This is a genomic window from Histidinibacterium aquaticum, assembly GCF_008710275.1.
In the GTDB taxonomy this organism is placed as follows: domain Bacteria; phylum Pseudomonadota; class Alphaproteobacteria; order Rhodobacterales; family Rhodobacteraceae; genus Oceanicola; species Oceanicola aquaticus.
On sequence record NZ_VYQE01000007.1, the window covers coordinates 55103 to 109978 of the forward strand.

General features: G+C 68.5%; 58 protein-coding genes, 1 tRNA gene and 1 other RNA gene (2 of these 60 only partly in view). 35 read left to right on the forward strand and 25 right to left on the reverse strand.

Going from position 1 to position 54876, the window contains the following annotated elements:
• Window positions 1–116: the 5' portion of an HpcH/HpaI aldolase/citrate lyase family protein gene (locus F3S47_RS18175; RefSeq protein ID WP_150446739.1), read on the reverse strand. The gene continues 763 nt to the left of window position 1, outside the view; 116 of the gene's 879 nt are visible here — the first part of the coding sequence; its start codon is at window positions 114–116; the stop codon falls past the left edge of the window.
• A gap of 140 nt (window positions 117–256) precedes the next feature.
• Between F3S47_RS18175 and F3S47_RS18180 the strand changes: the two genes are divergently transcribed.
• From F3S47_RS18180 to rpe, 13 genes are all read left to right on the forward strand, one after another.
• Window positions 257–553 (forward strand): hypothetical protein, encoded by a 297-nt coding sequence (locus tag F3S47_RS18180; protein WP_150446740.1) that lies wholly within the window; start codon window positions 257–259, stop codon window positions 551–553.
• Window positions 554–743: 190 nt separating this feature from the next.
• Window positions 744–1706 (forward strand): malate dehydrogenase, encoded by a 963-nt coding sequence (gene mdh / locus F3S47_RS18185; protein WP_150446741.1) that lies wholly within the window; start codon window positions 744–746, stop codon window positions 1704–1706.
• A 272-nt stretch (window positions 1707–1978) separates the two neighbouring features.
• Complete coding sequence (gene sucC, locus F3S47_RS18190) at window positions 1979–3172, forward strand: ADP-forming succinate--CoA ligase subunit beta (protein WP_150446742.1); 1194 nt, start codon at window positions 1979–1981, stop codon at window positions 3170–3172.
• Window positions 3173–3194: 22 nt separating this feature from the next.
• Window positions 3195–3506, forward strand: coding sequence for a hypothetical protein (locus tag F3S47_RS18195; RefSeq protein ID WP_223877880.1), 312 nt, complete (start codon window positions 3195–3197; stop codon window positions 3504–3506).
• Window positions 3507–3556: 50 nt separating this feature from the next.
• The gene (gene sucD, locus F3S47_RS18200; RefSeq protein WP_150446743.1) at window positions 3557–4438 is read left to right on the forward strand and encodes a succinate--CoA ligase subunit alpha; all 882 of its coding nucleotides are present in this window, start codon (window positions 3557–3559) and stop codon (window positions 4436–4438) included.
• Between the two features lies 1 nt (window position 4439).
• Entirely contained in the window at window positions 4440–4565 is a 126-nt protein-coding gene (locus F3S47_RS19665; protein ID WP_263406008.1) for a hypothetical protein, read from the forward strand.
• A gap of 123 nt (window positions 4566–4688) precedes the next feature.
• Window positions 4689–7652, forward strand: a complete 2964-nt coding sequence (locus F3S47_RS18205) for a 2-oxoglutarate dehydrogenase E1 component (protein ID WP_150446744.1) — start codon at window positions 4689–4691, stop codon at window positions 7650–7652.
• 6 nt (window positions 7653–7658) lie between these two features.
• On the forward strand, window positions 7659–9227 hold the full coding sequence (gene odhB / locus F3S47_RS18210) for a 2-oxoglutarate dehydrogenase complex dihydrolipoyllysine-residue succinyltransferase (protein WP_150446745.1): 1569 nt from the start codon (window positions 7659–7661) through the stop codon (window positions 9225–9227).
• 118 nt (window positions 9228–9345) lie between these two features.
• Window positions 9346–9741, forward strand: a complete 396-nt coding sequence (locus F3S47_RS18215; protein ID WP_150446746.1) for a cupin domain-containing protein — start codon at window positions 9346–9348, stop codon at window positions 9739–9741.
• Window positions 9742–9772: 31 nt separating this feature from the next.
• Window positions 9773–10702 carry a glycosyltransferase family 2 protein gene (locus F3S47_RS18220; RefSeq protein ID WP_150446747.1) on the forward strand — a complete coding sequence of 310 codons (930 nt, stop codon included), beginning with the start codon at window positions 9773–9775 and terminating at the stop codon, window positions 10700–10702.
• The gene (locus tag F3S47_RS18225; protein WP_150446748.1) at window positions 10699–11124 is read left to right on the forward strand and encodes an MAPEG family protein; all 426 of its coding nucleotides are present in this window, start codon (window positions 10699–10701) and stop codon (window positions 11122–11124) included. The genes F3S47_RS18220 and F3S47_RS18225 overlap by 4 nt, the downstream gene beginning before the upstream one ends.
• A gap of 54 nt (window positions 11125–11178) precedes the next feature.
• Window positions 11179–12567: a dihydrolipoyl dehydrogenase gene (gene lpdA, locus F3S47_RS18230; protein ID WP_150446749.1), complete on the forward strand. Its 1389-nt coding sequence runs from the start codon at window positions 11179–11181 to the stop codon at window positions 12565–12567.
• Window positions 12568–12698: 131 nt separating this feature from the next.
• The gene (gene rpe, locus F3S47_RS18235) at window positions 12699–13382 is read left to right on the forward strand and encodes a ribulose-phosphate 3-epimerase (RefSeq protein WP_150446750.1); all 684 of its coding nucleotides are present in this window, start codon (window positions 12699–12701) and stop codon (window positions 13380–13382) included.
• Window positions 13383–13427: 45 nt separating this feature from the next.
• Here rpe and F3S47_RS18240 read toward each other — a convergent pair.
• Window positions 13428–13504, reverse strand: a tRNA-Met gene (locus F3S47_RS18240).
• A 102-nt stretch (window positions 13505–13606) separates the two neighbouring features.
• Between F3S47_RS18240 and F3S47_RS18245 the strand changes: the two genes are divergently transcribed.
• Entirely contained in the window at window positions 13607–15001 is a 1395-nt protein-coding gene (locus F3S47_RS18245; protein WP_150446751.1) for an FAD-binding oxidoreductase, read from the forward strand.
• A gap of 115 nt (window positions 15002–15116) precedes the next feature.
• Window positions 15117–16331, forward strand: a complete 1215-nt coding sequence (locus tag F3S47_RS18250) for an MFS transporter (RefSeq protein ID WP_191090241.1) — start codon at window positions 15117–15119, stop codon at window positions 16329–16331.
• A gap of 1 nt (window position 16332) precedes the next feature.
• On the opposite strand, the gene hemC is transcribed toward F3S47_RS18250, so the two are convergent.
• The gene (hemC, locus tag F3S47_RS18255; RefSeq protein WP_150446753.1) at window positions 16333–17277 is read right to left on the reverse strand and encodes a hydroxymethylbilane synthase; all 945 of its coding nucleotides are present in this window, start codon (window positions 17275–17277) and stop codon (window positions 16333–16335) included.
• A gap of 91 nt (window positions 17278–17368) precedes the next feature.
• Between hemC and hemE the strand changes: the two genes are divergently transcribed.
• From hemE to F3S47_RS18270, 3 genes are read left to right on the forward strand one after another with little or no spacing between them, the layout of a single operon-like run.
• Window positions 17369–18406, forward strand: coding sequence for a uroporphyrinogen decarboxylase (gene hemE / locus F3S47_RS18260; RefSeq protein WP_150446754.1), 1038 nt, complete (start codon window positions 17369–17371; stop codon window positions 18404–18406).
• Window positions 18407–18421: 15 nt separating this feature from the next.
• The gene (locus tag F3S47_RS18265; protein ID WP_150446755.1) at window positions 18422–19396 is read left to right on the forward strand and encodes an amidoligase family protein; all 975 of its coding nucleotides are present in this window, start codon (window positions 18422–18424) and stop codon (window positions 19394–19396) included.
• Window positions 19393–20139, forward strand: a complete 747-nt coding sequence (locus tag F3S47_RS18270) for a gamma-glutamyl-gamma-aminobutyrate hydrolase family protein (RefSeq protein WP_150446756.1) — start codon at window positions 19393–19395, stop codon at window positions 20137–20139. The genes F3S47_RS18265 and F3S47_RS18270 overlap by 4 nt, the downstream gene beginning before the upstream one ends.
• Before the next feature lie 164 nt (window positions 20140–20303).
• Here the strand turns inward: F3S47_RS18270 and hemF are convergent, their stop codons facing one another.
• Complete coding sequence (gene hemF / locus F3S47_RS18275) at window positions 20304–21185, reverse strand: oxygen-dependent coproporphyrinogen oxidase (RefSeq protein WP_150446821.1); 882 nt, start codon at window positions 21183–21185, stop codon at window positions 20304–20306.
• 95 nt (window positions 21186–21280) lie between these two features.
• Here hemF and F3S47_RS18280 point away from each other — a divergent pair, with 95 nt between their 5' ends.
• Window positions 21281–21673 (forward strand): hypothetical protein, encoded by a 393-nt coding sequence (locus F3S47_RS18280; RefSeq protein ID WP_150446757.1) that lies wholly within the window; start codon window positions 21281–21283, stop codon window positions 21671–21673.
• Between the two features lie 41 nt (window positions 21674–21714).
• Here the strand turns inward: F3S47_RS18280 and F3S47_RS18285 are convergent, their stop codons facing one another.
• The 3 genes from F3S47_RS18285 to clpS are packed head-to-tail and all read right to left on the reverse strand — an operon-like array spanning window position 21715 to window position 23865.
• Complete coding sequence (locus F3S47_RS18285; RefSeq protein WP_150446758.1) at window positions 21715–22518, reverse strand: SDR family NAD(P)-dependent oxidoreductase; 804 nt, start codon at window positions 22516–22518, stop codon at window positions 21715–21717.
• Between the two features lie 23 nt (window positions 22519–22541).
• Window positions 22542–23504: a class I SAM-dependent methyltransferase gene (locus F3S47_RS18290; RefSeq protein ID WP_150446759.1), complete on the reverse strand. Its 963-nt coding sequence runs from the start codon at window positions 23502–23504 to the stop codon at window positions 22542–22544.
• Between the two features lie 19 nt (window positions 23505–23523).
• On the reverse strand, window positions 23524–23865 hold the full coding sequence (gene clpS, locus F3S47_RS18295) for an ATP-dependent Clp protease adapter ClpS (RefSeq protein ID WP_150446760.1): 342 nt from the start codon (window positions 23863–23865) through the stop codon (window positions 23524–23526).
• 99 nt (window positions 23866–23964) lie between these two features.
• Between clpS and F3S47_RS18300 the strand changes: the two genes are divergently transcribed.
• Entirely contained in the window at window positions 23965–24648 is a 684-nt protein-coding gene (locus tag F3S47_RS18300) for an HAD family hydrolase (RefSeq protein ID WP_150446761.1), read from the forward strand.
• Between the two features lie 226 nt (window positions 24649–24874).
• On the forward strand, window positions 24875–26284 hold the full coding sequence (locus F3S47_RS18305) for a D-alanyl-D-alanine carboxypeptidase family protein (RefSeq protein ID WP_150446762.1): 1410 nt from the start codon (window positions 24875–24877) through the stop codon (window positions 26282–26284).
• Window positions 26285–26411: 127 nt separating this feature from the next.
• Here F3S47_RS18305 and F3S47_RS18310 read toward each other — a convergent pair whose 3' ends face one another.
• From F3S47_RS18310 to F3S47_RS18330, 5 genes are all read right to left on the reverse strand, one after another.
• The gene (locus F3S47_RS18310; RefSeq protein WP_150446763.1) at window positions 26412–28016 is read right to left on the reverse strand and encodes an ABC transporter ATP-binding protein; all 1605 of its coding nucleotides are present in this window, start codon (window positions 28014–28016) and stop codon (window positions 26412–26414) included.
• Entirely contained in the window at window positions 28013–29257 is a 1245-nt protein-coding gene (locus tag F3S47_RS18315) for an ABC transporter permease (protein WP_150446764.1), read from the reverse strand. Before F3S47_RS18315 ends, F3S47_RS18310 begins: the two co-directional genes overlap by 4 nt.
• Before the next feature lie 3 nt (window positions 29258–29260).
• Window positions 29261–30334, reverse strand: coding sequence for a microcin C ABC transporter permease YejB (locus tag F3S47_RS18320; protein ID WP_150446765.1), 1074 nt, complete (start codon window positions 30332–30334; stop codon window positions 29261–29263).
• Window positions 30335–30360: 26 nt separating this feature from the next.
• Entirely contained in the window at window positions 30361–32280 is a 1920-nt protein-coding gene (locus F3S47_RS18325; RefSeq protein WP_150446766.1) for an extracellular solute-binding protein, read from the reverse strand.
• A gap of 221 nt (window positions 32281–32501) precedes the next feature.
• Window positions 32502–33023 carry a c-type cytochrome gene (locus F3S47_RS18330; RefSeq protein WP_150446767.1) on the reverse strand — a complete coding sequence of 174 codons (522 nt, stop codon included), beginning with the start codon at window positions 33021–33023 and terminating at the stop codon, window positions 32502–32504.
• Window positions 33024–33139: 116 nt separating this feature from the next.
• Here F3S47_RS18330 and F3S47_RS18335 point away from each other — a divergent pair, with 116 nt between their 5' ends.
• Window positions 33140–33997, forward strand: a complete 858-nt coding sequence (locus F3S47_RS18335) for a prephenate dehydratase (protein ID WP_150446768.1) — start codon at window positions 33140–33142, stop codon at window positions 33995–33997.
• Window positions 33998–34001: 4 nt separating this feature from the next.
• Here F3S47_RS18335 and F3S47_RS18340 read toward each other — a convergent pair whose 3' ends face one another.
• Together F3S47_RS18340 and nudC are read right to left on the reverse strand one after the other, a co-directional pair.
• The gene (locus tag F3S47_RS18340; RefSeq protein WP_150446769.1) at window positions 34002–34469 is read right to left on the reverse strand and encodes an SRPBCC family protein; all 468 of its coding nucleotides are present in this window, start codon (window positions 34467–34469) and stop codon (window positions 34002–34004) included.
• Window positions 34470–34508: 39 nt separating this feature from the next.
• Window positions 34509–35474 (reverse strand): NAD(+) diphosphatase, encoded by a 966-nt coding sequence (nudC, locus tag F3S47_RS18345; protein WP_150446770.1) that lies wholly within the window; start codon window positions 35472–35474, stop codon window positions 34509–34511.
• Between the two features lie 86 nt (window positions 35475–35560).
• Here nudC and ffs point away from each other — a divergent pair.
• From ffs to F3S47_RS18380, 7 genes are all read left to right on the forward strand, one after another.
• Window positions 35561–35658, forward strand: an RNA gene (gene ffs, locus F3S47_RS18350) — signal recognition particle sRNA small type.
• A 125-nt stretch (window positions 35659–35783) separates the two neighbouring features.
• The gene (gene rsgA, locus F3S47_RS18355) at window positions 35784–36821 is read left to right on the forward strand and encodes a ribosome small subunit-dependent GTPase A (protein WP_150446771.1); all 1038 of its coding nucleotides are present in this window, start codon (window positions 35784–35786) and stop codon (window positions 36819–36821) included.
• A gap of 68 nt (window positions 36822–36889) precedes the next feature.
• Window positions 36890–37252, forward strand: coding sequence for a YidH family protein (locus tag F3S47_RS18360; RefSeq protein ID WP_150446772.1), 363 nt, complete (start codon window positions 36890–36892; stop codon window positions 37250–37252).
• Between the two features lie 336 nt (window positions 37253–37588).
• Window positions 37589–39334, forward strand: a complete 1746-nt coding sequence (locus F3S47_RS18365) for a DNA polymerase III subunit gamma/tau (RefSeq protein WP_150446773.1) — start codon at window positions 37589–37591, stop codon at window positions 39332–39334.
• A gap of 88 nt (window positions 39335–39422) precedes the next feature.
• On the forward strand, window positions 39423–39767 hold the full coding sequence (locus F3S47_RS18370) for a YbaB/EbfC family nucleoid-associated protein (RefSeq protein WP_150446774.1): 345 nt from the start codon (window positions 39423–39425) through the stop codon (window positions 39765–39767).
• Window positions 39768–39792: 25 nt separating this feature from the next.
• Window positions 39793–40389 carry a recombination mediator RecR gene (gene recR / locus F3S47_RS18375; RefSeq protein WP_150446775.1) on the forward strand — a complete coding sequence of 199 codons (597 nt, stop codon included), beginning with the start codon at window positions 39793–39795 and terminating at the stop codon, window positions 40387–40389.
• A gap of 214 nt (window positions 40390–40603) precedes the next feature.
• Entirely contained in the window at window positions 40604–42076 is a 1473-nt protein-coding gene (locus tag F3S47_RS18380) for a DUF2252 domain-containing protein (RefSeq protein ID WP_150446776.1), read from the forward strand.
• A 12-nt stretch (window positions 42077–42088) separates the two neighbouring features.
• Here F3S47_RS18380 and F3S47_RS18385 read toward each other — a convergent pair whose 3' ends face one another.
• Entirely contained in the window at window positions 42089–42871 is a 783-nt protein-coding gene (locus F3S47_RS18385; protein ID WP_150446777.1) for a DUF1013 domain-containing protein, read from the reverse strand.
• A 130-nt stretch (window positions 42872–43001) separates the two neighbouring features.
• Between F3S47_RS18385 and F3S47_RS18390 the strand changes: the two genes are divergently transcribed.
• Both F3S47_RS18390 and F3S47_RS18395 read left to right on the forward strand, forming a co-directional pair.
• Complete coding sequence (locus tag F3S47_RS18390) at window positions 43002–43637, forward strand: ribonuclease T2 family protein (RefSeq protein ID WP_150446778.1); 636 nt, start codon at window positions 43002–43004, stop codon at window positions 43635–43637.
• A gap of 118 nt (window positions 43638–43755) precedes the next feature.
• Window positions 43756–44616 (forward strand): DUF2189 domain-containing protein, encoded by an 861-nt coding sequence (locus F3S47_RS18395; RefSeq protein ID WP_150446779.1) that lies wholly within the window; start codon window positions 43756–43758, stop codon window positions 44614–44616.
• On the opposite strand, the gene F3S47_RS18400 is transcribed toward F3S47_RS18395, so the two are convergent.
• The 4 genes from F3S47_RS18400 to F3S47_RS18415 form a co-directional block, all read right to left on the reverse strand.
• A complete protein-coding gene (locus tag F3S47_RS18400) occupies window positions 44607–45044 on the reverse strand; it encodes a VOC family protein (RefSeq protein ID WP_150446780.1) in 438 nt (145 codons plus the stop codon). The genes F3S47_RS18395 and F3S47_RS18400 overlap by 10 nt on opposite strands.
• Window positions 45041–45853 carry an aldo/keto reductase gene (locus F3S47_RS18405; RefSeq protein WP_150446781.1) on the reverse strand — a complete coding sequence of 271 codons (813 nt, stop codon included), beginning with the start codon at window positions 45851–45853 and terminating at the stop codon, window positions 45041–45043. Before F3S47_RS18405 ends, F3S47_RS18400 begins: the two co-directional genes overlap by 4 nt.
• Before the next feature lie 66 nt (window positions 45854–45919).
• Window positions 45920–46900: an NAD(P)H-quinone oxidoreductase gene (locus F3S47_RS18410; RefSeq protein ID WP_150446782.1), complete on the reverse strand. Its 981-nt coding sequence runs from the start codon at window positions 46898–46900 to the stop codon at window positions 45920–45922.
• Between the two features lie 23 nt (window positions 46901–46923).
• Complete coding sequence (locus F3S47_RS18415; RefSeq protein WP_150446783.1) at window positions 46924–47619, reverse strand: COQ9 family protein; 696 nt, start codon at window positions 47617–47619, stop codon at window positions 46924–46926.
• Between the two features lie 113 nt (window positions 47620–47732).
• On the opposite strand from F3S47_RS18415, the gene rpsU reads away from it, so the two are divergent.
• On the forward strand, window positions 47733–47939 hold the full coding sequence (gene rpsU, locus F3S47_RS18420; protein WP_018302784.1) for a 30S ribosomal protein S21: 207 nt from the start codon (window positions 47733–47735) through the stop codon (window positions 47937–47939).
• 74 nt (window positions 47940–48013) lie between these two features.
• Here the strand turns inward: rpsU and F3S47_RS18425 are convergent, their stop codons facing one another.
• From F3S47_RS18425 to F3S47_RS18440, 4 genes are all read right to left on the reverse strand, one after another.
• Entirely contained in the window at window positions 48014–48487 is a 474-nt protein-coding gene (locus tag F3S47_RS18425; RefSeq protein ID WP_150446784.1) for a DUF3299 domain-containing protein, read from the reverse strand.
• Window positions 48402–48869, reverse strand: a complete 468-nt coding sequence (locus tag F3S47_RS18430) for a copper chaperone PCu(A)C (protein ID WP_150446785.1) — start codon at window positions 48867–48869, stop codon at window positions 48402–48404. The genes F3S47_RS18425 and F3S47_RS18430 overlap by 86 nt, the downstream gene beginning before the upstream one ends.
• 74 nt (window positions 48870–48943) lie before the next feature.
• Complete coding sequence (locus F3S47_RS18435) at window positions 48944–49552, reverse strand: exopolysaccharide biosynthesis protein (protein WP_150446786.1); 609 nt, start codon at window positions 49550–49552, stop codon at window positions 48944–48946.
• Between the two features lie 67 nt (window positions 49553–49619).
• A complete protein-coding gene (locus F3S47_RS18440; RefSeq protein ID WP_150446787.1) occupies window positions 49620–50171 on the reverse strand; it encodes a thioredoxin family protein in 552 nt (183 codons plus the stop codon).
• Window positions 50172–50294: 123 nt separating this feature from the next.
• On the opposite strand from F3S47_RS18440, the gene yghU reads away from it, so the two are divergent.
• The gene (gene yghU, locus F3S47_RS18445) at window positions 50295–51158 is read left to right on the forward strand and encodes a glutathione-dependent disulfide-bond oxidoreductase (protein ID WP_150446788.1); all 864 of its coding nucleotides are present in this window, start codon (window positions 50295–50297) and stop codon (window positions 51156–51158) included.
• Window positions 51159–51243: 85 nt separating this feature from the next.
• A complete protein-coding gene (locus F3S47_RS18450) occupies window positions 51244–51963 on the forward strand; it encodes a ZIP family metal transporter (protein WP_150446789.1) in 720 nt (239 codons plus the stop codon).
• 7 nt (window positions 51964–51970) lie between these two features.
• Here F3S47_RS18450 and F3S47_RS18455 read toward each other — a convergent pair whose 3' ends face one another.
• Window positions 51971–52978 (reverse strand): hypothetical protein, encoded by a 1008-nt coding sequence (locus tag F3S47_RS18455; RefSeq protein ID WP_223877881.1) that lies wholly within the window; start codon window positions 52976–52978, stop codon window positions 51971–51973.
• Between the two features lie 19 nt (window positions 52979–52997).
• Window positions 52998–53468 (reverse strand): transcription elongation factor GreA, encoded by a 471-nt coding sequence (gene greA / locus F3S47_RS18460; protein ID WP_150446790.1) that lies wholly within the window; start codon window positions 53466–53468, stop codon window positions 52998–53000.
• A gap of 267 nt (window positions 53469–53735) precedes the next feature.
• On the opposite strand from greA, the gene F3S47_RS18465 reads away from it, so the two are divergent.
• On the forward strand, window positions 53736–54876 hold the 5' portion of the coding sequence (locus tag F3S47_RS18465; RefSeq protein WP_150446791.1) for an electron transfer flavoprotein-ubiquinone oxidoreductase. The gene runs 509 nt beyond the window's last position; 1141 of the gene's 1650 nt are visible here — the first part of the coding sequence; the start codon lies at window positions 53736–53738; the stop codon falls past the right edge of the window.

Here is a 54876-nt window from a genome sequence, read left to right on the forward strand (position 1 = left end):
ACGGCGTCCTCGAGGTCGAACAGGATGGCGTCGGCCTCAAGCCCGCGGGCCTTGTCCAGGGCGCGGGGCTTCGATCCCGGGATGTAGAGGGCGGACCGGTAGGGGCGTGCCTGCATGAAACCCTCGCGCAACATTCTTGCTCAGGTGCGCACAGATCGGACCGATCTGCAATGCCTCCGCGATTGTGCCGCGCCGTTAATCATTTCTCAGAGGTTCCGGGTCAGTCTAATGTCGACCACGCCGGAAGGGACCCGCCATGCCCAAGCTTCTGACGCTCGCCCTCCTGCTCTGCGGCCTGGGGGCCTCCGCGGCGGCGGAGACCTGCGCGTCCCGCGACTCCGTCGTCGACCGGCTTGCGAAAGGGTGGGGCGAAAGTCGCCAGTCGGTCGGCATCGCCGCGAACAACGCAGTGGTCGAACTCTACGCCTCGCCGGAGACCGGGACCTGGACCATCACCGTCACACGGCCCGGCGGCCCGACCTGTCTCGTCGCCTCGGGACGCGACTACGAGCACCTGGCGGAGCCGTTGCCGAACACCGATTCGCCCGCATGACGGGCCCTCGGCGTGCTGCCTCTGCCCCGCGCGGCCGAGCCGTCACGTCTTCCGGGCAGGCCCGGGGGACCTGCCCCAGCGACGCTGATAGCGCTCACGGCCATCACGCCGGGCCGTGCTCGCTTGCGCGGGCGGCAGCAAGGGACTAGGCCGTTCGCCGACTGAAAACCAATCAGGGACAGTGACAGCTATGGCCAGACCCAGGATCGCGCTCATCGGCGCCGGACAGATCGGCGGCACCCTCGCGCACCTCGCCGCCATCAAGGAACTGGGCGACGTCGTTCTCTTCGACATCGCGGAGGGCACGCCGCAGGGCAAGGCGCTCGACCTCGCCGAGAGCGGCCCCGTCGCCGGGTACGACGTCGCGCTGAAGGGCACCCAGGACTACGCCGACATCGCCGGCGCCGATGTCTGCATCGTCACCGCGGGCGTTCCGCGCAAGCCGGGCATGAGCCGCGACGACCTGCTGGGCATCAACCTCAAGGTCATGAAAGCCGTGGGCGAAGGCATCAAGGCCAACGCCCCCGACGCCTTCGTCATCTGCATCACCAACCCGCTCGACGCGATGGTCTGGGCGCTCCAGGTCTTCTCCGGCCTGCCGCGCGAGAAGGTCTGCGGCATGGCGGGCGTGCTCGACTCCGCCCGCTTCCGCCACTTCCTGGCGGAGGAGTTCGAGGTCTCCATGCGCGACGTCTCGGCCTTCGTCCTCGGCGGCCACGGCGACACCATGGTGCCGCTCACCCGCTACTCCACCGTCGCCGGCATTCCGCTGCCCGACATGATCGACATGGGCTGGACCACCCAGGAGCGGATCGACGCCATCGTCCAGCGCACCCGTGACGGCGGCGCCGAGATCGTCGGCCTGCTCAAGACCGGCTCGGCCTTCTACGCCCCCGCGACCGCGGCGATCGAGATGGCCGAGGCCTACCTCAAGGACCAGAAGCGCGTCCTGCCCTGCGCGGCCTACGTCGATGGCTCCTTCGGTCTCAACGGCCTCTATGTCGGCGTCCCCACCGTCATCGGCTCCGGTGGCGTCGAGCGGATCGTCGAGATCAAGCTCAAGAAGGACGAGCAATCGATGTTCGACAAATCCGTCGACGCGGTGAAGGGGCTCGTCGAGGCCTGCAAGGGCATCGACGAAACCCTCGCCTGAGGCCGGGGCGGACAATAGACAATGGAACAGGGCGGGACCGGCAGGCTCCCGCCCTTCCTTTTTTCGGAGAGGCCGCGCCCCGCGGATTCGCATGACACGCGATCCGTGGAGCCCCGGGACGACCTCCACCAAACCCCGGAATATGTGATCACAGCCAGAATACGTGTGATCACGTATGCCGCTTTTTCGATAGAACTCGCGGAAAGCCCTTTGGATACAGGTCGGTTTTGTGTTTTAGCGAGGGAAACCGAGGTCAGCACGAAGGACGCCCCATGAACATCCACGAGTACCAGGCGAAGTCGCTCCTGCGCTCCTACGGCGCCCCGGTCAGCGATGGCCGCCCGGTCTTCAAGGCCGAAGAGGCCAAGACCGCTGCCGGCGAGCTGGACGGACCGCTCTGGGTCGTGAAGGCGCAGATCCACGCCGGCGGGCGCGGCAAGGGCTCCTTCAAGGAATCCGACGCCGGCGAGAAGGGCGGCGTTCGGCTGGCCAAGTCGGTCGAGGAGGCCGCGGAAGAGGCCAAGCGCATGCTCGGCCGTACCCTGGTCACGCACCAGACCGGGCCAGAGGGCAAGCAGGTCAACCGCATCTACATCGAGGAAGGCTCGGACATCGAGACCGAGCTCTACCTGGCGCTGCTGGTGGACCGGGTGACGAGCCGCGTGTCCTTCGTCTGCTCCACCGAGGGCGGCATGGACATCGAGGAGGTCGCCGCCTCCGCGCCCGAGAAGATCCTGAGCTTCTCCGTCGACCCCGCCACGGGCTACCAGCCCTTCCACGGCCGCAGGATCGCCTTCGCGCTCGGCCTCGAGGGCAAGCAGGTCAAGGAATGCGTCTCGCTGATGGGCATCCTCTACAAGGCCTTCATCGAACGCGACATGGAGATGCTGGAGATCAACCCGCTGATCGTCACGGACAAGGGCAGCCTCAAGGTGCTCGACGCCAAGCTCGGCTTCGACAGCAACGCGCTCTACCGGCAGCAGGACGTCGCCAGCCTGCGCGACGAGACCGAGGAGGACCCGAAGGAACTCCAGGCCTCCAAGTACGACCTCAACTACATCGCGCTCGACGGCGAGATCGGCTGCATGGTCAACGGCGCCGGCCTCGCCATGGCGACGATGGACATCATCAAGCTCTACGGCGCAGAGCCCGCCAACTTCCTCGACGTGGGCGGCGGCGCGACGAAGGAGAAGGTGACCGAGGCCTTCAAGATCATCACGTCCGACAAGAACGTGAAGGGTATCCTCGTGAACATCTTCGGCGGCATCATGCGTTGTGACGTGATCGCCGAAGGCGTGATCGCCGCGGTCAAGGAGGTCGGCCTCGAAGTGCCGCTCGTTGTCCGGCTCGAGGGCACAAACGTGGAGAAGGGCAAGGAGATCATCGCCTCCTCCGGCCTCAACGTGATCGCCGCCGACAGTCTCAGCGACGGGGCGGAGAAGATCGTGAAGGCGGTGAAGGGCTGATCCACCGAACGGGGAGACCGCTATGAACCTCAGAGACGACGATCCGGGGTACGCCCCGATCCTGGTGGGCCTCGCCATGGTGGGCGTGGGCCTCGCGGTCCGGCAGTTGAAGCCCGAGACGCTGCGCCTTCCGGAACCGGGCGGCAAGTCCCCGCGCCTGCGCGACGTGCGCGACGTGAAAGGCGCGGCGCACAAGGCCCGCGACGCGCTGGCCGGGTTCATCCCCGACAATCTCTTCGGCTCGCTGGGCCGGACCCTGATGATCATGGGCGGCGCGATGATCGCCGTGCGCGCGCTCGACGAACTGGTGGACGACGACACCGCCGACTACTGACGCGGGCGCGCGGCTTCGCGCCCCGCCAACGACCCAAACAGAGGAAAGACATGGCCGTTCTGATCGACGAAAACACCAAGGTCATCTGCCAGGGCCTCACCGGCTCGCAGGGGACCTTTCACACCGAACAGGCCATCGCCTACGGCACCAAGATGGTCGGCGGCGTCACCCCCGGTAAGGGCGGACAGACGCACCTCGACCTGCCGGTCTTCAATTCCGTCCACGAGGCGAAGCAGGTGACCGAGGCCAACGCCTCGGTGATCTACGTTCCGCCGCCCTTCGCCGCCGACTCCATCCTCGAGGCGATCGACGCCGAGATGGAGGTCATCGTCTGCATCACCGAGGGCATCCCGGTGCTCGACATGATGAAGGTCAAGCGCGCGCTGGTGGACAGCAAGTCGGTGCTGATCGGCCCGAACTGCCCCGGTGTCATCACCCCCGACGCCTGCAAGATCGGCATCATGCCCGGCCATATTCACAAGCGTGGCACCGTCGGCGTGGTCAGCCGCTCCGGCACCTTGACCTACGAGGCCGTCAAGCAGACGACGGATGTGGGTCTCGGCCAGTCGACCTGCGTCGGCATCGGCGGCGACCCGATCAAGGGGACCGAGCATATCGACGTGCTCGAGTGGTTCCTGGCCGACGACGAGACGGAGAGCATCATCATGATCGGCGAGATCGGCGGATCGGCCGAGGAAGAGGCGGCGCAGTTCCTCAAGGACGAGGCGAAGCGCGGCCGCAAGAAGCCCGTCGCGGGCTTCATCGCCGGGCGCACCGCGCCTCCGGGCCGCCGCATGGGCCACGCAGGCGCCATCGTCGCCGGCGGCAAGGGCGGCGCCGACGACAAGATCGAGGCCATGAAGTCCGCCGGCATCGTGGTCGCCGACAGCCCCGCCACGCTCGGCGAGGCCGTCCTCAAGGCGATCGGCTGAGATGCGCCCCGGGTCGGAGATGCGCGGAACGCCGGCGCGGGAGGCTACGGCCACCCGCGCCTTCGTCGTGCTGATCGCCGTGCTCGGCGGGATCCTCGCCCTTGCCCTCATGCGGGGGCCGGCCTGATGGCGGCCCGGCCCCTCTCCCCTTTCACGGTTCGGTGTCCGCGGCATCGAAACCGTATCGCAACGTCCATGTTGGACGTTCCACCGCGGAGCTGACCCGGCACAGATTGCCCGAGGACCCGACATGACCGACCAGAGCCCCAACGACGTCTTCCACGCCTCCTCCTTCCTGCAGGGGCAGAACGCCGACTACATCGAACAGCTCTACGCGAAATATTCCGACGATCCCGGCGCGGTCGACGAGAGCTGGCGGGAGTTCTTCTCCTCCCTCGGCGACGGACCCGACGAGGCGCGGGCCGAGGCGCAGGGCCCCTCCTGGTCGCGCCCCGACTGGCCGCCGCAGCCCACCGACGACTGGATCGCCGCGCTGGACGGCCAGTGGCCGGTCGACCCCAAGGACGCGAAGGCGGCGGGCGACAAGATCAAGGCCAAGGCAGAGGAGCAGGGCGTCGCCATCTCCGAGGAACAGGTGCGCTCGGCGGTGCTCGACAGCATCCGCGCGCTGATGCTGATCCGCGCCTACCGGATTCGCGGCCACCTGGAGGCCGACCTCGACCCGCTCGGCATGCGTCATCAGACCGAGCACCCGGAGCTCGACCCGAAGTCCTACGGTTTCAAGCCCGAGGACATGGACCGGCCGATCTTCATCGACAAGGTGCTGGGCCTCGAACACGCGACGATGACCCAGATCGTCGAGATCGTGCGCCGCACCTACTGCGGCACCTTCGCGCTGCAGTACATGCACATCTCCGACCCCGAGCAGGCCGCCTGGCTGAAGGAACGGATCGAGGGCTACGGCAAGGAGATCAGCTTCACCCAGAACGGCCGCCGGGCGATCCTGAACAAGCTGGTCGAGGCCGAGGGCTTCGAGAAGTTCCTGCACGTCAAATACATGGGCACAAAGCGCTTCGGCCTCGACGGCGGCGAGGCGCTGATCCCGGCGATGGAGCAGGTGATCAAGCGGGGCGGCGCGCTCGGCATCAAGGAGATCGTCATCGGCATGCCCCACCGCGGCCGCCTCTCGGTGCTGGCCAACGTGATGCAGAAGCCCTACCGGGCGATCTTCAACGAGTTCCAGGGCGGCAGCTTCAAACCCGATGACGTCGACGGCTCGGGCGACGTCAAATACCACCTCGGCGCCTCTTCCGACCGGGAGTTCGACGGCAACACCGTCCACCTCTCGCTGACCGCGAACCCCTCGCACCTCGAGGCGGTGAATCCCGTCGTTCTCGGCAAGGCCCGCGCCAAGCAGGACCAGCTCAAGGATGGCGACCGGACGGCGGTTCTCCCGGTGCTGCTCCACGGCGACGCCGCCTTCGCGGGCCAGGGCGTCGTGGCGGAGTGTTTCCAGCTCTCCTCGATACGCGGACACCGCACGGGCGGGACGATGCACCTCGTGGTGAACAACCAGATCGGCTTCACCACGGCGCCGCACTTCTCGCGGTCCTCGCCCTACCCCACCGACATCGCGCTGATGGTCGAGGCGCCGATCTTCCACGTCAACGGCGACGACCCGGAGGCCGTGGTCCACGCCGCCAAGGTCGCCACCGAGTTCCGCCAGAAGTTCGGCAAGGACGTGGTGATCGACATGATCTGCTACCGCCGGTTCGGCCACAACGAGGGCGACGAGCCCATGTTCACGAACCCGGTGATGTACAAGAAGATCAAGGGTCACAAGACGACCCTGACCCTCTACACAGAGCGGCTGGTCAAGGACGGTCTCATCCCCGAGGGCGAGATCGAGGACATGAAGGCCAGCTTCCAGAACCACCTCAACGACGAGTTCGAGGCGGGGAAGGAATACAAGCCCAACAAGGCCGACTGGCTCGACGGCCGCTGGTCCCACATGGACAAGATGAAGGAGGGTAAGTACCAGCGCGGCAAGACCTGGATCAAGCCCAAGACCTTCGAGGAGATCGGCCGCGCGCTGACCACGGCGCCCGAGGGCTTCGCGACCCACCGCACGGTGGAGCGTCTGCTCCAGGCCAAGGCCACCATGTTCGAGACCGGAGAGGGCTTCGACTGGGCGACCGCCGAGGCGATGGCCTTCGGCTCGCTCCTGACCGAGGGCTACCCGGTCCGGCTGGCCGGCCAGGACTCCGTGCGCGGCACCTTCTCGCAGCGGCACTCGGCCCTCATCAACCAGGAAACGGAAGAGCGCTATTACCCGCTCAACCACATCCGCGAGGGGCAGGCCCGCTACGAGGCGATCGACTCGATGCTCTCGGAATACGCCGTGCTGGGCTTCGAGTACGGCTACAGCCTCGCCGAGCCCAACGCGCTCACGCTCTGGGAGGCGCAGTTCGGCGACTTCGCCAACGGCGCGCAGATCATGTTCGACCAGTTCATCTCGTCGGGCGAGCGCAAGTGGCTGCGGATGTCGGGACTCGTCATGCTCCTGCCCCACGGCTACGAGGGCCAGGGCCCCGAGCACTCCTCGGCCCGGCTCGAGCGGTTCCTGCAGCAGTGCGCCGAGGATAACTGGATCGTCGCGAACTGCACGACGCCGGCGAACTACTTCCACATCCTGCGCCGCCAGCTGCACCGCAGCTTCCGCAAGCCGCTGGTGCTGATGACGCCCAAGTCGCTTCTGCGCCACAAGCTCGCGGTCTCGTCCAAGGAGATGTTCCTGGAAGGCTCCTCCTTCCACCGCGTCCTCTGGGACGACGCCGAAAAGGGCAACTCCGACACCGAGCTGAAGCCCGACGACCAGATCAAGCGCGTCGTCATGTGCTCGGGCAAGGTCTACTACGACCTGCTGGAAGAGCGCGACGCGCGCGGCATCGACGACGTCTACATCATGCGCTTCGAGCAGTTCTATCCCTTCCCGGCCCAGGCCGCGGTGAAGGAGCTGCAGCGCTTCGAGAAGGCAGAGATGATCTGGTGCCAGGAAGAGCCCAAGAACCAGGGCGGCTGGAGCTTCATCGAGCCCAACATCGAATGGGTCCTGTCGCGTCTCGACGCCGCCCACCCGCGCCCGCGCTACGTGGGCCGGCCCGCCTCGGCCTCGCCGGCGACCGGCCTCGCGTCCCAGCACAAGAAGCAACAGCAGGCGCTCGTCGACGAAGCGCTCACGATCGAAGGATAACCGACCATGTCCGTTGAAGTCCGCGTCCCCACCCTCGGCGAAAGCGTCACCGAGGCGACGGTGGCGACCTGGTTCAAGAAGCCCGGCGACAGCGTCTCGGCCGACGAGATGCTCTGCGAACTCGAGACCGACAAGGTGACGGTCGAAGTGCCCTCGCCCGCCTCCGGCAAGCTCGACGAGATCGTGGCGCAGGAGGGCGAGACCGTCGGCGTCGACGCCCTGCTCGCCAACATCGCCGAGGAAGGCCACGCCGGCGCCTCCACCGATATCCACGAGCGCAAGGGCGCCGCGCCCGCCGACGAGACGGAGGATGCGCCCAAGGAGGGCAACGCCCAGGTCGAGGAGAGCGCGGGCGGCGAGACGATGGACGTCATGGTCCCCACCCTCGGCGAGAGCGTGACCGAGGCCACCGTCTCCACCTGGTTCAAGAAGCCGGGCGAATCCTTCGAGGCCGACGAGATGCTCTGCGAGCTCGAGACCGACAAGGTCTCGGTCGAGGTGCCCGCCCCCGCGGACGGCCAGCTCTTCGAGATCCTCGCCGAGGAAGGCTCGACGGTCGAGGCCGGCGGCAAGCTCGCCACGATGACCACCGGCGCGGGCGCCCCCGCCCCGCAGGTCGCCAAGGGCACGCCGGAGTCCACGACCGACCAGGCCCCCGACGGCGCCACCCGCAAGGAGAGCGGCAAGAGCGACACCGAGGATGCGCCCTCGGCGAAGAAGATGATGGCCGAGAAGGGCCTGTCCTCCGACGAGGTGACCGGCACCGGCCGGGACGGGCGCATCATGAAGGAAGACGTGCTCAAGGCGCTGAGCGAGCCCAAGCAGTCCGAGGCCCCCAAGCAGGCCCCGCGCGCGCCATCGAAGCCCGAGGACGCCGACCGCGAGGAGCGGGTCAAGATGACCCGCCTGCGCCAGACCATCGCCCGCCGCCTGAAGGAGGCGCAGAACACCGCCGCCATGCTGACCACCTACAACGAGGTTGACATGACCGGCGTCATGGACCTGCGGAACGAGTACAAGGACCTCTTCCAGAAGAAACACGGCGTGAAGCTCGGCTTCATGTCCTTCTTCGTGAAGGCCTGCTGCCACGCCCTGATGGAGGTGCCGGACGTCAACGCCGAGATCGACGGGACGGACGTGGTCTACAAGAACTACGTGAACATGGGCATCGCCGTCGGCACGCCCAACGGCCTCGTCGTGCCCGTCGTCCGCAACGCCCACGAGAAGAGCTTCGCGGACATCGAGAAGGAGATCAACGCACTCGGCCAGAAGGGCCGTGACGGCAAGCTCTCCATGGCCGAGATGCAGGGCGGCAGCTTCACCATCTCCAACGGCGGCGTCTACGGCTCGCTCATGTCCTCGCCGATCCTGAACCCGCCGCAGTCGGGTATCCTCGGCATGCACAAGATCCAGGAGCGACCGATGGTCGTGAAGGGCCAGATCGAGGCGCGGCCGATGATGTACCTCGCCCTCAGCTACGATCACCGCATCGTCGACGGCAAGGGCGCGGTGACCTTCCTCGTCCGGGTCAAGGAAGCGCTCGAGGACCCGCGCCGCTTGCTCATGGATCTGTGAGGCGGACCGGACGGGGTGAAACTCCGGGCCCCGGGGTCGGCGTTGTTTCGGCAACGCTGCCCCGACGGCCCGCAGGCCGAAGGGCACCCCGCCACCCGAACACGGAGGAGGTCGCGCCATGAGCCCGGATCCCGTCCATATTCCAGAGAATTCGCCCGATGTGCAGCGCTGGGACGACCAGCGCCACGGCAAGGTCAGCTACCGCCTGCTGGTCGACGCAGACTACGGCCCCACCTCCGGCCTCGTTCAGGGGCTCTGCTACTTCGAGGAGGGCGACCGCGAGGCACTTCATCACCATGATGTGCACGAGACGGTCCACGTCGTCTCCGGCGGCGGTGTGGCCGAGTTCGAGAACAACCGCATCCCCCTCCATCCGGGCGACACGCTCTACGTTCCACCGGGCATCCCCCATGCCTGGACCGCGATGGAAGAGAAGATGACACTGCTCTTCACCTTCGGCGCCGACCGGCTGTCCGAGGTCGCCTACCACTTCGAGGAGGAGGACGCGGCATGACGCTCCGCGCCCAACGGTCCGGTGCGGGCGCATGAGCGACGTCGTCCTCATGTCTTCGCTCCGCGACGAGGGCGCGCATGTGATCGAGTGGCTGGCCTATCACCGGGTGATCGGCCTCCGCCACGCGGTGCTCTGCACGAACGACTGCAGCGACGGCACCGACCACCTGCTCGACCGGCTCGCAGAGGCGGGCGCGGTCACGCATCTCCGCAACGACGTTCCGCCCGGAGTTCCACCCCAGCACGCCGCCGCCAGGTTGGCACTGGCGCATCTGCGCGAAAGCGGAACGGAATGGTCCCTGCACATCGACGCGGACGAGTTTCTCAACGTAAGGCTCGGGACGGGACAGGTCGACGACCTCCTGGACCGCGCGGGAGACGCCGATTGCATCGCGATCGGCTGGCGCAACTTCGGCGACGGAGGCCACGCGAGATGGCCCGGCGCGACCCTGCCCCACTTCACGCGCCGGGAGAGCCCTCCGAAACCCGACGAGAGCTACTTCAAGTGCCTGTTCCGGCCGAACGCCTTCCGCGCGGCCTGGGCCCATATGCCCGCCGAGCCGGAGGGCACGCCCCGGCTGGTGAACGCCGCCGGGGATCGCCTCAAGCCCGACCAGCTCTTCTCCGACGGCCCCCGCGTCCGGTTCTTCCCGGTGCGCGATGCGCTCCGGCTCGATGACGCCTGCATCAACCACTACGGCGTCAAATCGCCCGATGTCTTCGAGATGAAGCGGGTGCGTGGCCGGGGCGAGAACACGACGGGAAACGGAAAATACCGCGTCGGGAGCGAGTGGCACCGCCGCGCCAACCGCAACGAGGTTGAAGACCGAGCGATCCTGCGGCACTGGCCTGAGGTGGAGGCAGAGATGTCGGCCCTCCGCACCCTGCCCGGCGTCGCGGAGGCCGAGCGCCGCTGCCTCGACTGGTTCGACGCCGCCCGCCGGGAGAAGGAGCGCCCATGACGCCTGAACTGACCGCCCTCGCCCTCGCCGGCCTGCTTCAGGTGGTGCAGTACGTCCTGATGTCGGTGCCCGCGAACCTCGAACTGGGGCCCGGCAAGACGACATCGCCCCGCGACCCGGAGCGGCTGGAAAAACCGCTGATCGAACAGGTCAGCACCGGCACCGGCCGGCTTTTCCGGGCGCTCGACAATCATTTCGAAGGGCTGATCCTCTTCACCCTCGCGGTGGTCGTCGTCGAGCTCTCCGAGACCGGCACCCGGTTCACGGCCCTCTGCGCCTGGAGCTACCTCGCCGCGCGCGTCCTCTACGTGCCGGCCTACTACTTCGGCTGGCGTCCCTGGCGGTCGCTCATCTGGCTGGTTGGCTTTTTTGCGACGACGCTCATGCTTCTCTCTGCCATAACCCTCGAACTTGCCTTATAAGAACGTTTGCACAGGCGGGGAACGCCCCGCGTACGACCAAAGGAGACACGGCAAATGGCCCAATACGACGTCATCGTCATCGGTTCCGGTCCGGGGGGCTATGTCTGCGCGATCCGCTGCGCGCAGCTCGGCCTCAAGACCGCCTGCGTCGAGGGGCGCGAGACCCTGGGCGGCACCTGCCTGAACGTGGGCTGCATTCCCTCCAAGGCGATGCTCCACGCCACCGAGATGCTGCACGAGGCCGAGGCGAATTTCGCCGAGATGGGCCTGAAGGGCAAAAGCCCCTCGGTCGACTGGAAGCAGATGCTCTCCTACAAGCAGAAGACCATCGACCAGAACACCGGCGGCATCGAATTCCTGTTCAAGAAGAACAAGATCGACTGGCTCAAGGGCTGGGGCTCGATCCCCGAGAAGGGCAAGGTCAAGGTCGGCGACGAGACCCATTCGGCCAAGCACATCATCGTGGCCTCCGGCTCCGAGCCCGCCTCGCTGCCGGGCGTCGAGATCGACGAGACCGTCGTGGTCAGCTCCACCGGTGCGCTGGAACTCTCGAAGGTGCCGAAGAAGATGGTCGTGATCGGCGGCGGCGTGATCGGTCTTGAACTCGGCTCAGTCTACAAGCGCCTCGGCGCCGAGGTTCACGTGATCGAGTTCCTCGACAAGATCACACCCACCATGGACGAGGAGGTGAGCCGCCAGTTCCAGAAGCTGCTCGCCAAGCAGGGGATCGAGTTCACGCTGGGCGCCGCCGTGCAGGGGGTCGAGGCCACCAAGCAGAAGGCCAAGGTCAGCTACAAGATGCGCAAGGACGACAGCGAGCACGAGATCGACGCCGACGTCGTCCTCGTCTCCACCGGGCGCAAGCCGGTCTCGAAGGGCTTCGGGCTCGAGGACCTCGGCGTCGAGATCTCCGAGCGCGGCCAGATCAAGACCGACGACCACTACCGGACAAACGTCGAGGGCATCTACGCCATCGGCGACGCCATCGACGGCCCAATGCTCGCCCACAAGGCCGAGGACGAGGGCATGGCCTGCGCCGAGGGCATCGCGGGACAGCACCCGCACGTGAACTACGGTGTCATCCCTTCGGTCATCTACACCCACCCCGAGGTCTCGATGGTCGGCCGGACCGAGCAGGACCTCAAGGAGGAGGGCCGCGAGTACAAGGTCGGCAAGTTCTCCTTCATGGGCAACGGCCGGGCCAAGGCGAACTTCGCCGCGGACGGCTTCGTCAAGATCCTCGCGGACAAGACGACGGACCGGGTGCTTGGTGCGCATATCATCGGGCCCATGGCCGGCGACCTGATCCACGAGATCTGCGTCGCCATGGAGTTCGGCGCCGCCGCCGAGGACATCGCCCGCACCTGTCATGCGCACCCGACCTATTCCGAGGCGGTGCGCGAGGCCGCACTGGCCTGCGGGGACGGTCCGATCCACTCGTGACGATCCGGGGTGGGAAGGCCCTTCGAAGGGCCTTCCGCCCGCGCTGAACGCGGGCAAGGCCTTTTCAAAGGCCTTGCCGCCCGGCCGCGCCCGTCGCGGCGGGCACCCAGGACGCCAAGGAGATGCGCCCGATGAGCTTCGACCGTAACCTCAAGATCGCGCCCTCGATCCTCGCCGGGGACTTCGCGGATTTCGGCCGCGAGGTGCGCGCCATGGAATCGCAGGGCGCGGACTGGATCCACGTCGACGTCATGGACGGCCACTTCGTCCCGAACCTCACCTTCGGGCCGCCAATGGTGAAGGCGCTGCGCCCCCATGTGACGACCCTGATGGACGTCCACCTGATGATCGCACCGGTCGATCCCTACATCGAGGCTTTCGCGGAGGCGGCCGCCGATCGGCTCACCGCCCACGTCGAGGCCGGACCGCACATCCACCGGACGCTGCAGGCCATCGCCGCCGCCGGCTGCAAGGCGGGTGTCGCGATCAATCCCGGCACGCCGATGGACGCGGTCGCTCCGGTCCTGGACCTCGTCGACCTCGTCTGCGTCATGACCGTGAACCCCGGCTTCGGCGGGCAGAGCTTCATCGAGAGCCGGGTCCCCGAGATCGCCCGCCTGCGCGAGATGATCGGCGACCGGCCCGTTCACATCGAGATCGACGGCGGCGTCGACTCCAAGACCGCGGGCCGCTGCGTCGCCGCTGGCGCTGACGTCCTCGTCGCCGGCTCGGCCGCCTTCCGCGGCGGCTCGGCCGATGCGCCGGAGGCCTACGGCAAAAATATCCGCGCGATCCGCGACGCGGCGGCGGCCTGACGGCCCGCCCCGCGGGGCGTGTATCCATCGCAATCTAGGAAGATCTGGTAGCGTGGGGCGGACTTGAACCGCCGACCCCAGCATTATGAGTGCTGTGCTCTAACCAGCTGAGCTACCACGCCACGCGAGGGGTCAGGTAGAGAAGGCCCGCGCGGGTGTCAATCGCAAAAGGGCGTCTTTCCGAGCCCGTTTCCCTGCGGCATGAGGGGCGCGGGAGGGACGCGATGATCGACGAACTGAGAGCACTGCTGGGCCCCGACCGGGTGCTGACCGGCGCGGAGACCGCGCCCTGGGCGAGGGACTGGACCGGGCAGTACGAAGGGCAGCCGCTGGCCGTCGCCCGCCCCGGCTCCACCGAGGAGGTAGCCGGGGTGATGCGACTGGCGGCCCGCGCCGGCTGCCCGGTGACCGCGGTCTCGGGCGGCACGGGACTCGTCGGTGGCGGGATCACCGAGGGCGGGCTGATCCTCTCCCTCGACCGGATGCGGCGGATCGGGCCGGTCAACCGCGCCGCCCGGACGGTGGAGGTCGAGGCGGGTGTCGTCCTGCAGGACCTGCACGCCGCCGCAGAGGCGGAGGGGCTGATCTTTCCCATGACCTTCGGTGCCAAGGGGTCCGCCCGGATCGGCGGGATGATCGCCACCAACGCCGGCGGCTCGAACGTGCTGCGCTACGGCTCCATGCGGCGGCTGGTGCTGGGGCTAGAAGCGGTCATGGCCGACGGCCGGGTGCTGACCCTCATGTCCGGGCTGCACAAGGACAATACCGGGCTCGACCTGCGCCAGCTCCTGATCGGCTCGGAGGGCACGCTGGGGATCGTCACCCGCGCCACCCTCAGCCTTGCCCCCAAACCTGCCGCCTATGCCACGGCGACTGTCGGCGTTCCCTCGATGGAGGCGGGTCTCACGCTGCTGCGGCGGCTGCAGGATGCCTCGGGCGGGCAGGTCGAAGCCTTCGAGTTCATGCCCGACATCTACATCGATCGGCACGTCGCCCACGGCGGCACCCCGCCCTTCGCCGAGCGGCACCCCGTCGTGCTCCTCGTCGAGCTGGGCGCCACGGCCGCACGCGACACCGTACCGGACGCCGAGGGACGCGTCCCGCTCGACCGGCTGCTGGAAGAGGAACTCGCGGGCGCGTTCGAGGCGGAACTCGTCAGCGACGCGGTCCTCGCCGCCTCGGAGGCGCAGCGGCGCGAGATGTGGGCCCGGCGCGAGGCGGCAGCCGAGATCACCTTCACCGGCGAGCCGGTGGTCGACACCGACGTGGCCCTGCCGCTCGACCGGCTGCAGGAGTTCTTCGACCGGGTGCGGCCGGCGGTGGCGGCGCTCGATCCCGAGGCCACCGACCTCGCCGTCGGGCACCTGGGCGACGGGAACATCCACTACACGGTCTTCCCGAGCCGGAGCGAACGCGAGCATGCCGCGGCGCTTCGAGCAGCCGTCGACGATACGGCAGCGGCGCTCGGCGGCAGCTTCTCGGCCGAACACGGCATCGGCCGGTCCAAGCTCGAGACCCTGCGGCGGCTCAAGGACCCCGCTGCGCAGGAGGCGATGCGCGCGGTGAAGGCCGCGCTCGATCCGGCCGGACTTCTGAATCCGGGGCGCACCATTCCCTGAGCGGCGCGGGGGCTCTGCCCCCGTCCACGGCCCGGGGGCCGCGGACTCCCCCGGGATATTTGATCCCAGAAGAAGGGGCTTGCCGTGGGTGAAGCTTCGGGCGATGCCAAGCGGCATGCTGCAACCGATCCGCCTGATCCTTGCCGACCCTGCCCTGCGTGTTGCGGCGGGGGCCCTGGTGCTCTTCGGCTCCTTCGCCGCCTCGATCGCGCCCTACCAGTCGCTGATCGCGATCCGGATCTTCGGCTTCTCCGACGCGGCCTACTCGGCGGTGCTGGTGCTGGCCGCCGTGATTTCCGTCGCGGGCGCGGTCGGCATCGGCGTGCTGACCGACCGGATGGCCGCCCGCAAGAAGGCCGCTCTCCTCTCCGCCCTGCTGGGCGCGGCGGCGACGGCCTGGATCCTCGCGGTTCCCGGCGCCTGGAGCTTCGCGCTCGTGCACGGGATCCTTCTGCCCATCGCCGGATCGCTCATGGGGCAGATCTTCGCGCTGGCGCGGCTGGCGGCCGGTCGACTGACACCGGATGAGCGCGACTCGGTGCTGGCCGGGATCCGGGCGCTCTTCGCCCTGCCCTTCATCGTCGTGCTGCCGCTCTGGTCGGTCGCCTTCGAGGCCGGCGCGGGCCTGCTCGCCATCTACATCGCGCTCGCCGGGCTCTGCCTCGGTATGGCGCTGCTCATTCGCGTCGCCTGGCCCGAGGACGGCGAGGGGGGATGGGAGGAAGTGCCCTCCGGCCTCAGCCTGGCCGAGTCGCTGCGCGAGATCGCCTCGGGCGGCGTGCTGCTGCGGGTAACGATGACGGGCGCGATCAACGCGGGCGTCTTCCTCTACCTCATCGTCCTGGGCCTGATGTTCGACGAGAGCGTGGGCCGCGGCCTGGGCGACGTGGCGATCTTCGCCGGCGTCGTCGCCGGGCTCGAAGTGCCCGTGATGCTCTCGATGGGTGCGCTCCTGCGGAGGATCACGCGGCTGCAGGCCATCCTCTGGGGCGCGGCGCTCTATGCCGGTTTTCTCTTCGCCTTCCCGCTGCTGGTCGCGACGCCGCTGGTCTGGCTGCTGACGATCCCGGCGGCGATTGGCGGCGGCATCGTTCTCTCGCTGCCCATCGCCTACGTCCAGGACCTCATGGGAACACGGGCGGGCGCGGGCGGCGCGCTGCTCGCGGTGCAGAAGGTGGCGGGCGACGGGATTGCCGCCGCACTCTTCGCGGGGGCGACGCTCCTGGGGGGCTACGGCCTTGCCGCCTGGGCCGGGGGGCTCTCGATGATTCTCGGGGCGGGTGCGCTCCTGTGGCTCGACCGGCGGCGCGACCCGCTGCCGGCCGAATGAGTCAGGCGATCGAGAAGAACCCCTCGCCCGCGCGCGCCCGAAGACCCTCCCCCAGGCTCTGACCCAGCGCCGCGCCGTCCTCGACCGGCGCCTCGCCGCTGTCGGAGATGCACTCGCTGCCGTCGGGCCTCAGGATTTCGCCCCTGAGCCGCAGCGTCCCGCCGGAAACCTCCGCGAGTCCGCCGATGGGCGTCTCGCAGGAGCCGTCGAGTGCGGCGAGAAAGGCGCGCTCCGCCGCAAGCAGATCGGCGGTCGGCCCATCGTGGATCGCCTCGAGCAGCTGCGCCGCCCGGGTGTCCTCCAGCCGCCGCTCGATGCCGATGGCGCCCTGAGCGATGGCGGGCAGCATGTCCTCCGAGGGCACCGGGCCCCGGGCGACATGGAGCATGTCGAGCCGGTTCAGACCGGCCATGGCGAGGAAGGTCGCCTCGGCGACACCGTCCTCGAGCTTCTTCATCCGGGTCTGCACGTTGCCACGGAACTCCACCACCTGCAGATCGGGCCGCCGCTGCAGGAGCTGCGCCCGGCGCCGCAGCGATGAGGTGCCGACCACGGCTCCCTCGGGCAGCGCGGCCAAGCTCTCGTGCGCGAGCGACACGAAGGCGTCGCGCGGATCCTCTCGCGGCAGGTAGCAGTCGAGCACCAGGCCCGGCGGCTGCTCGGTAGGCATGTCCTTCATGGAGTGCACGGCGATGTCGATCTCGCCGTCGAGCATCGCCGCCTCGATCTCGCGCGTGAAGAGCCCCTTGCCGCCGATCTCCTTCAGCGGCCGGTCGATGATCCGGTCGCCGGTGGTCTTGATGACCACGATGGAAAAGGCCTCGAACGGCAGGTCGAAGGCGCGGGCCAGCCGGTCGCGGGTCTCGTTCGCCTGGGCCAGCGCCAGCGGAGAGCCGCGGGTGCCGATCTTCAGGGGCGCATCGGGGGAGGGAAGGTCAAGCGTCATGACCCCGCTCTAGCCCTGTCAACCAGACCTGACAATCCTTGACCCGTCCGGGTGCCCGTGGGACCAGAAAGAACCGAGAAAAGGAGCCCCGATGACAAAGACCCTGCTGCGCGCGCTCGCCGGAGAGACGCTGCCCACCCCGCCGGTCTGGATGATGCGGCAGGCGGGCCGCTACCTGCCGGAATACCGGGCCACGCGCGAGAAGGCCGGGGACTTCCTGTCGCTCTGCTACACGCCCGACCTCGCCGCCGAGGTCACGCTGCAGCCGATCCGCCGCTACGGCTTCGACGGGGCGATCCTCTTCGCCGACATCCTGCTGCTGCCGCAGGCGCTCGGCGCCGACCTGTGGTTCGTGAAGGGCGAGGGTCCGCGGCTCTCGACGATCACCACCGACGACGAGATGCGCGGGCTGAAGCGCGCGGACGAGGTGCACGAGACGCTCTCCCCGGTCTACGAGACGGTCTCGATCCTGGCGCGGGAGCTGCCATCCGAGACCACGCTGATCGGTTTCGCCGGCGCGCCCTGGACCGTCGCCACCTACATGATCGCCGGCCGGGGCACGCCCGACCAGGGACCGGCCCATGCGCTCAAGGCAGAGAACCGGCCGCTCTTCGAGGCGCTCATCGACCGGCTGACCGAGGGGACGATCGAGTATCTCTCGCGTCAGGTCGAGGCCGGGGCCGAATGCGTGAAGCTCTTCGACAGCTGGGCCGGCTCGCTCACCGGCGACGACTTCCTGCGCTACGCGGTGGAGCCTGCGCGCACCATCACCGCCGCGCTCAAGGCCCGTCACCCGGGCCTGCCGGTCATCGCCTTCCCGCGCGGCGCGGGCGAGCGCTACGCCGGGCTCCATGCCGCCATCGGCGCCGACTGCATCGCCCTCGACGACGGGGTCACGGCGGAATGGGCGGCGGAGCACGTCCAGCCCGCGGGCTGCGTCCAGGGCAACCTCGCCTCCTCGCACATGGTCACCGGCGGCGACGCGCTGGTCGAGGAGACCCGCCGCATCGTGCGCGCGCTTTCCGGCGGCCCGCATGTCTTCAACCTCGGCCACGGCATCACGCCGGACGCCGACCCGGAGAACGTGCGTCTGATGATCGAGACGGTGCGCGGAACCGTCCCGGCCTAGGGCGGTTTCCCCGCCATGCCGGGCCAGCCCAAGACAGAGCGCCGCCGCTTCGCAGACCTGCCGCGGCCCTTGGCCCCCTCGGGCCGGCCCCGCCGCACGGGTGTGGAGATCGAGTTCGCCGGCCTGACCGAGCGCCAGACGGCGGAACTGCTTCACCAGACCTTCGGCGGTCGCATCGAGGAGACCGGCGCCCACGAGCTCCGTCTCGAAGAGACCACACTCGGCAAGCTCAAGGTCTATCTCGACACCGCCTTCCGCGACCGCACCGGCCCGCTCGCCGAACGGGGTCTCGACCTCGCGCGGTCCGTGGTGCCGATCGAGATCGTCACCGACCCGCTCCCGCGCGAGACACTGCCCGAACTCGACCGGATGCGGGAGCTGCTGCGGGAGGCCGGCGCGCAGGGCTCCCACGGCGGGATCTTCTTCGGCTTCGGCCTGCACCTAAACCCCGAGATCGCGGGCGCCGGGATCGGCGACATCCTTCCCGTCCTCACCGCCTACGCCCTGCTCGAGGACTGGTTGCGCTACGCGGACCCGATGGACGGCAGCCGCCGTCTCCTGCCCTTCTCGGACCCCTACCCCCGCGCCTTCGTCGATGCGCTGGCCGCGGCCGAGGGCTGGAGCATGGACGACCTGATCGACGCCTATCTCCACCACACGCCCACCCGGAACCGCGGGCTCGACGTGCTGCCCGTCCTGGCCAGGATCGACGAGGCCCGGGTCTCCCGCGCGCTGGACGGCCTCGGCCCGGTCTCCCCGCGCCCGGCCTGGCACTACCGGTTGCCCGACTGCCGCCTGGGCGAGCCCGACTGGACCATCGCCTACGAATGGAACCGCTGGGTCACCGTGGAGCGGCTGGCGGACCGCCCCACCCTCCTCGACCGCCTCAAGCGCCGCTGGCGCGAGCACCGCTCCGCCCTGATGACCACGCGCGGCGGCTGGCTCAAGGAGACCTCGCGGTTCGTCGCCGAGGAAGGCCTTCAGCCATGAGCCGCCGCCCCCTGATCGCCGTCACCACCTCCCGCCGCTCGGGCTGGCGCATCTTCCCCCTGGTCGCGCTGAACATCCGGATCGCCGGTGGCCGCGCCGTCCGCTGGGGCGCGGGACGTCCCTCGGATCTCTCCGCGGTGGACGGTCTCATCGTCGGCGGCGGCGACGACATCTCGCCGGTTCTCTACGGCGGCGACCTCGTGACCTCCGCCCGGCTCGACCCGGACCGCGACGCGCTCGAACACCGGCTCGTCTGCGGCGCGCTGGACCGCAACCTGCCGCTGCTGGGCATCTGCCGGGGCTCGCAGATGCTCAACGTGGCCCTGGGCGGGACTCTCGACCAGGACGCCTACGCCACCTTCGAACGGTCCGAGAAGGTCTACACGATCCTGCCGAAGAAGACGGTCCGGGTCTGCGACGACACCCGCCTCTCCGCCATCGCGGGACGGTCCGACATGCGGGTCAACGCGCTTCACTCGCAGGCCGTCGACCGCCTGGGCACAGGACTGCGCGTCGCGGCCCGGGACACCGGCGGCATGATCCAGGGCGTGGAGCGCATCCGGGATCCCTTCGCCCTCGGCGTGCAGTGGCACCCCGAGCACCTCTTCTATGCCCGGCGCCAGCGCGCGATCTTCCGCGCGCTCGTCACCGCCGCCCGCGCCTATGCCGAGGACCGAAACCAGACCCGCGACGTGGACGCCGACCTCGGCCCCGAGCCCGACCCCTCCGGCAAGGTCTTCTGACCCCTCTTCTGGGCGAAAATATTCCTCGGGGGTGAATTGCGCCGCCAGGCGCAAGAGGGGGCAGACAGCCCCCTCACACCGTCACCACGGGCTCATCGCCCGACACGCCGGGAGCCTGCGGGACGGCGGGCGGGGCGTCGCCGCAGGCGAGCGCCGTCCCGCCGTCAGACCCACTTGGCGAGCGGCGGCAGGCTCATCAGCACGGCGTCGGGATCGTGGCCGGTGGCCAGGCCGAACTTGGTGCCCCGGTCGTAGACGAGGTTGTACTCGGCGTAGAGCCCCCGGTGCACCAGCTGGATCTCGCGGTCCTCCTCGGACCAGGGCGTTTCCCGCCGCCGCTCGACCAGCGGCAGGTAGGCGGGCAGGAAGGCGCGGCCGATATCGCGCGTCAGCGTGAAATCCGCCTCCCAGTCGCCGGTACAGTGGTCGTCCATGAAGATGCCGCCCACGCCCCGGGCGCGCTTGCGGTGCGGGATGTAGAAATACTCGTCGGCCCATTCCTTCAGCCGCGGGTAGTGCCCGTCGCCGTGCGGGTCGAGCCAGGCCTTCTGGGTCTCGTGGAAATGCGCCGTGTCCTCGGCGTACTCGATGCAGGGATTGAGGTCCGAGCCGCCGCCGAACCACCAGGCCCCCGGGGTCCAGAACATCCGGGTGTTCATATGGACGGCGGGCGCGTGCGGATTCTGCATGTGCGCCACCAGGCTGATGCCCGAGGCCCAGAACCGCGGGTCCTCCGCCATCCCCGGCACCCCGCGCGCGGCCATGGACTTTTGCGCCGCCTCCCCCAGCCGGCCGTAGACCTCGGAGACGTTGACGCCGACCTTCTCGAAGACGCGGCCCCCGCGCATGACGCTCATCAGGCCGCCGCCCGCGTCCGATCCGTCGTCGCTCGTACGGCTCGTCTCGGTCACCTCGAATCGGCCCGCGGGCCGCTCCGAGCCCGGTCCCTCGGCCTGGCTGTCTTCCAGCCCTTCGAAGGCCGCGACGATCTCGTCGCGCAGGGTGCGGAACCAGCCCGCGGCCCGGGCCTTCTCCGATTGCATCATCTCCCGCGCGTCATCGGCCATCCCCGTACCCCCGGTTATTGACTATCAGCCCCCTCTATCACCCTGTCGCGGAACAACGAAAGAGGATCACGACCATGCCGACTGCCCGGCTTCTACTGCTTCTTCCCCTCGCGCTCGCCGCCTGCAGCACGCCGCGCGAGCAATGCCTCTCCCGCGCGAACGGCAACCTGCGGACGCTCGAGGCGCTGGCGGACGAGACCCGCGCCACGCTCGCGCGCGGCTACGCCGTGGAGGACTACCAGGAGGTGCGCGAGGTTCGCCGCCGCTGCGAGATCACCCTGGCCGACGGCAGCGAGGAGACGATCCCCTGCGACCGCACGGTCGTCCGCGACCGCAGCCGTCCCGTGGCGGTCGATCTGTCGGCCGAACGCCAGAAGCTGGCCCAGCTGGAGCGCCGCATCGCCGCCGCGCGCGAGCAGGCTGCCGCCAACCGCCAGGCCTGCATCGCGGCCTACCCGGCCACCTGAGAAGAAAGCCTCGTCTCCCGGTGACTTGCGCCGGGCGGCGCCTAGTGGGCCGGCGCCGTCACCGGGTCGATCAGCGTCCGGCCCCCGTCCACCGTGATGATCTGGCCGGTCACGAAGGAGGCCGCGTCGGAGGCGAGGTACTGGACGGCGTCCGACACCTCGGAGGGGCCCGCGATGCGATTGAGCGGCGTGTGGTCCACGATCTCTTCGCGGAAGTCCTCGTTCTCCTTCAGGGCCCCCTTGAGCGAGGCGGACATCACCGATCCGAAGGCCACCGCGTTGACCCGGATGCGCTTCGGCGCCAGCGCCACCGCCATCGACCGCGTCATCTGGTCGAGCGCCGCGGTCGAGACGGAATAGGCCATGAGCTCCGGGTGCGTGCGCCGCGCCGCGATCGAGGACAGATTGATGATCGCCCCCGCCGGCCCCTCGTCGTCGGGATCGGACTGCTTGATCATCCGCTTGGCGGTCGCCTGGCTCAGCCGGAGGGCGGTCATCAGGTTCTGCTGCAGCAAGTCCATGACCGCGTCGTTCTCGGCGTCGAGCGGGTCGGCTGGCACCATCTGGCGCGAGCCGTTGACCAGGATGTCGATCCGCTCGAAGGCGTCCACCGTGGCGGAGAGCAGGTTCTTGATGGTCAGCCGCTCGCGAAGGTCGCCCGCGAAGATGCGGCAGGCCTCGTCCTTTTCGGCGCGCTCGCCCATCTCGGCCTCGAGCTGCGCCTCGTCCATGTCGGCGAAGACGACATTGGCCCCCTCGCGCAGGAAGTGGCGGCCGATGGCCAGGCCGACACCGTTCGCGGCGCCGGTGACGATGGCGGTCTTGCCGGCAATCGAGAAACTCATGGGACGGGCTCCCTCATGGGCGGTCAGCGGCGCGGACGCGCCGCCTCGAAGATCTTGTAGCGCGGATCCCCGGCGATTTCCTCCACCCGGGCGAAGCGCTCGCGAAGGGCGGCCTCATAGGGCAGATGCCTGTTCGCGACAAGCCAGAGCCGTCCGCCCGGCTCCAGCACGGCGGCGGCCTGCGCGATGAAGGCGCGGCCCAGTGCCGGATCGGCGCTGCGGCTTTCGTGGAAGGGCGGATTGCAGATCACGCCGCCCAGCCACTCTTCCGGCCGCCAATCCGTCGCGTCGGCCCATTGGAAACGGGCGCGTGTATCCGTGACGTTGAGGCGCGCACAGTCCAGCGCCAGCGCCTCGGCCTCCACGAGGTCGATGCGCTCGACACCTTCCCGCTCCAGCGCCGCGCGGGAGAGATAGCCCCACCCTGCGCCGAGGTCGGCGAGCCGCTTGGGCAGTTTCGCCGGCAGCGCCCCGGCCAGCAGCCGCGACCCCGGGTCGATCCCGTCGGCCGAGAAGACTCCCGCCGTGGTGACGAAGCCCTCCGGCCCCGGCCCGGCCTCGGGCGCGCGCCAGTCGGTGAGCGCATCGGTCCGGGGAATCAGGAAGGCCCGCCCGTGGGCCATGGTCACCACCGGCAGATCGCCCAGCTCCCGCCGAGCGGCCTTCCAGAGCGAATCGACCCCCTCGGTGCGCTGGCCGTCCACCAGGACCGGCCCCCGCTCCGCCGCCCGGGCGATGAGATCGCGCGCCAGGGTCTTGGATCGCGGCACGACCACAACGGAGGACTCTGCCTCCGGCCAGTCGCGCGAGACGGGGTAGCCGCGCCCCTCCCAGGCTTCGAAGTCAGGTCGGAAGCCGGTCACGACGCGCGCCCGCTCGGGCCCGAGTGGCAGCAGGTAGTCCGCGGGCGGTCGCACCACGGCGACCGGTCCCTCCGGCAGGTCGAGCGACCCATCGAGGGCCGCGGCAAGGCGGGAGCGTGTCATCGGCGGCGCACGGCGGCGCCTATTCCTTTTCCATGGTGCACTGCAGAGGATGCTGGTGCCGCTGGGCGAAATCCATCACCTGGGCGACCTTGGTCTCCGCGATCTCGAAGGAGAAGACGCCGACCACGGCGACGCCCTTCTTGTGGACCGTCAGCATCAGCTCGAAGGCCTGGGCATGGGACATCCCGAAGAACCGCTCGAGCACATGGACGACGAATTCCATCGGCGTGTAGTCGTCGTTGAGGATGAGAACCTTGTAGAGCGGCGGGCGCTTCGTCTTCGGGCGCGTGTCGAGCTTCACGCCGATATCGCTGTCGCCGTCGCCCTCCTTGTCCGCCATCATGTAGACGTCTGCCGCCATGGCCCCGCTCTCATTGTCCCGGTGGTGTCGTTGCGCTGCTTCGGCCCCGTAATATAAGCGACCCATTCCTCAAGAAAAGCCCAACGGAGGCGGGAATTCATGGCGCGCGACTGGATCATCGGCTTCGACGCCGACGACACGCTCTGGCACAACGAGCGGGTCTTCCGCATGACGCAGGAACACGTCGCCGCCCTGCTGTCCGGGCACACCGGGGCCGCCGACCTGGCGGAGCGCCTGCTCGCCGCCGAGCGGCGCAACCTCGGCCACTACGGCTACGGGGTGAAGGGCTTCATGCTCTCGATGATCGAGACCGCCGTCGAGGTCACGGGAGAGCAGGTGCCGTCCTCGGTCATCTCCGAGATCCTCGCCGCCGGGCAGGAGATGCTCGCCCATCCCATCGACCTGCTGCCCCATGCGCGCGAGGCGGTCGAAGCCGCCGCCGAACGGGGCCGCGTGGTCCTGCTGACGAAGGGCGACCTGCTCGACCAGGAGCGCAAGCTGGCGCAGTCGGGCCTGGGCGATCTCTTTGACGACGTTCGCATCGTGTCGGAGAAAACCGCGCAGGTCTATGCCTCGGCCTTCGGCGAGGGGCCCGCTCTCATGGTCGGCAACTCCCTGAAATCCGACGTACTGCCCGCGATCGAGGCCGGCCACTACGGCGTTCACGTGCCGCACGACCTGACCTGGGCGCTGGAGCGCGCCGACGCCCCCGAAGACCACCCCCGCTTCCGCCGGATCGCGGACCTGGGCGCGCTTCCCGCGCTCATCGATGCCCTTTCCTAGCACACCGCCCCATGCCGGGAAATTCGCCGCAATCCCGCCACATTCGCCGATTTGGGGGGCGCTGGGAGCCACGGCCCCAAATCTGTGTTGCAAACATGAAGTCCCTGCCGCAACGCCGTGTATTTAAGGGCTTTTGGGAATGCGGGGGCCGTGCTAGCGTTTGACTAATAATTAACGGCGCACCCGGCGACAGATCGGGGCGCCTCGAGGCAGATTGAGGCAGGCGATGACCATTCGCAGGGGCCACCCCGCCCGAACGGGGCTCATTCTCTGTGTCGTGCTGGTACTTGCGGCGCTTGCGCCGCTCACCTCCCGCGCCGCCCCCTATGCGGCGATGGTGGTGGATGCCCGCTCCGGAGAAGTCTTCCACGCCGAGAACGCCGACACCCAGCTCCACCCGGCCTCTCTGACCAAGATGATGACCCTCTGGATCGCCTTCGAGGCGGTCGAGCGCGGCGAGATCGGGCTGGATGACGTCATCACCATCCCGCGCGAGGCGGCGGCCGAGCCGCCCTCCGAGCTCGGTCTGCAGACCGGCCAGCAGATCCGCTTCCGCTACCTGATCCGGGCGGCCGCCGTGAAATCGGCCAACGACGCGGCCACGGCCATCGCCTTCGCCGTCGCGGGGTCCGAGGAGGCCTTCGCCGCCCGCATGAACCGCACCGCCCGCGCGATGGGCATGACCAGCACCAACTTTAAGAACGCCCACGGCCTCACCGAGGTCGGACACATGTCCACCGCCCGCGACATGACGCTGCTGGGGCGGCACATGATCTATGACTGGCCGCAGTACTACAATCTCTTCTCCCGCCGCTCGACCGACGCCGGGCTGCGCACCGTCTCCAACACCAACCGCCGGTTCCTCGACGCCTATTCCGGGGCCGACGGCATCAAGACCGGCTACACCCGCGCCGCCGGCTCGAACCTCGTGGCCTCGGCCCAGCGCGGCACCGAGCGGATCGTCGTGACCGTTTTCGGCGCCCCCGGGTCGGCCGCGCGCAACCAGCGCGTCGCCGAGCTCATGGACCTCGGCTTCAGCCGCGCGCCCACGCAGGTGGCCCTGCGCCGTCCCGAGCGCCCGACTTACCTCGGGCCCGTCGCCGGCGCCCATACCGTCCGCGTGAGCGGCGCGGTGAGCAGCAGCCTGAGGCCCACGGCCCGGCCCCTGCGCGCGCTGCCGCCCGACGTGAACGCCGACCTCATCGCGGCCGCCGTGGAAGCCGCCGTTTCCGCGCCCTCGGCGGAAGAGGCCGTCTCCGCCGCGCTGGACCAGGCGAGCCAGGCCGCCCCCGCCAGCCTCACGATCGCGCCCCAGGCCCGGCCCGAGGATGTCGTGATGGCCGCCGCCGAGCCCACGCCCGAGCGCGAAGTGGTCGAACGGCTCTCGACCAGTTCCTCGCGGCACTGGGGCATCAACGTCGGCCGCTACAACAGCCGCTACCAGGCAGAGCGTGTCCTGCTGCGCGTGGCGCTCAACGAGATGTCGACCCTCGACGGCAGCCTGCGCCGCGTCGTGCAGAACCCCCGCGGCTTCGACGCCAACTTCATGGGCCTGACCCGGGAGACGGCCGACCTTGCCTGCCGGCGCCTGCAGGCCCGGGGCACGACCTGCTTCATGGTCCAGCCGCCGAGCTGACCACCCCAGGCTTCATCTAGCCAGAAATACCTCGAGACCGCGTAAACGCCCGTCCCGCCCTCCGCCCATCCGGGCACCCCGCGGGACGGCGGGCGGGGCGCCTTCCGCCGCAGGCGGAACAGCGCCGTCACGCCGTCTCGTCGAGCTCCATGAAGGCCGCCTGCATCAGCTGGTGGGTGTATTCGGTCCGGGGCCTGCGGAAGATCTCCTCGGCCGGGCCGGCCTCCACGACGTCGCCCTGCTTCATCACCATGACCTTGTGGCTCAGCGCCCGCACCACCTTCAGGTCGTGCGAGATGAAGATATAGGCCAGCCGGTACTTGCGCTGCAGCTCGCGCAGCAGGTCGACGATCTGCACCTGCACGGTCATGTCGAGCGCCGAGGTGGGCTCGTCCAGCACCAGAAGCTTCGGCCGCAGAATCATCGCGCGGGCGATGGCGATGCGCTGGCGCTGACCGCCGGAGAACTCGTGCGGGTAGCGGTCCATCATCGTCGGGTCGAGCCCGACTTCCGCCATGATCTCGGCCACCATGGTGCGCTTGTCGCCGCGCCCCTCGATCTTGTGGACCTCGAGTCCCTCCGAGATGATCTCGGCCACGGTCATCCGCGGGCTGAGAGACCCGAAGGGATCCTGGAAGACGATCTGCATGTCGCCTCGGAGCGGCCGGACCTGGCGCTGGCTCAGCCCCTGGATGTCGCGACCCTCGAAGCCGATGCGCCCCTCGGAGCCGATAAGCTTCATCACCGCGAGCGCGAGCGTCGTCTTGCCCGAGCCGCTCTCGCCGACGATGCCGACCGTCTCGCCCTCCCGGACCGAGAGCGTGGCGTCGTTCACCGCCTTGATGTGGCCCACGGTCCGCCGCAGCAGCCCGCGGTGGATCGGGAACCAAATCCTGAGGTGCTCGGTCTCGGCAACCGGCTGCGCATCCTCGGGCACGGGCGTCGGAAGTCCCGTGCTCTCCGCGGTCAGGAGCTTCAGGGTATAGGGGTGCTGGGGCCGCTCGAAGATCTCCTCGGTCGGGCCCTGCTCCACGATCTCGCCGTCCTTCATCACGCAGACGCGGTCCGCGATCTGCCGGACGATGGTCAGGTCGTGGGTGATGAAGAGCAGGCTCAGCCCGCTGTCCCGCTTCAGATCGGCCAGCAGGTCGAGGATCTGCGCCTGGATCGTCACGTCGAGCGCCGTGGTGGGCTCGTCGGCGATCAGCAGCTTCGGATCGTTGGCCAGCGCCATGGCGATCATCACGCGCTGCCGCTGCCCGCCCGAGAGCTGGTGAGGATAGGCCGTCAGCCGCTCCTCGGCATCGCGGATACCCACCTTTTCAAGCAGCTCCACGATCCGGCGCTTCACCGCCTCGCCGCGGAGGCCCTGGTGCAGCTCGATCGACTCGCGCAGCTGCTTCTCCAGCGTGTGCAGCGGGTTCAGCGAGGTCATCGGCTCCTGGAAGATGAAGCTGATGTCGTTGCCCCGGATCCGTCGCAGCTCGGCCTGCGGCGCCCCGATCATCTCGGTCTGCTCGTAGGTGATCGAGCCGGAGACCTTGGCCGCGTCGCCCAGCAGCTGGACCGTGGAGAGCGCGGTCACGGACTTTCCCGAGCCGGACTCGCCCACGAGCGCCACGGTCTCGCCGCGGCCCACGTCGAAGCTCACGCCCTTCACCGCGCGGGTGGAGACGCCGTCCTGGGAGAAGCGCACGCCCAGGCCGCGGACCTTCAGGATCGGATCGGTCATCGCATCCCCGGCGCATCTGAGGCGACAGCGGGGTCGCCGGTCACGTCATCCGCCGCGGGCTCGGCCTGCACCTCGCCCGAGAAGGTCTTGCGCGGGTCGAAGGCGTCCCGGATGCCCTCGAAGATGAAGACCAGCAGCGACAGCATGATCGCGAAGGTGAAGAAGGCGGTGAACCCCAGCCAGGGCGCCTGCAGGTTCTGCTTGGCCTGCAGCGTCATCTCGCCCAGCGAAGGCGCGGAAGACGGCAGGCCGAAGCCCAGGAAGTCGAGGCTGGCCAGCGTGGCGATCGAGCCGGTGATAAGGAACGGTAGCATAGTCACGGTCGCCACCATGGCATTGGGCAGCATGTGGCGGAACATGATGGTCACGTTGCTCACGCCCAGCGCCTTGGCCGCGCGGATGTACTCGAAGTTCCGCGCGCGCAGGAACTCCGCCCGGACCACGCCCACGAGCGCGGGCCATCCGAAGAGGACCGTCAGGAAGACCAGTAGCCAGAAACTTCGTCCCAGGATCGCGAAGACGATGATGATGACGTAGAGGCTCGGCGTCCCCGTCCAGATCTCGATGAAGCGCTGGAAGATGAGGTCTGTCCATCCGCCGAAATAGCCCTGCACCGCGCCCGCCACGATGCCGATGAGCGAGGAGGCCACCGTCACCACCAGCGCGAAGAGCACCGAGAGGCGAAAGCCGTAGATCACCCGGGCGACCACGTCGCGCTTGGTATCGTCGGTGCCCAGCCAGTTGTCGGAGGTCGGCGGCGAGGGGGCCACGCCCGGCACGTCGACGATTGTATCGTAGCTGTAGGGGATCAGCGGCCAGAGCACCCAGCCCCGGTCGAACTCCGGATCGTCGATCTCGCCCGCCTTGGCGGCGGCGATGGTCTCGTCCGGCGCGTCGAAGCACATGTCGGCCAGGCCGCCGGTGATGATCAGGCATTCGACCTCGACGTCCTTGTAGGCCGCCTCGGTGCGGAAATCGCCGCCGAAGTCCTGCTCGGAGTAGAACGAGAAGACCGGCATCCGCAAATCGCCCCGGTAGTTCACCAGGATCGGCTCGTCGTTGGCGATGAACTCGGCGATCAGCGACAGCCCGAAGAGGATCGAGAAGATCCACAGCGACCAGAGCGCGCGACGATTGCGGCGGAAGTTGCGCCAGCGCCGTTGGTTGAGCGGCGACAGGAACGGCCGCCGCTGCTTGAGCGCGGCCGTCTGCTGGAAGGCGGGTTCGGTCTGGTTCGACATGGCCTATCCCCTCGCCTCGAAGTCGATGCGCGGGTCGATCATCACGTAGGTCAGGTCGGTCAGGATGCCGACGATCAGCCCGATCAGCGAGAAGGTGAAGAGCGTGCCGAAGACCACCGGGTAGTCCCGCGCGACCGCGGCCTCGTACCCGAGCCGGCCCAGTCCGTCGAGCGAGAAGAGAGTCTCGATGATCAGCGAGCCGCCGAAGAAGACCCCGATGAAGAGCGCCGGGAAACCGGAGATGACGATCAGCATCGCGTTCCGGAAGACGTGGCCGTACAGCACCTTGCGCTCGGCCAGCCCCTTGGCGCGGGCGGTCATCACGTACTGCTTCTTGATCTCGTCGAGGAAGCTGTTCTTGGTCAGCAGCGTCAATGTGGCGAAGGCCGAGATTGTCGAGGCCAGCACCGGCAGCGCGATGTGCCAGAGGTAGTCGAGCACCTTGCCGATGAGGCTCATGCTCTCCCAGTCGTCGGAGACGAGCCCCCGCAGCGGGAACAGCCGGAAGTAGGACCCGCCTGCAAAGAGCACGATCAGCAGGATCGCGAAGAGGAAGCCGGGGATCGCGTAGCCCACGATGATCGCGCCCGAGGTCCATGTGTCGAACGGCGTGCCGTCGCGCGTGGCCTTCTTGATGCCAAGCGGGATCGAGACGAGGTAGGCGATCAGCGTCGACCAGAGCCCCAGCGTGATCGACACCGGCATCTTCTCCAGCACGAGGTCGATGACCGAAATGTTTCGGAAGTAGCTCTCGCCGAAGTCGAAGCGGATGTAGTTCCACATCATGTTGAGGAAGCGCTCGAGCGGAGGCTTGTCGAAGCCGAACTCCCGCTCGAGGTCCGCGATGAAGTCCGCCGGCAGGCCCTGCGCGCCGATGTAGTCGCTTTCGCCCGCGGCGAGGGTCTCCGACCCGCCGCCCGAGAAGCTCTCGAACACGTCGCCGCCGCCTTCCATGCGGGCGATGATCTGCTCGATCGGGCCGCCGGGCACGAACTGCGTGAGGGTGAAATTGATGATCATGATCCCGAGCAGCGTCGGGATCACGAGCAACAAGCGTCGAAGGATATAGGCGCCCAAGACGGTGCCCCTTCCGTCCTAACGGTTTACTGGAATGCGCCCGCCTGCCGCAGCTCTTCGGCGCGGTCTGCGTTGTACCACCAGAAATCCAGATGGCCCAATGACAAGGGCGGGATGTCCTGCGGATGCTCGAACATGTCGTAGTAGGCCACCCAATGCTGGTTGTTGTACCACTGCGGCACGTCGAAGCCGATGGAGCGCAGCACCCGGTCGAGCGCCTGCGTCGCGGCCTCGAGCTCGGGCAGCGTTTCCGCCTGCACGATGTTCGGGATCAGGCGGTCAACTGCCTCGTTCCGCAGGCGCATGAGGTTGCGCGAGCTGTCGTCGGCGGTCTTGGAGGCGTACCACTGCTCGAGCCCGGTTCCCGGCTCGAAGCCCATGTCGAAGCCGTGGTTGGTGAGGTCGAAGTCGCCCGAGCGGCGGCGCTCGACGTACTGGGCGAAGTCGACCCGTTCCAGCACGCCGCGGACGCCGAGGCGCTCGAGGTTCTCGATGTAGGGGTTCACGATCCGGTCGAACTGGGGCGAGACCTGAAGGATCACGACCTCCAGAACCTCGCCGTCCCTCTCGTAGTAGCCGCTGTCGCCGATCTCGTAACCTGCCTCCTGGAGCAGCGCGGCCGCCTCGCGCAGGGTGCGGCGGGAGGGCGCGTTCTCCTCGGGGTCGTTGACCGGCGGGATCACGGCGGGCTCGGTCAGGATGCTCTCGTCAAGCAGACCCTCGTCGACCAGCGGCTGCAGGAGCTCGGTCTCGCGGTCGCCCGGAGGGCCCTCAGCCGCGAGGTTGGTACCGGACCAGAAGCTGACGGGACGCTCGTAGAGGCCGTAGAACAGCGTGCGGTTCGACCATTCGAAGTTGAACATCATCTCGATCGCGCGGCGGGTCGACTCGTCCTGCCACTTCTCGCGGTCGAGGTTGAAGACGAAGGCCTGACGCGTTCCGACGGTGCCGTCGGGCAGCTCCTCGGTCACCGCCCAGCCGTTGTCGAGCGCGGGGAAGTCGTAGCCCGTCGCCCACTGGCGCGAGGAATTCTCGACGCGGAAGGTGTATTCGCCCGCCTTGAAGGCCTCGAAGGCGGCAGAGCTGTCGGCGAAATACTCGACCCGGATGGTCTCGAAGTTGCCGCGGCCCTGGTTGAACGGGTGATCGAAGCCCCAGTAATCGGGGTTCGAGCGATAGACGATCTGGCGGTTGTAGTCGAAGCTGTCGAGCACGTACTGCCCGGTCGCCATGAAGGGCTCCTCGGTCGACTCGTCCAGCCGCACCTCGTTCTCCTCGAACCAGTCGGCGGAAAAGACCGGCGTGCCCCCGGCGAACCCCATGCGGTCGCGGCGCGGCGACTCGGGGTTGAAGTTGAAGCGGACGCGATGGTCGTCCAGCACTTCTACGCTGTCGACGAAGCCCTGCGCCACGTTGCGGTACTCGGCGATGCCCTGCTCGATGAAGATGTCGTAGGAAAAGGCCACGTCCTCGGCCGTCATCGGCTCGCCGTTGGCGAAGGTGACGTCGTCGCGGAGGTTGAAGATCACGTAGGAGAGGTCCTCGGGATACTCCAGCGTCGTGCAGAGGTAGCAGTAGAGCCCATAGGGATCGTCGGCCGTCGAGATCAGGATCGATTCAGACCCGATCGTCGAGAGGGCGGCCGAGACGCCCTGCCGGGCATAGTTGTTGAAGCTGTCGAAAGTGCCCTGCGACCAGACCGCGATCTCTCCGCCGAAGGGTGCCTCGGGGTTCACGTAGTCCAGGTGCTCCATGTCGGCGGGATACTTCAGCTCGCCGAAGTTGGTGTAGCCGTGGCTCTCGGTGAGCGCGTCGCCCTCCTGCCCCCGGGCCTGTGCGGCTGCGAAGGCAAGAAGCAGCACGGATCCGGCCAGCGCGATCCGGGGTCCGGCGGACGCCGGTTCGGCAGCGCGGGCGCGGGAACTCACGGGCGGGCGTCGGGTCATGTCACTCTCCTGTCGCGGCGGACCGATCGGCGGGGCGTGGCAGCCCTCAGGTCGTCAAACTGTAGCTAAATTTGCGTCCGTCGAACATTCAAGGCGCGAATTCGTCAGAGGCCCGTGAACAGCCGCGTCCCGCCGGATCGGTGCGCGCGTGCCGCAAATCCGGGCCGCGCAACGAAAAAGGCCGCCCAGCGGGCGGCCCTGTCCGATAGCGTGACCGACGATCACCCGCCGATGGAGTCGAGGTAGGCGATCAGGTTCGCACGATCCTCGATGCGGCGCATGCCGGCGTAGCCCATGGCGGTGCCGGGTGCCCAGCCCGAGGGATCCTCGAGGAAGTGGTTGAGATTCTCCGGCGTCCAGACGTCGGCCTGCTCGACCAGCGCGCCGGAGTAGTTGAAGCCCTCGACGCTGGCCACGTCGCGGCCAACGACACCGTAGAGGTAGGGGCCGGTGCCGTTCACGCCCTCTTCCAGCGCGTGGCAGGCCCGGCAGTTGCGCCACAGTTCCTCGCCCGCGGCGGCATCTGCGCTCGCGAAGACCTCTTCGAAGGCGGGGCCTTCGTCCTCTGCAGCGCCTTCTTCGCCGGTGCTCTCCTCCTCGACCTCGATGACGTAGGCCTGCTCGCCCTCGCCGTGGCCGCCGGAGTGATAGATGGCCTCGGCCGCCCATCCGCCGAGCAGGAAGACCAGCAACGTCCCGCAGAAACCGCCGAGTACCTTGGTGAGGGTCATTGTGTCGAACATGTCGCGTTCCGTCCCGATCTCGTGTTGGCGGCCATGTATCCGCTTGGGAGCGATAGTTTCAAGATGTAGCACCGCGACGAAATGCCCGTTTTTGCGCTCCGGGGGGAAGCGGCTGAATGAAAGGGAAGATCGCCTTCCAAGGCGAAGCCGGCGCCTACGGGCATCAGGCCTGCGTGGAAGCGCGGCCCGACCTGGAGCCTATGCCATGCCCAACCTTCGAACATGCGATCGAGGCGGTCCGTAAGGGCGACGCCGAGCTCGGCATGATCGCGGTGGAGAATTCGACCTATGGCCGGGTCGCCGACGTCCACCACCTGCTGCCCGAGAGCGGACTGCACATCGTGGCCGAGCATTTCCTGCGGGTGCACATCAACCTGCTGGCGCCTCCGGGGGCGCGGCTCTCCGGCATCCGTCGCGTCCGCTCGATGTCGATCCTGCTCGGCCAGGCTCGCGGGTTCATCCGCGAGCACGACCTCGAGACGATGGACTGGACCGACAACGCCCGCGCCGCGCGGGACGTGGCGGAGCTGGGCGATCTCTCAGAGGGGGCCCTCGCCTCGGAACTCGCCGCGGAGGCCTACGGCCTGCAGGTCCTCGCCCGGCGGATCGAGGATCACGACCGCAACACCACCCGCTTCGTGCTCATGGCGCGCGAGCCCGACTTCAACCGGCGCGGACCGGGCGGGATGATCACCAGCTTCATCTTCCGCGTCCGCAACATTCCCGCAGCGCTCTACAAGGCGATGGGCGGTTTCGCGACGAACGGCGTGAACATGACCAAGCTCGAGAGCTACATGGTCGACGGCAACTTCTCCGCGACCCAGTTCTACGCCGAGATCGAGGGCCACCCCGACGACCGTTCGGTCCAGCTCGCGCTGGAGGAGCTCGACTACTTCACCGACAAGCTGAAGCTGATGGGCGTCTTCCCGGCCGACCGCCGCCGCTACGAGACCCGGCGCAACAGCCAGGACTGAGACGTCAGGCCCGCAGGCGTTCCCGCCGCTCGATCTCGCTCGCCCAATCCGCGACCCGCGCCTTGAACCGGCGGTCGAGGTTCGACTTGGCCAATTTCAGCGACTGGATCATCAGCCGGGCCGAGAGCGTGCCGGGCTTCAGCGTCACTGCCACGGAAACCCGCGTGCGGCCCGGCGAGAGCTGAACCAGGTCGATCGTCGTCAGGCCCTCGATACCCCCGGAGGTAAAGGACACGACGAGGCCGCTCGGCGGCTCGAAGTCCGTCATCGTGGCCAGAACCTCGCGCCGCTTGCCGCGAAAGACGAACTTCACGGTCCAGCGCGTTCCAGCGCCGGGGCCCCCCGGCGGGTCCTCGCGCTGCACCTGGGCGCCGCGCCGGAGCGCGGCCCGCTCGAACCCTTCGAAATCCATGACGGCGGCGAAGACCGTCTCGATCGGCGCCTCGATGTCTTCGCGGTCGGAAAACTTCATCTGCTCACTGTCCTTCCGCCCCCGGGGCGAAGTCTTAGGTCAAACCAGACGGTCCGCAAGCCAGTTGCGGAGCAGGAAATGCGCGATCGCCCCCGGCCGCGCGGGCCGAATCTCGGGATCGCCGCCCGCCATGGCTTGCATGACCCGCTCCCGCGAGACCCATTGCGCCGCTTCCAGTTCCACAGGGTCGAGCGTGATCTCGGTGCTCAGCGCCTCGCCCCGGCACCCGAGCATGAGCGAGGCCGGAAAGGGCCAGGGCTGGCTGGAGAGGTAAGACACCGCGCCGACCCGGACCCCTGATTCCTCGAGCACCTCGCGGCGCACGGCGGCCTCGATGGTCTCGCCTGGCTCGACGAACCCCGCGAGCAGCGAATACATGCCCTCAGGCCAATGCGGCGCGCGTCCGAGAAGCACGGAATTCCCGTGGGTGATCAGCATGATGACCACCGGATCGGTGCGCGGGAAATGGTGCTGCCCGCAGGCCGGGCACACGCGCTGCCATCCGGCCTGGCGCATCTCGCTCGCGGCGCCGCAACGGGCGCAGAATCCGTGGCTCGCGTGCCAGCCGAAGATCGCCTTGGCCGTCGCCCCGAGCTCGGCCTCACGCGGCGTGAGCGCGGTCATCACGGCGCGCAGCTCGACGAAGCGGAGGCTGTCGTCCAGAGCGGGATGGCGCTGCTCGGTCAGGTCGAGGAAGCGTCCGAGCTCTTCCTCGTCCAGCGCCTCGGGCTCCCACCCGCTGATATCGCAGGCGAAAAGCGGTCCGTCCTCCAGCTGTCCGAGATAGACCGGCGCGGTTTCCGCCTGTGCCATGACAGGATGTCCGAGAGGCAGCCGCGCGAGAGCGAGGGCCTCCTCGCCCGTCATCAGGACCTTTCCCCGCCACAGCAGCAGCGTCCGGGCCCGGCTGTCCGCGAGCAGGCGCTCCTGCGCCGCCTCGCCTCGCTCATGCGCCGCGCGGTCGAGCCCGCCGCCGCCGAATGTCACCGTCTCAGCCAGTCGCATGGCCTTGCCTCGCATGCTCCCCGGGGCAAGGCAATCCGCGTTCGTCGACGGTTGAAACCGGCGGTGCCGGCGGTTATATCCCGGATCGAGAGGTTGGCGCGGGCAAGCACCTCGCCAACCCGGTCAGGTCCGGAAGGAAGCAGCCGTAACGAGCCTCGCTTGGGTCGTTGTCAGCCTCTCACCTCACAACCTCGGACACGGGAGGGCCCTTGATGATTGTCGTCATGCACCTCCCGGGCGGAGCCTGATCCGTCCGGTTCGTCCGGCGCCGTTCGGTGCCAGCCTGAACCTCTCCGAGGACATTCCGACATGACACACCCGACCCTGGCCGACCTCGGCTGGCGCGAGGCCTTTGCCCGCCAGTGCGATCCGGCCGATCCTCCGCCGGCGCGGCTCGCCCGCGTGGACCGCGACCGCGTGACCGCGCTCACCCCCGACGGACCGCTGACCCTGACCTGCCCGCCGGGCCTCTCGACGAGAGAGCTCGCCGTGGGCGACTGGGTCCTGCACGACCCAGCGAGCCAGCGCATCGCCCACAGGCTCGAACCGCAGACCCGCATCCTGCGCCGGGCCGCCGGGCGCGAGGGCCGCGCGCAACTCATCGCCGCGAACGTGGATACGCTCGCGATCGTCAGCTCCTGCAACGCCGACTTCAACGAGGCGCGGCTGGAACGCTACCTCGCCGTGGCCGCAGCCGCCGACTGCCTGCCGCTGATCCTGCTCACCAAGGCCGATCTCGCCGAGGACCCCGCAGCCTACCGCCGCCGTGCCGCCCGGCTCTCGCCGCTCGCGGTGGTGGAGACGCTGGACGCCCGCGACCCCGGTGAGCTCGGACGGCTCGCCGGCTGGTGCGGGCCCGGGCAGACGCTGGCCCTGGTGGGGTCCTCGGGGACGGGCAAGACCACGATCACCAACGGCCTGACCGGCACCGAGGCGGAGACGCGCGGCATCCGCGAGGACGACGCCAAGGGCCGCCACACCACCACCGCGCGCCACCTGCTGCGGGCGCAGGCCGGCGGCTGGATCCTCGACACGCCGGGGATGCGCGAGCTGGGACTGGCCGAGGCCTCCGAGGGGATCGAAACGGTCTTCTCCGACCTCACCGAACTGGAGGCGCAGTGTCGCTTCTCGGACTGCCGGCACGAGACCGAGCCCGGTTGCGCCGTCCGCGCGGCGCTTGAGGAGGGCAGGCTCGACCCGGACCGGCTCGCCCGCTGGGAAAAGCTCCGGCGCGAGGAGCGGCACAACTCCGAAACGATTGCCGAGGCGCGCGCCCGCCACAAGGGGTTCGCCCGCGTGGTCAAGGCGGCCAAGGCCAGGGCGCGAAACAAGGGCGGGCTCGACTGAGCCCGCCCACCGGGGCACCCTGCCCGCGAAGCCCTTGCGAAACGGCGCCGCCTCTCTAGGCTGCAACGATGAGTCCGAAGGACGACATGGCACGGGACCGCACGGACTGGGCCGAGGATCGAACGATCCTCGCCAACGAACGGACCTTCGCCGGCTGGATGCGCACCGGCATGACCTCGCTCGTCGTCGCCCTCGGCTCCTCGGCCCTCTTCGCCGAGACCGAGCCGGCCTGGATCGCCAAGACCGTCGCCTCCGTCTTCGTGCTGGTGGCGATCACCGTCTTTGCGGCGGGCCTTATCGAATCGCGCCGCGCGCAGCTGCGGATCAAGTCGCATGTCACCGCGCCGCAACCGGCCAAGCGGCTCACCTTCGTCGCCGTGATCCTGACGCTCGGCGCCATGGGTATCGGCGTCATCATCTGGATGATCTGAGGACGCACCTGCGCCCCGGCTCGCCTGCCTTGGCGCCGGGGTCATGGCCTGTTCCTGCCGGAACCGCCTGTTCTTCAGGTCATCCGCCTCGCGGGGCGGGCCGTGGAGGGATGCCAAGCCCCCCAAGGTCACGTCGCGCTGGACCTGCGCCCCTGGGGCGCCGGCTGCCACGAGTTGCCATATGGCGCGAGGGCGTCACCCCTCGCGGAACGTTCGCGACACGGTCTAGCGCCCCTGGGTTAAGGACTCCCTGCCCCACCGTCCGGAGGGCACGCCTGCCGGTGGACCTCGGCGCGCCGGCCCCCTAGATTGGCCCGGTCCCTGACCGGAGCCCCCATGTCCGACGCCGCCGCCTACCAGGTGCTCGCCCGCAAGTACCGCCCCGAGACCTTTGCCGATCTCGTGGGCCAGGACGCCATGGTGCGGACCCTGAAGAATGCCTTTGCGGCGGGCCGTATCGCCTCGGCCTTCATCATGACCGGCATCCGCGGCACCGGAAAGACGACCACCGCCCGGATCATCGCCAAGGGTCTCAACTGCATCGGCCCCGACGGCCAGGGCGGACCGACGACCGATCCCTGCGGCGAATGCGAGCACTGCCGCGCGATCATGGAGGGCCGGCACGTCGACGTCATGGAGATGGACGCCGCCTCCCGCACCGGCGTCGGTGATATCCGCGAGATCATCGACAGCGTGCACTACCGGGCGGCCTCGGCCCGCTACAAGATCTACATCATCGACGAGGTCCACATGCTCTCGACGAGCGCGTTCAACGCGCTCCTCAAGACGCTGGAGGAACCGCCCGAGCACGTGAAGTTCATCTTCGCGACCACCGAGATCCGCAAGGTCCCGGTCACGGTCCTCTCGCGCTGCCAGCGCTTCGACCTGCGCCGGATCGAGCCCGAGGTGATGATCGCGCTCCTGCGCCGCATCGCCGACGCCGAGGGTGCCGAGATCACCGACGAGGCGCTCGCCCTGATCACCCGCGCCGCCGAGGGCTCGGCCCGCGACGCCGAGAGCCTGCTCGACCAGGCGATCTCGCACGGGGCGGGCGAGACCACCGCCGAGCAGGTCCGCGCGATGCTGGGCCTCGCCGATCGCGGCCGCGTCCTCGACCTCTTCGACATGATCCTGAAGGGCGACGCAGGCGGCGCCCTCTCCGAGCTCGCCGCGCAATACGCCGACGGCGCCGACCCGATGGCGGTGCTGCGCGACCTCGCCGAGATCTGCCACTGGGTCTCGATAATCAAGATCACGCCGGAGGCCGCCGAGGACCCGACCGTCTCGCCCGAGGAGCGAGACCGCGGCCGGCAGATGGCCGAGGCGCTGCCCATGCGCGTGCTCACTCGGCTCTGGCAGATGCTGCTCAAGGCACTGGAGGAGGTGGCCACCGCGCCCAACGGCATGATGGCCGCCGAGATGGCGGTGATCCGCCTCACCCATGTCGCCGACCTGCCGACCCCGGAGGAACTGGTGCGCAAGCTGGGCGACGGCCCGCCGCCGCCTCCCCCGCCGGGCCCCGGCGCCGCGCCGCCGCAGGCCGCCCCGGGCGCCGAGGCGCGCGGCCAGCCACAGCCCCGCCCCACGCATCCCGGGCCGTCCGGACCCACCTCGCACGGAACGCTCGCGGTCCGGGCCGAGAGCGCCCTCGCCCGCTACGCGCGCTTCGAGGACGTCGTCGAGCTGATCCGCCGCCACCGCGACGTGAAATTGCTGGTGGAGGTGGAAACCAATCTCCGCCTCGTCTCCTATGCCCCCGGCCGGATCGAGTTCGAGCCCACCGAGGACGCCGCGCCCGATCTCGCCTCCAAGCTGGGCTCGCGCCTTCAGGCCTGGACCGGCAACCGCTGGGCGGTCACCGTCAGCCAGGGTGGCGCGCCCACCATCGCCGAAGAGCGCGAGGCCGCCGAGCGCGCCCTGAAGTCCGAGGCCGAGACCCACCCGCTCGTGCAGGAGGTGCTGCGCGCCTTCCCCGGGGCCCGGATCACGGAGGTCCGCTCGCGCCAGGAGATCGCGCAGTCCGCCGAAGTCGAGGCCCTGCCGGAGGTCTCCGAGGAATGGGATCCCTTCGAGGAAGACTGAGGGGCATCGCGGGCGATAACCGGCCCCCGCCCCTTGCTGGCGGGACCGGGCGTTGCGATATCTGGGGAAACACGCAGGAGATCCGACGATGTTCAAGGGAATGGGCGGTCTTGGCGACATGGCCAAGATGATGAAATCCGCACAGGAAATGCAGACCAAGATGGCCGAGCTGCAGGAAGAGCTCGCCCGCATGGAGGTCACCGGCGAAAGCGGGGCGGGGCTGGTGAAGGCGACCTCGACCGTCCAGGGCGAGCTGACCGGGCTCGACATCGACCCCTCGATCTTCGACCCCAACGAGAAGGAGGTCGTCGAGGACCTGATCCTCGCCGCGATCAAGGACGCGCAATCCCGCGCGCAGGAAAAGATGCAGTCCGAGATGGGCAAGCTCACCGAGGGCATGGGTCTGCCCCCGGGCATGAAGCTGCCGTTCTGAGCGCGTGACCGCGGACGCGCGCCCCGTGGCTGACGCAGGGACAGAGATCGAGACGCTGATCGAGCTCATGGCCAAGCTGCCGGGGCTCGGCCCGCGCTCGGCCCGCCGGGCGGTGCTGCACCTCGTCAAGAAGCGCGGGGTGCTTCTGATGCCGCTGGCCGAGGCCATGGCCGAGGTCGGCCGGACGATCCGCGAATGCCTGAACTGCGGCAACCTGGCCACCGGCGACATCTGCCCGATCTGCGAGAGCGAGAAGCGCGCGAATGGCCAGATCTGCGTGGTCGAGGACGTGGCCGACCTCTGGGCTATGGAACGCGCGCAGGTCTTCACGGGCCGATACCACGTCCTGGGCGGCACGCTTTCGGCACTCGACGGCACGGGCCCCGAGGAGCTGCGCATCCCCCAACTCCGCGACCGGATCGCGGCCGAGGACGTCCGCGAGGTGATCCTCGCCCTGGGCGCCACGATCGACGGTCAGACCACCGCCCACTACATCGCCGACGAGCTCGGTGAGAGCGTCTCGGTGACCTCGCTCGCGCAGGGCGTGCCCGTGGGCGGCGAGCTCGATTACCTCGACGACGGCACCATCACCGCCGCCCTGAGCGCCCGCAAGGCGCTCTGATCCCCTTCATCTGGCAAGCAAATACCTCAGGGGGTGAATTGGCCGCGCCCGCGGCCAAGAGGGGGACGGCGTCCCCCGACCCGCCCGTCCGGCCGCGCAGCGGCGGGGCGGGCTTGCCCGGCGCCGCCCGCAGGGCGGCACCGCGCGGTCAGAGGAACGTCCGCGCCTCCCCTTGCGTTAGGGCCGATTGACCGATGACCAAGCGAGGGCTCCGATGACCCAGGGCAAGACGACGACGCGCAAGACCGACAACCGCAGCCGTGGCGGCCGCGCGAAGACAGAATCCGGCTCCTCGAAGAAGGAGGAAAGCCCCGAGATCAAGACGGTCCGCAAGGCCCAGGGCCGCGTCGAAGCCTTCCGCGAGCTCTCCACCCGCATCAGCGCCGGCGAGGCCGTCACGCTTCCCGTCCAGCTCACGGGCCAGGCGCGGCGCGAGCACGTCCGGTCCACCCTGCGCGAGGACCACGCCACACGGATCGAGGAGCAATCCTCGGGCGCGAAGGACAAGTTCGACGAGCTCTCGGGCAACTTCTTCAAGTTCTTCCGCGGCACTGCCCTGCTCTTCTACCGCGACATGGTGGGCCAGGATGCGAGCATGCCCACGGTCATGGCCCTTGGTGACGTGCATCCGACCAACTTCGGCGTGATGCCCGACAAGAACGGCGCGCCGATCTTCGGGGTCAACGACTTCGACGAAGTGGTCTACGCGCCCTTCACCTGGGACCTGAAGCGCGGCGCCACCGGCTTCTGGATCGCCGCCCGCGAGGAGGGCGAGTTGAGCCGCAAGAAGCGACGCAAGGTCGTGACCAAGTTCGTGCAGGGTTATCTCGCCGCGATGGAGAACTACGCCAAGAACGCCACCGAGAAGAACGACGCCTACCGGATGGACAATTCGCCCAAGGTCATCCGTCGGCTCTTCCAGGAGGCTTGGGAAGACCGCGAGGAGTGGCTCTGGGACGATTATCTCAAGCCCTCCGGCGAGGGCTTTCGTCCCAACGACGAACTGCAGCCTCTCTCGGATGAGATCGAGACCTTCCAGAAGGCGGTCAACACGCTCGCTCGGCGCAAGGGCTTCAGCAAGCCCGACCGCGCCGGCGAGCTCAGGGTCAAGGACGTCTGCGTGCGCCACGGACAGGGCACCGCGTCGCTCGGCCTGCCGCGCTACTATGTCCTGATCGAGGGGCCTTCGAAGAACGCTACCGACGACATCATCATCGAGTTCAAGCGCGCCCGCCGCTCGGCCTTGGAGGGGCTCACGCCGCCGACCGAGTTCACCGCCGGAGACAAGGCCGACCGGATCGTGCACGGTCAGCGGGTGCAACTGGCCCACGGCGACATCTTCTACGGTGCCGTCGAGATCGACGGCGACAGCTTCATGAGCCGGGAGCGCGCCCCCTTCCGGGACGACATCGACCTCGACGACCTGAGCTATTCCACCTGGAAGGACTACGCCGAGGTCTGCGGCGCGGCCCTGGCGCAGTCGCACGCGCTGTCCGACGACCTGGGCAAGATCGACTACGACCTCGAACCCTCGATCGTCGAGGCGGCGCGTCCGCGCAAGCTTTTCGTGAATGACATCATGCGCTTCGCTGAAGAGGCGGCCGACCGGCTGAAGGCCGACCACAAACTCTTCTGCGAGGACCATGCCGACGGGGCCTTCGACACCATCGACAAGGTCTACAGGTAGGCGGTCCGAAGGTCAGCGGCGCTCGCCGCTGTCCTCCTCCTCGTCGTCGTCCGAGCTCTCGGGTAGGTTGAAGAGCGAGTCCGCGTCGATGTTCTCGTCGTGCCTGGGCTCGTCTTCGTCGTCCTGGCCGGACTTGTCCTCGCCAAGCGTGAAGCTCTCGAGGCCGGAGATCGCCGTCGGCATCTTGGGCTCGGCCTCCATCGACAGGGACTGCTCAGTCGAGACCAGCTTGCGCCGCTCGTCGTCCGTCATCACCTCGCCTTCGCGCGCCTTGCGCTCGGCGGCCTTGGCGACCGCGGCGTCGAGCTCGGTCTGCTTGCAGAGGCCCAGCGCGACGGGGTCGATCGGCTCCATCTGGCTGATGTTCCAGTGGGTGCGCTCGCGGATCGACTGGATCGTCGGCTTGGTGGTGCCCACCAGCTTGGAGATCTGCGCGTCGGCCAGCTCGGGGTGGAACTTCACCAGCCACAGGATGGCGTTCGGCCGGTCCTGCCGCTTCGACAGCGGCGTGTAGCGCGGCCCGCGGCGCTTTTCCTCGCCCACGGAGGCCGGGTTGAACTTCAGCTTCAGCTTGTGCTGCGGGTCCTTCTCGGCCTTGTCGATCTCGTCCTGGGTGAGCTGATTGTTGGCGATCGGGTCGAAGCCCTTCACCCCGGCGGCGACGTCGCCGTCGGCGATGCCCTGCACCTCGAGCTCGTGCAGGCCGCAGAAATCCGCGATCTGCTTGAAGCTGATCGTCGTGTTGTCCACCAGCCAGACGGCGGTGGCCTTGGCCATGAGCGGCTTGTCGGCCATGTCCCTTGCCTCCTTAGCGCATACGGTCATCCCCTGCCCCGGAAGGGGCGCGCCGCGGGCGGCGCCGGTTCTCGTTGTCGGGGAACTCGCGCGCTATATAGTCGGCCCGGCCCCGGATGGAAAGACCTTGATGCTGCGCCGCCTGCTCACGATCCTGTCGCTTCTCGTCCCCGCTCCGCTCGCCGCGCAGGACCGGGCGGGCGAGTTCGACTACTACGTCCTCGCCCTCTCCTGGTCCGCAAACTGGTGCGCGCTGGAGGGTGACGCCAGGGACTCGCCGCAATGCGACGAGAGCCGCGACTACGGCTGGGCCCTGCACGGCCTTTGGCCGCAGTATGACCGGGGCTGGCCGGACTACTGCGAGACGGCCGAAACGCCGCCAACGCGCCGGGCGGCCGAGGCCATGCTCGATATCACGGGGACACCGGGCCTCGTCCAGTACCAGTGGGAGAAGCACGGCACGTGCTCGGGGCTCTCGGCGGAGGACTACCTCGCGCGCTCCCGCGCCGCCTTCCAGACGGTGACCCGCCCGCCGATCTTCCGCCGGCTGCAGCGGCCCGTGCGGCTCCCGGCCTCGGTGGTCGAGGAGGCCTTCCTTGAAGAGAACCCTGATCTCTCGCCCGACGGCATCACCGTGACCTGTCGCGAGGGGCACATCCAGGAGGTGCGCATCTGCCTGACCCGCGAACTGGAATTCCGCGTCTGCGGCAGCGACGTGCGCCGGGACTGCGCTCTGACCGACGCGCTGATGACACCGCCGCGATGACGCCGTTTTCCGCTAGGTGACGGCGGGAAAATCCGTGTTATCTGAGTCCATAGAGGCCGTTTCGCGCGGCCCGAGTCCCGTGCGCATCGGCCGCTCCACTCGGATCGGGAGGCCGGATATGCCACGGACGATCGGAAACCCCCTCAGCTGGACAGCCCAGACGCTCAGCGGTGCTGCCGGACACGTCACCACCTCGATGGAGCGCATCGGCGGCGCGCCACCGTCCTCTGTTCAGATCAACATCCTGACGATGGAGGACCTGCGCGACAGCCTCCGACGCGGCGTCGCGGATTTCCAGGCAGTGCGCGCCGACGTGCTGATGCTGGTCGCGATCTACCCGGTGATCGGGCTGATCCTCGCGGGCATCGGCCTCAACGAAGCCCTGTTGCCCTTGCTCTTCCCGCTCTTCGCGGGCTTCGCGCTGCTGGGGCCGCTGGCGGCGGTCGGGCTCTACGAGATGAGCCGGAGGATCGAGGCGGGCGAGGACCCGAGCTGGGGCGCGGCGCTGGGGCTGATCGGGCGGCCGCGCTTCTCGGCGCTGGTGGTGCTCGGGCTCGCCCATGCGGCAATCTTCGGGATCTGGCTCCTGGCTGCCTGGGCGATCTGGGAGCTGACGCTGGGCCCCGAGACGCCGGAGTCGCTCGGCTCGTTCCTGGGGTCCGTGTTCACCACGGGCGCGGGATGGGCGATGCTGATCCTGGGCGTCGGGGTCGGCACCCTCTTCGCGCTGCTCGTGCTGGCGACGAGCGTGGTTTCCTTCCCCATGCTCCTCGACAAGGCGGTCGGCGTGCCGCGGGCCATCGTGACCTCGATCGAGGTGGCCCGCGCCAACCCGCGCGTGATCGGCGCCTGGGGCGCGATCGTGGCGGTCTCGCTGCTGCTCGGGTCGATCCCGCTGCTGATCGGGCTGGTGGTCGTGCTGCCCGTCCTGGGTCACGCCACCTGGCACCTCTACCGAAAGGCGGTCAGCTACGGCTGAGCGCGCCCGTCCGGGTACTCCGCCGGTCCCTTGATCTCGAGCTTGTTGCCGAAGGGATCGCGGATGTAGGCCGAGAAGCCCATGCCCCGGGCCCCGCCGTGCTGGGCCTCGCGCTCGATCTCCACGCCGTAGGCGGCGAGATGGGCGCGCAGGTCGTCGGGCGCGAAGGGCGAGGTGGCGATGCAGACGTGATCCACGTTGCGCCCACCCGCCACCGGCGGCACGGCCGAGGCCGCGCCGGGGTGGGAGGTGTCCCAGAGGACGATCAGCGAGTTGCCTGCCCAGACCTGCTCCATCCCCATCGCGGGGTAGGAGTAGCCGGGCTGGCAGCCCAGCACACCGTGGTAGAACTTCAGCGCGCGGTCCATGTCGTCCACGAGGAAGACGACATGGTCGATGCCCGCGAGAGTGAAGGGCGGCGTGCTCATTCCTCGTCCCATTCGGGGGCGTGCGGCCCGGAGATGAGCCGCTCGTTCCGGTGCAGACCGTCCATGGTCATCATCTGCTTCGACGTCAGCTGGATCTCGGTCGCCTTGAGGTTCGCCTCGATCCGCTCGGACTTCGACGAGGTCGGGATGACGATGATGCCCTTGGCCATCAGCCAGGCGAGCACGACCTGAGCCTCGGTCGCCTCCAGCTCTCCGGCGATGGACTTGATCACGGCGTCCTCGGCGATCTCGCCCCGGGCGAGCGGCGAATAGGCGGTGAGCGGGATGCCCTTGGACTTGCAGTGCTCGACGATGGGACCGTTACGCAGGAAGGGGTGCAGCTCGACCTGGTTGGTCGTCAGCTCTCGGTCGCCCAGGATCGAGAGCGCCTGGTCGATGTAGGCGATCGTGAAGTTCGACACGCCGATCTTGCGCGTCAGCCCGGCGTCCTGCACCTCCATGAACTGGCCGAGGTAGTCCTCCATCTCGTACTGGCCGTCGACCGCGGGCCAGTGGACGAGCAGCAGGTCGAGCTGCTCCAGGCCGAGCTTCTCGAGGCTCTCCTCTGTCTTGGGCCGGACCTGCCCGGGCCCGAGGTCGGAGGGCTGGATCTTGGTCGTCACCCAGAGGTCGTCGCGGGCGATGCCGCTGTCGGCGATGCCTTTCCCGACCTCGGCCTCGTTGCCGTAGGCCTGGGCGGTGTCGATGTGGCGGTAGCCGCATTCGATGGCGGCGCGGACGGTCGTCGTCGCTTCGTCGCCCCGGCGCTGCCAGGTTCCGAAGCCGATCTGTGGGATGGCGTCCAGCATGGGATATCCTTTTGATGATCTCGGGTTGCGGGCGACCCTAGCCCATGGGCCGGGGGCGGCAAGCGGTCACACCTTGAGGACGATCTTCCCGATGTGCTCGGAGCTTTCCATCCGCTCGTGCGCGGCGGCGGCTTCGGCGAGGGGAAACTCGCGGTCCATCACCGGCGCGATGCGGCCCTTGCAAAGGAGAGGCCAGACGTGGGTCGAAAGCTCCTCGGCAATGGCGGCCTTGGCGGCGTCGGACTGCGGCCGCAGGGTCGAGCCGGTCATCGTCAGGCGCCGGGTCATCAGCGGCGCGAAATTCACCTCGGCCTTCGGCCCTCCGAGGAAGGCGATCTGTACCAGCCGCCCGTCGTCGGCGAGCGCCTTGAGATTGCGGGGGATGTAGTCGCCGCCGACCATGTCGAGGATGACATGCGCCCCGCCCTCGGCCTTCATCACCTCGACGAAATCCTCGGTGCGGTAATTGATCGCGCGCTCCGCGCCGAGTTCTTCGCAGGCGGCGCATTTCTCGTCCGTCCCGGCGGTGACGAAGACGCGGGCGCCCAGCGCCCTGGCGATCTGGATCGCGGTCGTGCCAATGCCGGACGAGCCGCCGTGGATGAGCACGCGCTCGCCGGCGGTCAGGTGGCCGCGCATGACGAGGTTGGACCAGACAGTGAAATGGGTTTCGGGCAGGCAGGCGGCCTCCTTGAGGCTCATGCCCTCCGGGATCGGCAGGCAATGCGCGGCGGGGGTCACGGCGTATTCCGCGTAGCCGCCGCCGGGCAGCAGGGCGCAGACCTTGTCGCCGACCTTCAACCCGGTGACGCCCGGCCCGAGCTCCGCGACCTCCCCGGCCGCCTCCAGCCCCGGCAGGTCGGACGCGGTCGGCGGCGGAGCGTAGAGCCCCGCCCGCTGCAGGGCGTCGGGCCGATTGACACCCGCGTAGGCAATGCGGAGGAGCACCTGGCCATGGCCCGGGGCGGGCACCGGCCGATTGCACGGGGCCAGCACCTCCGGGCCGCCGGGGTGCGCGATTTCCACGGCATGCATCCAGTCGGTCATGGTCTCCTCCCTTCCTTCGGCCGCTACTCTCCCGTGGACCAGTGTCCGGGAAGATCGACCGGCGGCATCCGGGCGGGGGGACGAACCATGCCGCCCAGGTGTTCGAAAGGTTTAACGAACGGGCGCAGGATCGGGTTGCCATTCACCCGCGCCTTCATCTTCTCGATTCGCATCACGTCCTCGATCCGGCGGTCGATGAAGGCGTCGGTGGCCTGCTGGTCGACGCTGTCGTCACCCATCCAGTAGAGCACGACCGAGGTCCAGACGCCGGAGAGCGTCGCGCGCTTGGTGTACCAGTTGATGTCGTCCGAGGGGTCGCCCAGCGCCTCCCAGACGGCATCTGCCGTCCCCCAGATCAGCCGCGCACCCTCGGCGGCATGGACCGGCAGCGCGAAAAGCGCCGAGGCGCGGCGCACGGCCTCCCGGTCGCCGGCGACGTCGAGCCTCACGCGGAGGGCGCGGGCCACCTTGTTTCGGAAGCGCATGTCGTCCAGCCGCTCGGCGCGAAGCGCCTCGGCCATCTGCCGGTCGCCGCGGCGGTGGAAGTCGGAGGCGAGGTCCACGGCCCCCCGGGGCGCAACCGCGCGCGCCTCCCGCAGCTCCATTTCCGCGTCCCTGGCGGCGGCGCGGAAGGCGGCCTCGGACCAGCCGTCGAAGGCCACGTGGGGCAGGATCGCATCGAGCAGCGTTTCGCGGGCGGGGTCGGTCGTGACGGTCATGGAACTCTCCCGGGACTGGCTTGCTTGGGACTCGACAACATAGGAGGCCCTTGCTATAGGGCCACCTCCTGCAAAGTCTTGCAACTCCAACACGGAAAGGTGGTGACACCCACATGCAGGTCAGTGTTCGCGACAACAATGTCGACCAGGCGCTTCGGGCTCTGAAGAAGAAGCTTCAGCGCGAGGGCGTGTTCCGCGAGATGAAGCTTCGGCAGCATTTCGAGAAACCGTCCGAGAAGAAGGCGCGCGAGAAGGCCGAGGCCATCCGCCGCCAGCGCAAGCTTGCCCGGAAGAAAGCCCAGCGCGAAGGGCTTCTCTGAAGAAGCGTGACTGAACACTTTGGTGTTTGACGACCCCCGTGGCGACCCGCCCGGGGGTTTGTCGTTTCCAGGGGTCAGCTCAGCGGTTCGGGCCGCGCCTCGACCAGCCGCAGGGCCTGGTAGGTATAGGGATCGTCCACGAGCTCGACCGTTCCGGTCAGCGTGAGCTCGGTGGCCTCCGGCAGGTCGGGCATGGGTTCCGCCGCGTGGACCTCCAGCGAGATGCCGTAGCCCGAACTGCCGCAGAAGGGGCAGTCCGCCGGATCGGGAACGAGCAGGAAATTGGTGACGTAGGCCTGCGCCTCGATCGGCACGTAGAAGCCCGAGATCGTGATCTCCTGCCCGGCCGCCGCGGCGAGCGCCTCGGGATACTCCTTCTCGACGCTCCAGTCGTCGCCCTCGACGACCTCGGTGTAGCCGACGCCCGCGATCTCTTCCCAGCCGACCGCGAGCGCAGGAGCGCTAGTGAGCGTGGCCAGCGTGAGGATGCTCCAGAGTGCCGTCCTCGAAAACCTCGACCTCGACGTCCAGCGGTTCGATCCCGTCAAAGCGCAGCTCCATCTCCAGGTGATCCCCCTCGGCCAGCGGCGCCGGGAGCTCGTCGAGTTCAAGATACACTTCTCCGGGCGCGAGGTCGAAGTCGGAATCGGCGGCGACCTCCATCATCGGCAAGATTTCGGCATCTCCGCCGCCGGAGAGCTGACCGGCCATGAGCGCGGCCTCCGCCTCGCCGACCCGGGCCCCCGTCAGGACGACCGTCTCCCCGGTCTCGTTCTCGATCAGCATGTAGACCTGAGCCGGGCCGCGTTCGGTCGCCGTCGTCCAGGCATGGAGGATCCGCAATCCGTCGCGCTCGGCGACATGGTCCTCGTCCTCCTGCGCGAAGGCGGCGGCGGGCACGAGAAGGGCGGCAAGGGCAAGATATTTCACTGGGGTCTCCGGTCAGGTCTGCGTCACGGGATACGTAATGATATTACATCATACATTTATGACAGACCAGAACCTCAGCTCCCGAAGACCGAATTGAGGACGAAGGCGGGGACCGAGGCGGCGACGGTCATCACGGCGATCCCGGCGAGCGCATAGACCCCGTCACGCGCCAGGAAGCTGACGGCAAAGAGCAGAGTCGCGGCCCCGAGGATGGAGGACGAGAAGGGCACGAGCTCCAGAAATGGCATCGCCGCGCCGCAGAGCACGGCCAGGGCTCGCGGGACGTAGACCCCGGGCTTGCGGGTCAGCAGCTTCAGCCGGTCCTTGCTGTGGCGGTCGATCCAGGCCGCGATCTTGCGGATATGGTTCATGGCATCGCGCAGCTGGTGCCCCTTGAGCGTCCGCTTCATCAGGAATTCGGGCAGCCAGAGGTGATCTCGCGAAAAGAGATGCTGGAGCGCGATGAGCGCGATCGTCAGTCCGCAGACCGACGAGAAGACCGGGATGCCCGAGAGCGGAGACACCACGAGCAGCGCGGGGACCATGAGGGCGGGCACGAAGGACGCGGTCCCGAAGGCTTCCACCAGCTGGCGCAGCGTGACCGTCTCCTGCTCGGCGATCTCCGACAGCCGGTTCACGATGTCCTCGACTGGATGGCCTTGCGCCGTATCGATTTCTGTCATGGCGCGTGCCCCACCTCTTCGCGGTCCCGGCTGATGTCGCCGCCGGGCCAGAACAAATCAACCGAACTCAGGCGGCCTTCCACTTGATGGAGCAGCCGATCGACGGCGTCTGATCGCGCGGGCCCTCGCCGGTCTTGGCGACCTGCTCCATCGCCTCGAAGAGTTCGCGGCGGGCGCCCTCCTCGGCCGACTTGCCGCTGGAATCGAGGCGTCCGCGGTATTGCAGTTCCAGGTCGCCGTTGAAGCCGAAGAAATCGGGCGTGCAGGCGGCGCCGTAGGCCTTCGCGACTTCCTGGTCGGGATCGTGGAGGTAGGGAAAGAAGAACTTATGCTCTTTCGCGAAGCGCTGCATGTTCTCGTAGCTGTCCTCCGGATACTGCTCCGGATCGTTGGAGCAGATCGCCGCGAAGCCGATCCCCAGTGGCGCGAGGTCACCCGCATCGCGGACGATCCGGTCGATCACGGCCTTCACGTAGGGGCAGTGATTGCAGATGAACGCTAGCACGAGTCCGTTCTCGCCTTTCAGACCGGAGAGCTCGTAGGGGTGGTCGTCGGTGCCCCAGAGGCGGAAATCGGGGGCTTTCCAGCCGAAATCGCAGACGGGGGGTGTGGCAGCCATGATCTCCTCCATAGGTCGCGGTGGGGGCAACGTGCGCGGGCGCAGGTCACGCTCTCGCACTGCAACGCTTGCCCGGGGACTTCGGTCCAGTAGGTATGTCGAGAAACACAGGAGACCAACGAGATGACTGACAGCTACACGCCGCCCAAGGTCTGGACCTGGGACAGCGAGAGCGGGGGCCGCTTCGCCAAGACCAACCGGCCGATCGCCGAACCGACCCACGACAAGGAGCTGCCGGTCGGCGAGCACCCGTTCCAGCTCTACTCGCTGGCCACGCCCAACGGCGTGAAGGTGAACATCATGTTCGAGGAGCTGCTCGCTGCAGGCCACAGCGGCGCGGAGTATGACGCCTGGCTGATCGACATCGGCGAGGGCGACCAGTTCGGTTCGGGTTTCGTCGAGGCCAACCCGAACTCCAAGATCCCCGCCCTCGTCGACCGCAGCGGCGGCGAGCCTGTCCGCGTCTTCGAATCCGGCGCGATCCTGCTGCACCTGGCGGACAAGTTCGGCGCCTTCCTCGCACCTTCGGGGCAGCAGCGGGTCGAGACGCTGAACTGGCTGTTCTGGCTGCAGGGCTCCGCGCCCTATCTCGGAGGCGGCTTCGGCCACTTCTACGTCTATGCCCCCGAGAAGTTCGAATACCCAATCAACCGCTTCACGATGGAGACCAAGCGCCAGCTCGACGTGCTCGACCGGCAACTGGCCGAGAACGAGTGGCTTTCGGGGCCCGAGTACACCATCGCCGACATGGCGACCTGGCCGTGGTACGGGCAGCTGGTGCTGGGCCGGGTCTACGACGCCGCCGAGTACCTCCAGGCCGAGAGCTACACCAACGTCATGCGGTGGGCGAAGGCGATGGACGACCGCCCCGCGGTTGCGCGCGGCCGCATGGTCAACCGCGCCTTTGGCGAGCCCGAGACGCAGCTGCGCGAACGGCACTCAGCCGAGGACTTCGAGACGAAGACCCAGGACAAGACCGGCGGGTAAGCCAACCGCCTCCGCGCTTCCGTCCGGTCGGGCGGGAGCGTGGGCCGGTCCGGGAACAGGCGACCGGCCGGCGAATTGAGAGGCAATGTTTCTCTTTGGTTTCCTGTTCGCCTGCCTCTTCGCTCTCGTTCACCTGGGCATCGGCTGGCTCGCGTTTCTGGACAGCAGGCCCCGGAGCCGCTGGCTCTCCGCCGCGGGGGGCGTGGCGGTCGCCTACGTCTTCCTTCACGTCCTGCCGGAACTGGCGGCGCACCAGGGCATCTTCGCCGAACAGCTCGGCACAACCGAGCGCTCGGCGGAGGGGCTCGTCTACCTCGTCGCGATGGTCGGGCTCGTTGCCTTCTACGGTTTGGAGAAGGTCCTTGCGACCTCCCGCCGGGGAGGCCGCGAAGCGGAGCCTGCGGCCGGGACTTTCTGGCTGCACATCGGGTCTTTCGCCGTCTACAACCTCATCATCGGCTATCTCCTGCTGCACCGCGAGGAGGCGGGAGCCTGGTCGCTGGCGATCTACGGCATCGCCATGGCGCTGCACTTCGTGACGAGCGATTTCGGCCTGCGGGAGGATCACAAGGCGCGCTACGACCACATCGCGCGGTGGATCCTCGCGGCGGCGGTCCTCGGGGGCTGGGCGCTCGGGGTCGTGGCGGACCTCGCGGAGATCTGGATCGCCTTCCTCTTCGCCTTCCTCGCCGGCGGCGTCGTGCTGAACGTCCTCAAGGAGGAACTGCCGGAGGAACGCGAGAGCCGGTTCCTGCCCTTCATCGGGGCGGCCGCGGTCTATGCGGGGCTGCTGCTGGCGATCTGAGCTTCGGTCAGTCGAAGGTGCCGGTGACCCGGCCGAGCAGCATGAAGGCACGGCCGGTCCGGGTGTCCGACATCGCGACGACCTCCTCGTCGGAGGCCTCGGGCTCGAACGCGGTGAGCATCTGGTCGAAGCGGCGCAGGAAGTGGTGCACCGCGTCGCGGAAAATCGTGTCCTCGCGCATCCGCGCCGCCGAGAGCGCGAGGCTGGTGCGGTCGTGCACGCCGCCCAGATCGCCGATGGCCCGGCCGCGCTCGCCCTGCGCGAAGCGCCGCCAGACCTCGGGGCGGGCGAGATCGGGGCGCAGGTCGTCCATGTAGATGCCATCCTGGCTCAGCAGGGTGAGCACATCCTGGCTCGCCTGGATCAGCTGCCGCGCCTGCCTGTCCTTGAGCGCCCGCTTGAGCGCCGCGAATCCCTCGTGGTCCTGGTCGGTATCGGGGAAGTTGAGCGCGCGGATCAGGTCGATCCGGTCGAGCGGCGGCGCGGTGTCCTCCGGGGCCGGCGCGAAGGCCAGCGTCGGCTGTTCCTCGACCCGCTCTTGCGCGGCGGGCTCGGGGGCGGGAGCCGGCGCGGATTGCGGCGCGGCCCGCTCGGAAAGCAGCGCCTCGGTGCGCTTCACGCTGGAGGCGATCTCGGCCAGCCGCCGCTCCATCGTCACGTCGGCGCCGCGGCCCTGGCGGTCTTCGACATAGCCCTTGCGCATGGCGTCGATCGCGGCCTGGAGCCGCGCGCTCTCCTCGCGCACCAGCCGGGCCGAGCGCGCGGCGGAGGCCGCCACCCAGATCATCGCGACGGGCAGGAAGACGGCCATCGGCGCCACGACCAGGCGGAGACCACCGGACTGCTGGGCGACCGCGGGCGGCTGCATCAGGAAGAAGGCACCGACAGCCAGCACCCAAATCGCGCTGAGACCCGCCGCCACGATCTCGGTCCCGGTGAGACCCACACCGCCGGGCCGCGAGGCCGCGGCCAGCGGGCTGAGGTCGGTGTCGTGGCTCTGGGCGTGGTCGCTCAAGGCGCGGGCCTTCCCGGGTTCAGACGTAGGAGACCTTCAGGATCTCGTAGGTGCGATCGCCGCCGGGGGTGCGGACCTCGACGCTGTCGCCCTCTTCCTTGCCGATCAGCGACCGGGCGAGGGGCGACTTGAGGTTCAGGCGGCCCCGCTCGATGTCGGCCTCGTACTCGCCGACGATCTGGTAGGTCTTCTCCTCGTCGGTGTCCTCGTCCACCAGCTCCACCGTGGCGCCGAACTTGATCGGGCCGGAGAGTTTCTTGGGGTCGATGACCTCGGCGAGCGACATCACGCCCTCGAGTTCCTTGATGCGGCCCTCGATGAAGGACTGCTTCTCCTTCGCGGAGTGATACTCGGCGTTCTCGGAGAGATCGCCATGCTCGCGCGCCTCGGAGATGGCCCGGATGATCGCCGGACGCTCCTCGGACTTGAGATGCTTCAGTTCGGCGTCGATCTTCTCGTAACCGGCGCGGGTGAGGGGTATCTTGTCCATGTCGTCGCCCGTGGTTCGCCTGAATTCATGCACGTCCGTTCGCCGGACGGCCTAACCGCACAAGCCCGAGTCGCCGAGGCGCCCGGGTCGTCGACGGAATATCGGTACGGCTGCGGCCGGGGTCAACTGGAATTCCCCGGCACCCCGTCGTGTCGCGCCCGGCCGCCGCAACGCCGCGTTCGCATTGTCGCCCTCTGCGTCAACCATTAAGTCTCGGCGAAAGCCTGCGCGGGCCCCCTGCCCGCGCGCATGAGACCGGGAGGGCCTATGGCCGAGATCGAACGCGAAGCCATGCAATATGACGTCGTCATCGTCGGCGCGGGCCCGGCAGGCCTCTCCGCCGCCATCCGGCTGAAGCAGCTCGACCCCTCCCGCGAGGTTGTGGTGCTGGAAAAGGGCTCCGAGGTCGGCGCGCATATCCTCTCGGGCGCGGTGCTCGATCCCTCCGCGCTGGACACGCTTCTGCCCGACTGGAAAGCGCAGGGCGCCCCGATCACGGTGCCGGTCAAGGAGGACCAGTTCTACCTGCTGGGCGAGAGCGGCAAGATGCGGATCCCCAACTTCGCCATGCCGCCGCTGATGAACAACCACGGCAACTACATCGTCTCCATGGGCAATGTCTGCCGCTGGATGGCGGAGCAGGCCGAGGCGCTCGGGGTCGAGATCTTCCCCGGCATGGCCTGCTCGGAGCTCGTCTGGGACGAGGCGGGCAACGTGAAGGGCGTCGTCGCGGGCGAGATGGGCCTCTCGGCGGACGGGACGCCGGGACCGAACTACGAGCCGGGCATGGAGCTGCACGGCAAGTACGTCTTCCTCTCCGAGGGCGTGCGCGGGCACCTGTCGAAGCAGGTCATCGCGAAGCACGGGCTCGACAAGGACTGCGACACGCAGAAGTACGGCCTCGGGATGAAGGAGATCTGGGAGATCGATCCCGAGAAGCACCGCGAGGGACGGGTCACCCACACCATGGGCTGGCCGCTGGGCAAGAATGCCGGCGGTGGGTCGTTCATCTACCACCTCGACAACAACCAGGTCTACGTGGGCTTCGTCGTCCACCTGAACTACAGCAACCCCTACATCTTCCCCTACATGGAGTTTCAGCGGTTCAAACATCACCCGATGGTTGCGGAACTGCTGGAAGGCGGGAAGCGCGTGGCCTACGGGGCCCGCGCGATCAGCGAGGGCGGCTGGCAGTCGATCCCGCAGACCGCCTTCCCGGGCGGCTGCCTGCTGGGCTGCTCGGCCGGGCTGGTCAACGTCCCGCGCATCAAGGGCAACCACAACGCGATGTGGTCGGGAATGCATGCGGCCGAGGCGGCCCATGCCGCCATCGATTCCGGCCGCGAGGGCGATACGCTCACCGAGTACGACAACGCCCTGAAATCCGGACCGGTGGCCAAGGACCTCA

Coding starts and splice junctions, on each gene's coding strand:
- odhB (WP_150446745.1), top strand. CDS start 7,659: ATGTCCGTTGAAGTCCGCGTCCCCACCCTCGGCGAAAGCGTCACCGAG.
- F3S47_RS18305 (WP_150446762.1), top strand. CDS start 24,875: ATGACCATTCGCAGGGGCCACCCCGCCCGAACGGGGCTCATTCTCTGT.
- F3S47_RS18215 (WP_150446746.1), top strand. CDS start 9,346: ATGAGCCCGGATCCCGTCCATATTCCAGAGAATTCGCCCGATGTGCAG.
- F3S47_RS18285 (WP_150446758.1), bottom strand. CDS start 22,518: ATGAGTTTCTCGATTGCCGGCAAGACCGCCATCGTCACCGGCGCCGCG.
- F3S47_RS18360 (WP_150446772.1), top strand. CDS start 36,890: ATGAGTCCGAAGGACGACATGGCACGGGACCGCACGGACTGGGCCGAG.
- F3S47_RS18195 (WP_223877880.1), top strand. CDS start 3,195: ATGAACCTCAGAGACGACGATCCGGGGTACGCCCCGATCCTGGTGGGC.
- F3S47_RS18390 (WP_150446778.1), top strand. CDS start 43,002: ATGCTGCGCCGCCTGCTCACGATCCTGTCGCTTCTCGTCCCCGCTCCG.
- F3S47_RS18385 (WP_150446777.1), bottom strand. CDS start 42,871: ATGGCCGACAAGCCGCTCATGGCCAAGGCCACCGCCGTCTGGCTGGTG.
- F3S47_RS18435 (WP_150446786.1), bottom strand. CDS start 49,552: ATGACAGAAATCGATACGGCGCAAGGCCATCCAGTCGAGGACATCGTG.
- mdh (WP_150446741.1), top strand. CDS start 744: ATGGCCAGACCCAGGATCGCGCTCATCGGCGCCGGACAGATCGGCGGC.
- F3S47_RS18410 (WP_150446782.1), bottom strand. CDS start 46,900: ATGACCGACTGGATGCATGCCGTGGAAATCGCGCACCCCGGCGGCCCG.
- F3S47_RS18265 (WP_150446755.1), top strand. CDS start 18,422: ATGCCGGGCCAGCCCAAGACAGAGCGCCGCCGCTTCGCAGACCTGCCG.
- F3S47_RS18395 (WP_150446779.1), top strand. CDS start 43,756: ATGCCACGGACGATCGGAAACCCCCTCAGCTGGACAGCCCAGACGCTC.
- F3S47_RS18370 (WP_150446774.1), top strand. CDS start 39,423: ATGTTCAAGGGAATGGGCGGTCTTGGCGACATGGCCAAGATGATGAAA.
- F3S47_RS18310 (WP_150446763.1), bottom strand. CDS start 28,016: ATGACCGATCCGATCCTGAAGGTCCGCGGCCTGGGCGTGCGCTTCTCC.
- hemC (WP_150446753.1), bottom strand. CDS start 17,277: ATGACGCTTGACCTTCCCTCCCCCGATGCGCCCCTGAAGATCGGCACC.
- F3S47_RS18340 (WP_150446769.1), bottom strand. CDS start 34,469: ATGAAGTTTTCCGACCGCGAAGACATCGAGGCGCCGATCGAGACGGTC.
- hemF (WP_150446821.1), bottom strand. CDS start 21,185: ATGATGCAATCGGAGAAGGCCCGGGCCGCGGGCTGGTTCCGCACCCTG.
- F3S47_RS18180 (WP_150446740.1), top strand. CDS start 257: ATGCCCAAGCTTCTGACGCTCGCCCTCCTGCTCTGCGGCCTGGGGGCC.
- F3S47_RS18245 (WP_150446751.1), top strand. CDS start 13,607: ATGATCGACGAACTGAGAGCACTGCTGGGCCCCGACCGGGTGCTGACC.
- F3S47_RS18220 (WP_150446747.1), top strand. CDS start 9,773: ATGAGCGACGTCGTCCTCATGTCTTCGCTCCGCGACGAGGGCGCGCAT.
- F3S47_RS18400 (WP_150446780.1), bottom strand. CDS start 45,044: ATGAGCACGCCGCCCTTCACTCTCGCGGGCATCGACCATGTCGTCTTC.
- rsgA (WP_150446771.1), top strand. CDS start 35,784: ATGACACACCCGACCCTGGCCGACCTCGGCTGGCGCGAGGCCTTTGCC.
- rpe (WP_150446750.1), top strand. CDS start 12,699: ATGAGCTTCGACCGTAACCTCAAGATCGCGCCCTCGATCCTCGCCGGG.
- sucC (WP_150446742.1), top strand. CDS start 1,979: ATGAACATCCACGAGTACCAGGCGAAGTCGCTCCTGCGCTCCTACGGC.
- F3S47_RS18335 (WP_150446768.1), top strand. CDS start 33,140: ATGAAAGGGAAGATCGCCTTCCAAGGCGAAGCCGGCGCCTACGGGCAT.
- F3S47_RS18280 (WP_150446757.1), top strand. CDS start 21,281: ATGCCGACTGCCCGGCTTCTACTGCTTCTTCCCCTCGCGCTCGCCGCC.
- F3S47_RS18290 (WP_150446759.1), bottom strand. CDS start 23,504: ATGACACGCTCCCGCCTTGCCGCGGCCCTCGATGGGTCGCTCGACCTG.
- F3S47_RS18380 (WP_150446776.1), top strand. CDS start 40,604: ATGACCCAGGGCAAGACGACGACGCGCAAGACCGACAACCGCAGCCGT.
- F3S47_RS18315 (WP_150446764.1), bottom strand. CDS start 29,257: ATGTCGAACCAGACCGAACCCGCCTTCCAGCAGACGGCCGCGCTCAAG.
- lpdA (WP_150446749.1), top strand. CDS start 11,179: ATGGCCCAATACGACGTCATCGTCATCGGTTCCGGTCCGGGGGGCTAT.
- F3S47_RS18450 (WP_150446789.1), top strand. CDS start 51,244: ATGTTTCTCTTTGGTTTCCTGTTCGCCTGCCTCTTCGCTCTCGTTCAC.
- F3S47_RS18415 (WP_150446783.1), bottom strand. CDS start 47,619: ATGACCGTCACGACCGACCCCGCCCGCGAAACGCTGCTCGATGCGATC.
- F3S47_RS18440 (WP_150446787.1), bottom strand. CDS start 50,171: ATGGCTGCCACACCCCCCGTCTGCGATTTCGGCTGGAAAGCCCCCGAT.
- F3S47_RS18330 (WP_150446767.1), bottom strand. CDS start 33,023: ATGTTCGACACAATGACCCTCACCAAGGTACTCGGCGGTTTCTGCGGG.
- F3S47_RS18250 (WP_191090241.1), top strand. CDS start 15,117: ATGCTGCAACCGATCCGCCTGATCCTTGCCGACCCTGCCCTGCGTGTT.
- F3S47_RS18405 (WP_150446781.1), bottom strand. CDS start 45,853: ATGCTGGACGCCATCCCACAGATCGGCTTCGGAACCTGGCAGCGCCGG.
- F3S47_RS18300 (WP_150446761.1), top strand. CDS start 23,965: ATGGCGCGCGACTGGATCATCGGCTTCGACGCCGACGACACGCTCTGG.
- F3S47_RS18325 (WP_150446766.1), bottom strand. CDS start 32,280: ATGACCCGACGCCCGCCCGTGAGTTCCCGCGCCCGCGCTGCCGAACCG.
- nudC (WP_150446770.1), bottom strand. CDS start 35,474: ATGCGACTGGCTGAGACGGTGACATTCGGCGGCGGCGGGCTCGACCGC.
- F3S47_RS18365 (WP_150446773.1), top strand. CDS start 37,589: ATGTCCGACGCCGCCGCCTACCAGGTGCTCGCCCGCAAGTACCGCCCC.
- hemE (WP_150446754.1), top strand. CDS start 17,369: ATGACAAAGACCCTGCTGCGCGCGCTCGCCGGAGAGACGCTGCCCACC.
- yghU (WP_150446788.1), top strand. CDS start 50,295: ATGACTGACAGCTACACGCCGCCCAAGGTCTGGACCTGGGACAGCGAG.
- F3S47_RS18270 (WP_150446756.1), top strand. CDS start 19,393: ATGAGCCGCCGCCCCCTGATCGCCGTCACCACCTCCCGCCGCTCGGGC.
- clpS (WP_150446760.1), bottom strand. CDS start 23,865: ATGGCGGCAGACGTCTACATGATGGCGGACAAGGAGGGCGACGGCGAC.
- F3S47_RS18225 (WP_150446748.1), top strand. CDS start 10,699: ATGACGCCTGAACTGACCGCCCTCGCCCTCGCCGGCCTGCTTCAGGTG.
- rpsU (WP_018302784.1), top strand. CDS start 47,733: ATGCAGGTCAGTGTTCGCGACAACAATGTCGACCAGGCGCTTCGGGCT.
- F3S47_RS19665 (WP_263406008.1), top strand. CDS start 4,440: ATGCGCCCCGGGTCGGAGATGCGCGGAACGCCGGCGCGGGAGGCTACG.
- F3S47_RS18205 (WP_150446744.1), top strand. CDS start 4,689: ATGACCGACCAGAGCCCCAACGACGTCTTCCACGCCTCCTCCTTCCTG.
- sucD (WP_150446743.1), top strand. CDS start 3,557: ATGGCCGTTCTGATCGACGAAAACACCAAGGTCATCTGCCAGGGCCTC.
- greA (WP_150446790.1), bottom strand. CDS start 53,468: ATGGACAAGATACCCCTCACCCGCGCCGGTTACGAGAAGATCGACGCC.